The 55,727-nt window shown below is 64.5% G+C and carries 54 protein-coding genes and 3 tRNA genes (1 of these 57 running past the window's edge); 37 read left to right on the plus strand and 20 right to left on the minus strand.

Translation table 11 applies throughout. The features are described 5' to 3' along the window. Positions 1–431: 431 nt before the first annotated feature. Positions 432–1,136 (plus strand): response regulator transcription factor, encoded by a 705-nt coding sequence (locus R2N03_RS17055; RefSeq protein WP_316658984.1) that lies wholly within the window; start codon positions 432–434, stop codon positions 1,134–1,136. A gap of 316 nt (positions 1,137–1,452) precedes the next feature. Here the strand turns inward: R2N03_RS17055 and R2N03_RS17060 are convergent, their stop codons facing one another. Next, positions 1,453–2,208 (minus strand): FadR/GntR family transcriptional regulator, encoded by a 756-nt coding sequence (locus R2N03_RS17060; RefSeq protein ID WP_316658985.1) that lies wholly within the window; start codon positions 2,206–2,208, stop codon positions 1,453–1,455. A gap of 90 nt (positions 2,209–2,298) precedes the next feature. Between R2N03_RS17060 and gudD the strand changes: the two genes are divergently transcribed. The 3 genes from gudD (at position 2,299) to R2N03_RS17075 (ending at position 5,494) form a co-directional block, all read left to right on the plus strand. Next, entirely contained in the window at positions 2,299–3,669 is a 1,371-nt protein-coding gene (gene gudD, locus R2N03_RS17065; protein WP_316658986.1) for a glucarate dehydratase, read from the plus strand. Positions 3,670–3,764: 95 nt separating this feature from the next. Then, complete coding sequence (locus tag R2N03_RS17070; RefSeq protein ID WP_316658987.1) at positions 3,765–4,703, plus strand: aldose 1-epimerase; 939 nt, start codon at positions 3,765–3,767, stop codon at positions 4,701–4,703. A gap of 437 nt (positions 4,704–5,140) precedes the next feature. Then, the gene (locus R2N03_RS17075) at positions 5,141–5,494 is read left to right on the plus strand and encodes a hypothetical protein (protein WP_316658988.1); all 354 of its coding nucleotides are present in this window, start codon (positions 5,141–5,143) and stop codon (positions 5,492–5,494) included. Positions 5,495–5,582: 88 nt separating this feature from the next. Here R2N03_RS17075 and R2N03_RS17080 read toward each other — a convergent pair. Next, a tRNA-Lys gene (locus R2N03_RS17080) sits at positions 5,583–5,658 on the minus strand. A gap of 14 nt (positions 5,659–5,672) precedes the next feature. Further along, positions 5,673–6,617 (minus strand): LysR family transcriptional regulator, encoded by a 945-nt coding sequence (locus tag R2N03_RS17085; protein WP_316658989.1) that lies wholly within the window; start codon positions 6,615–6,617, stop codon positions 5,673–5,675. A 92-nt stretch (positions 6,618–6,709) separates the two neighbouring features. Between R2N03_RS17085 and R2N03_RS17090 the strand changes: the two genes are divergently transcribed. Next, the gene (locus R2N03_RS17090; protein WP_316658990.1) at positions 6,710–7,813 is read left to right on the plus strand and encodes a YeiH family protein; all 1,104 of its coding nucleotides are present in this window, start codon (positions 6,710–6,712) and stop codon (positions 7,811–7,813) included. Positions 7,814–8,171: 358 nt separating this feature from the next. Here the strand turns inward: R2N03_RS17090 and R2N03_RS17095 are convergent. The 5 genes from R2N03_RS17095 to R2N03_RS17115 form a co-directional block, all read right to left on the minus strand. Next, positions 8,172–8,262, minus strand: a tRNA-Leu gene (locus R2N03_RS17095). An 80-nt stretch (positions 8,263–8,342) separates the two neighbouring features. Next, positions 8,343–8,418 (minus strand) — tRNA-Asn (locus R2N03_RS17100). Positions 8,419–8,498: 80 nt separating this feature from the next. After that, entirely contained in the window at positions 8,499–8,825 is a 327-nt protein-coding gene (gene fdxA, locus R2N03_RS17105; protein WP_316658991.1) for a ferredoxin FdxA, read from the minus strand. Positions 8,826–9,002: 177 nt separating this feature from the next. Further along, positions 9,003–10,700, minus strand: coding sequence for a single-stranded-DNA-specific exonuclease RecJ (recJ, locus tag R2N03_RS17110; protein WP_316658992.1), 1,698 nt, complete (start codon positions 10,698–10,700; stop codon positions 9,003–9,005). A 6-nt stretch (positions 10,701–10,706) separates the two neighbouring features. Further along, positions 10,707–11,786 carry a hypothetical protein gene (locus R2N03_RS17115; RefSeq protein WP_316658993.1) on the minus strand — a complete coding sequence of 360 codons (1,080 nt, stop codon included), beginning with the start codon at positions 11,784–11,786 and terminating at the stop codon, positions 10,707–10,709. 70 nt (positions 11,787–11,856) lie between these two features. Here R2N03_RS17115 and R2N03_RS17120 point away from each other — a divergent pair, with 70 nt between their 5' ends. The 14 genes from R2N03_RS17120 (at position 11,857) to ftsB (ending at position 27,332) form a co-directional block, all read left to right on the plus strand. Then, the gene (locus tag R2N03_RS17120; protein ID WP_316658995.1) at positions 11,857–13,107 is read left to right on the plus strand and encodes a lipoprotein-releasing ABC transporter permease subunit; all 1,251 of its coding nucleotides are present in this window, start codon (positions 11,857–11,859) and stop codon (positions 13,105–13,107) included. Beyond that, positions 13,100–13,828, plus strand: a complete 729-nt coding sequence (lolD, locus tag R2N03_RS17125) for a lipoprotein-releasing ABC transporter ATP-binding protein LolD (protein WP_316658996.1) — start codon at positions 13,100–13,102, stop codon at positions 13,826–13,828. Before R2N03_RS17120 ends, lolD begins: the two co-directional genes overlap by 8 nt. Positions 13,829–13,925: 97 nt before the next feature. Then, on the plus strand, positions 13,926–14,738 hold the full coding sequence (locus R2N03_RS17130) for a TatD family hydrolase (RefSeq protein ID WP_316658997.1): 813 nt from the start codon (positions 13,926–13,928) through the stop codon (positions 14,736–14,738). 10 nt (positions 14,739–14,748) lie between these two features. Further along, complete coding sequence (locus R2N03_RS17135) at positions 14,749–17,268, plus strand: DNA internalization-related competence protein ComEC/Rec2 (RefSeq protein WP_316658999.1); 2,520 nt, start codon at positions 14,749–14,751, stop codon at positions 17,266–17,268. Between the two features lie 107 nt (positions 17,269–17,375). Further along, positions 17,376–18,860: a circularly permuted type 2 ATP-grasp protein gene (locus tag R2N03_RS17140; protein ID WP_316659001.1), complete on the plus strand. Its 1,485-nt coding sequence runs from the start codon at positions 17,376–17,378 to the stop codon at positions 18,858–18,860. Between the two features lie 46 nt (positions 18,861–18,906). Next, a complete protein-coding gene (locus tag R2N03_RS17145) occupies positions 18,907–19,857 on the plus strand; it encodes an alpha-E domain-containing protein (RefSeq protein WP_316659002.1) in 951 nt (316 codons plus the stop codon). Between the two features lie 57 nt (positions 19,858–19,914). Further along, positions 19,915–20,751 (plus strand): transglutaminase family protein, encoded by an 837-nt coding sequence (locus R2N03_RS17150; RefSeq protein WP_316659003.1) that lies wholly within the window; start codon positions 19,915–19,917, stop codon positions 20,749–20,751. Positions 20,752–20,843: 92 nt separating this feature from the next. After that, positions 20,844–21,746, plus strand: a complete 903-nt coding sequence (locus tag R2N03_RS17155) for a proteasome-type protease (RefSeq protein ID WP_316659004.1) — start codon at positions 20,844–20,846, stop codon at positions 21,744–21,746. A 21-nt stretch (positions 21,747–21,767) separates the two neighbouring features. Then, positions 21,768–22,589, plus strand: coding sequence for an alpha/beta fold hydrolase (locus R2N03_RS17160; protein WP_316659005.1), 822 nt, complete (start codon positions 21,768–21,770; stop codon positions 22,587–22,589). A gap of 80 nt (positions 22,590–22,669) precedes the next feature. Next, a complete protein-coding gene (gene pyrG, locus R2N03_RS17165) occupies positions 22,670–24,334 on the plus strand; it encodes a CTP synthase (RefSeq protein WP_316659006.1) in 1,665 nt (554 codons plus the stop codon). 21 nt (positions 24,335–24,355) lie between these two features. Beyond that, complete coding sequence (gene kdsA, locus R2N03_RS17170) at positions 24,356–25,210, plus strand: 3-deoxy-8-phosphooctulonate synthase (protein ID WP_316659007.1); 855 nt, start codon at positions 24,356–24,358, stop codon at positions 25,208–25,210. A 73-nt stretch (positions 25,211–25,283) separates the two neighbouring features. Next, positions 25,284–25,574, plus strand: a complete 291-nt coding sequence (locus R2N03_RS17175) for a DUF1330 domain-containing protein (protein WP_316659009.1) — start codon at positions 25,284–25,286, stop codon at positions 25,572–25,574. Between the two features lie 47 nt (positions 25,575–25,621). Beyond that, positions 25,622–26,905 carry a phosphopyruvate hydratase gene (eno, locus tag R2N03_RS17180; protein WP_009238483.1) on the plus strand — a complete coding sequence of 428 codons (1,284 nt, stop codon included), beginning with the start codon at positions 25,622–25,624 and terminating at the stop codon, positions 26,903–26,905. A 91-nt stretch (positions 26,906–26,996) separates the two neighbouring features. Further along, positions 26,997–27,332, plus strand: coding sequence for a cell division protein FtsB (gene ftsB, locus R2N03_RS17185; protein WP_316659020.1), 336 nt, complete (start codon positions 26,997–26,999; stop codon positions 27,330–27,332). Positions 27,333–27,402: 70 nt separating this feature from the next. Here the strand turns inward: ftsB and R2N03_RS17190 are convergent, their stop codons facing one another. The 3 genes from R2N03_RS17190 to R2N03_RS17200 form a co-directional block, all read right to left on the minus strand. Next, positions 27,403–27,807 carry a hypothetical protein gene (locus R2N03_RS17190; RefSeq protein ID WP_316659021.1) on the minus strand — a complete coding sequence of 135 codons (405 nt, stop codon included), beginning with the start codon at positions 27,805–27,807 and terminating at the stop codon, positions 27,403–27,405. A 105-nt stretch (positions 27,808–27,912) separates the two neighbouring features. Then, positions 27,913–28,926: an Hsp33 family molecular chaperone HslO gene (hslO, locus tag R2N03_RS17195; RefSeq protein ID WP_316659022.1), complete on the minus strand. Its 1,014-nt coding sequence runs from the start codon at positions 28,924–28,926 to the stop codon at positions 27,913–27,915. Continuing rightward, positions 28,923–29,450, minus strand: coding sequence for a gamma carbonic anhydrase family protein (locus tag R2N03_RS17200; RefSeq protein ID WP_316659023.1), 528 nt, complete (start codon positions 29,448–29,450; stop codon positions 28,923–28,925). Before R2N03_RS17200 ends, hslO begins: the two co-directional genes overlap by 4 nt. Before the next feature lie 115 nt (positions 29,451–29,565). Between R2N03_RS17200 and R2N03_RS17205 the strand changes: the two genes are divergently transcribed. Beyond that, entirely contained in the window at positions 29,566–30,396 is an 831-nt protein-coding gene (locus R2N03_RS17205) for a ferritin-like domain-containing protein (RefSeq protein WP_316659024.1), read from the plus strand. 76 nt (positions 30,397–30,472) lie between these two features. Next, the gene (locus R2N03_RS17210; protein ID WP_316659025.1) at positions 30,473–31,390 is read left to right on the plus strand and encodes an alpha/beta fold hydrolase; all 918 of its coding nucleotides are present in this window, start codon (positions 30,473–30,475) and stop codon (positions 31,388–31,390) included. Between the two features lie 9 nt (positions 31,391–31,399). Here the strand turns inward: R2N03_RS17210 and R2N03_RS17215 are convergent, their stop codons facing one another. Then, on the minus strand, positions 31,400–32,479 hold the full coding sequence (locus R2N03_RS17215) for an NAD(P)/FAD-dependent oxidoreductase (RefSeq protein ID WP_316659027.1): 1,080 nt from the start codon (positions 32,477–32,479) through the stop codon (positions 31,400–31,402). 156 nt (positions 32,480–32,635) lie between these two features. Here R2N03_RS17215 and R2N03_RS17220 point away from each other — a divergent pair, with 156 nt between their 5' ends. The 8 genes from R2N03_RS17220 to R2N03_RS17255 all read left to right on the plus strand — a co-directional run bounded on the left by R2N03_RS17220 (position 32,636) and on the right by R2N03_RS17255 (position 39,739). Continuing rightward, positions 32,636–33,496: a 3',5'-nucleoside bisphosphate phosphatase gene (locus R2N03_RS17220; RefSeq protein WP_316659029.1), complete on the plus strand. Its 861-nt coding sequence runs from the start codon at positions 32,636–32,638 to the stop codon at positions 33,494–33,496. Positions 33,497–33,509: 13 nt separating this feature from the next. Then, on the plus strand, positions 33,510–34,133 hold the full coding sequence (locus tag R2N03_RS17225) for an L-threonylcarbamoyladenylate synthase (protein WP_316659030.1): 624 nt from the start codon (positions 33,510–33,512) through the stop codon (positions 34,131–34,133). A gap of 50 nt (positions 34,134–34,183) precedes the next feature. After that, positions 34,184–34,849 carry a site-2 protease family protein gene (locus R2N03_RS17230; protein WP_316659193.1) on the plus strand — a complete coding sequence of 222 codons (666 nt, stop codon included), beginning with the start codon at positions 34,184–34,186 and terminating at the stop codon, positions 34,847–34,849. A gap of 21 nt (positions 34,850–34,870) precedes the next feature. Beyond that, positions 34,871–36,073: a tryptophan--tRNA ligase gene (locus tag R2N03_RS17235; protein ID WP_316659031.1), complete on the plus strand. Its 1,203-nt coding sequence runs from the start codon at positions 34,871–34,873 to the stop codon at positions 36,071–36,073. 37 nt (positions 36,074–36,110) lie between these two features. Next, on the plus strand, positions 36,111–36,647 hold the full coding sequence (locus R2N03_RS17240; protein ID WP_316659194.1) for a class I SAM-dependent methyltransferase: 537 nt from the start codon (positions 36,111–36,113) through the stop codon (positions 36,645–36,647). 117 nt (positions 36,648–36,764) lie between these two features. Next, the gene (gene dapA / locus R2N03_RS17245) at positions 36,765–37,649 is read left to right on the plus strand and encodes a 4-hydroxy-tetrahydrodipicolinate synthase (protein WP_316659032.1); all 885 of its coding nucleotides are present in this window, start codon (positions 36,765–36,767) and stop codon (positions 37,647–37,649) included. A gap of 61 nt (positions 37,650–37,710) precedes the next feature. Then, on the plus strand, positions 37,711–38,919 hold the full coding sequence (bamC, locus tag R2N03_RS17250) for an NlpB/DapX family lipoprotein (RefSeq protein ID WP_316659034.1): 1,209 nt from the start codon (positions 37,711–37,713) through the stop codon (positions 38,917–38,919). 34 nt (positions 38,920–38,953) lie between these two features. Continuing rightward, positions 38,954–39,739, plus strand: a complete 786-nt coding sequence (locus R2N03_RS17255; protein WP_316659035.1) for an MBL fold metallo-hydrolase — start codon at positions 38,954–38,956, stop codon at positions 39,737–39,739. Positions 39,740–39,871: 132 nt separating this feature from the next. On the opposite strand, the gene R2N03_RS17260 is transcribed toward R2N03_RS17255, so the two are convergent. Next, entirely contained in the window at positions 39,872–40,123 is a 252-nt protein-coding gene (locus R2N03_RS17260; protein WP_316659036.1) for a hypothetical protein, read from the minus strand. A gap of 237 nt (positions 40,124–40,360) precedes the next feature. Then, positions 40,361–41,602, minus strand: a complete 1,242-nt coding sequence (locus tag R2N03_RS17265) for a ribosomal protein uL16 3-hydroxylase (protein ID WP_316659038.1) — start codon at positions 41,600–41,602, stop codon at positions 40,361–40,363. Between the two features lie 11 nt (positions 41,603–41,613). Between R2N03_RS17265 and R2N03_RS17270 the strand changes: the two genes are divergently transcribed. Then, positions 41,614–42,138 (plus strand): FKBP-type peptidyl-prolyl cis-trans isomerase, encoded by a 525-nt coding sequence (locus R2N03_RS17270; protein ID WP_316659039.1) that lies wholly within the window; start codon positions 41,614–41,616, stop codon positions 42,136–42,138. Positions 42,139–42,182: 44 nt separating this feature from the next. On the opposite strand, the gene R2N03_RS17275 is transcribed toward R2N03_RS17270, so the two are convergent. The 3 genes from R2N03_RS17275 to R2N03_RS17285 form a co-directional block, all read right to left on the minus strand. Continuing rightward, positions 42,183–43,241, minus strand: a complete 1,059-nt coding sequence (locus R2N03_RS17275; RefSeq protein WP_316659041.1) for a metallophosphoesterase — start codon at positions 43,239–43,241, stop codon at positions 42,183–42,185. Then, positions 43,241–45,892, minus strand: a complete 2,652-nt coding sequence (mutS, locus tag R2N03_RS17280; protein WP_316659043.1) for a DNA mismatch repair protein MutS — start codon at positions 45,890–45,892, stop codon at positions 43,241–43,243. Before mutS ends, R2N03_RS17275 begins: the two co-directional genes overlap by 1 nt. 90 nt (positions 45,893–45,982) lie before the next feature. After that, positions 45,983–46,876: a LysR substrate-binding domain-containing protein gene (locus tag R2N03_RS17285; RefSeq protein WP_316659045.1), complete on the minus strand. Its 894-nt coding sequence runs from the start codon at positions 46,874–46,876 to the stop codon at positions 45,983–45,985. A gap of 110 nt (positions 46,877–46,986) precedes the next feature. Here R2N03_RS17285 and R2N03_RS17290 point away from each other — a divergent pair, with 110 nt between their 5' ends. The 4 genes from R2N03_RS17290 to R2N03_RS17305 all read left to right on the plus strand — a co-directional run bounded on the left by R2N03_RS17290 (position 46,987) and on the right by R2N03_RS17305 (position 52,125). After that, positions 46,987–48,189, plus strand: a complete 1,203-nt coding sequence (locus R2N03_RS17290) for an MFS transporter (protein WP_316659046.1) — start codon at positions 46,987–46,989, stop codon at positions 48,187–48,189. 29 nt (positions 48,190–48,218) lie between these two features. Further along, the gene (locus R2N03_RS17295; RefSeq protein WP_316659047.1) at positions 48,219–48,356 is read left to right on the plus strand and encodes a hypothetical protein; all 138 of its coding nucleotides are present in this window, start codon (positions 48,219–48,221) and stop codon (positions 48,354–48,356) included. A gap of 126 nt (positions 48,357–48,482) precedes the next feature. Further along, entirely contained in the window at positions 48,483–50,276 is a 1,794-nt protein-coding gene (locus tag R2N03_RS17300; protein WP_316659048.1) for a methyl-accepting chemotaxis protein, read from the plus strand. An 85-nt stretch (positions 50,277–50,361) separates the two neighbouring features. Further along, positions 50,362–52,125, plus strand: coding sequence for a methyl-accepting chemotaxis protein (locus R2N03_RS17305; RefSeq protein WP_316659049.1), 1,764 nt, complete (start codon positions 50,362–50,364; stop codon positions 52,123–52,125). Here R2N03_RS17305 and R2N03_RS17310 read toward each other — a convergent pair whose 3' ends face one another. Next, the gene (locus R2N03_RS17310) at positions 52,126–52,830 is read right to left on the minus strand and encodes an MOSC domain-containing protein (RefSeq protein ID WP_316659050.1); all 705 of its coding nucleotides are present in this window, start codon (positions 52,828–52,830) and stop codon (positions 52,126–52,128) included. It abuts the gene before it with no gap. Next, on the minus strand, positions 52,827–53,531 hold the full coding sequence (locus R2N03_RS17315) for a glutamine amidotransferase (protein ID WP_316659051.1): 705 nt from the start codon (positions 53,529–53,531) through the stop codon (positions 52,827–52,829). Before R2N03_RS17315 ends, R2N03_RS17310 begins: the two co-directional genes overlap by 4 nt. A 90-nt stretch (positions 53,532–53,621) precedes the next feature. Between R2N03_RS17315 and R2N03_RS17320 the strand changes: the two genes are divergently transcribed. The 3 genes from R2N03_RS17320 (at position 53,622) to R2N03_RS17330 (ending at position 55,169) form a co-directional block, all read left to right on the plus strand. Next, positions 53,622–54,170, plus strand: a complete 549-nt coding sequence (locus R2N03_RS17320) for a helix-turn-helix domain-containing protein (protein WP_316659052.1) — start codon at positions 53,622–53,624, stop codon at positions 54,168–54,170. Positions 54,171–54,330: 160 nt separating this feature from the next. Beyond that, entirely contained in the window at positions 54,331–54,714 is a 384-nt protein-coding gene (locus R2N03_RS17325) for a hypothetical protein (RefSeq protein WP_316659053.1), read from the plus strand. Further along, positions 54,711–55,169: a DUF2846 domain-containing protein gene (locus tag R2N03_RS17330; protein ID WP_316659054.1), complete on the plus strand. Its 459-nt coding sequence runs from the start codon at positions 54,711–54,713 to the stop codon at positions 55,167–55,169. Before R2N03_RS17325 ends, R2N03_RS17330 begins: the two co-directional genes overlap by 4 nt. Positions 55,170–55,234: 65 nt before the next feature. Here the strand turns inward: R2N03_RS17330 and R2N03_RS17335 are convergent, their stop codons facing one another. Beyond that, a protein-coding gene (locus R2N03_RS17335; protein ID WP_316659055.1) for an inositol monophosphatase family protein crosses the window boundary here: on the minus strand, positions 55,235–55,727 show its 3' portion. 320 nt of this gene lie beyond the right edge of the window; the window shows 493 of its 813 coding nt (coding positions 321–813); its start codon lies off the right edge, out of view; the stop codon is at positions 55,235–55,237.

Here is a 55,727-nt window from a genome sequence, read left to right on the forward strand (position 1 = left end):
CCACAAGGCGGCCGACATCGCCGAACTGCTCCCGCATCGCTGGACGCCCAGCGCCACCTAGCTGGCAAGACGGGTTCACCGGGTGCTTACGACATACGCGGGTGAAACACCCGATCGAGAGACGGCGGCACCTGGGCACGACCCGGAAGCGCAGGCAGAGCAACCCATGCATCACCGGCCACCCAAGGCGCCACGTATGTTGAGCAAGACCGCGACCGATGTACTGAGCGAGTGCGAATACGAATGCGTTCGCATGCGACTGCATCAAGCCCTGCGTGGCAACGGGAACCCACTGCAGGGTTTGCGCGTCTGGCAGGCCGGTCGGCGCTTATTCAATCCGTGCGCCGCGGGCAAGGAGCGGGCCGATGCGCACGATGGCCATCGCGTCTCGAACTGATCGCGCCACGCACGGACATCCAAGACACTGAGCCATGAAAATCGGCCTGATCGACACGCATATCACTCGCCAGCAGGCGATCCACTCCGCGCTGCAGCCAACGCGTTTTGAATGCGTGCCGCTGTTTCTTTCCCGTCAGGTATTCGAGGCGATCGACCTGCACGGGATCAACATGCTGATGGTGGGCTCGCACGCGCACGACATGCCTGGCCTTTCGCTGGTGCGCCACGTGCGTGAGCGCGTTGGGCCCAGCCTCGCGATTATCTATCTTGGCGATGGGCAGGCCGATACCGAGACGGCCGACGCGCTCAACCACGGCGCCGACCTGTGCTTCCAGGGCGAGATTCGCCCGCCGGAACTGCTGGCCAGGCTCGACGCGCTGATCCGCCGCTTTGCCGTGAGCCGAGCGGTCCGTGTGTCCGAAATCCAGTTGGGCGCCTACTCCATCGACCGGCAGAACCGGTCGATCCGCGTGCGCGGCATGGCCGTGTCCGTGCACGCCCGCGAGTTCGAGTTGGCGTTGCTGCTGTTTGCCAATGCGGGGCGCGTGCTTTCCCGCGCCGATATCGAACTGGCACTCTGGGGTCGTGAGCTGAGCCCCTACTCGCGTACGCTGGACACGCATGTCTCCCGGTTGCGCAAGAAGCTTCAGCTGGGCGCCGAGAATGGCCTGCGTCTGCGCGCCATCTACGGGCAGGGCTTTTGCCTGGAGCGTGTCGTGGAGAGTGAAGCCGCCTGATCCCTTCGGACTCACGCAAGATGGAACGCCCCGAAATTCGGGGCGTTTTTCTTTGTTCGCGGCAAAAGAGGGCGGGGTGTCATTGCCAAAAGAAACGCCCTGATACTCGGTAAGGCAGTATCAGGGCCAAGAAGGCCGCGGCTCTCTCTTCCGCCGCCGGAGCGCACCCACGAGGGGTCGGTGCACGCTCAGGTTACGCGGCTGGCGGCCGAAGACTACAAACCATTATCAAGGGGGCCCGGATTCGCCCGGCGCACGCGGCCGATGCCTCCATGCGATCAGACGTCATACAATGTCAAGTGTGTTTTCCAGGCGATCAGCCGGCGGGCCGAGTGGTCTGGCTGTCGACCGCTTCTTGTGCGCGGCGCAGCCGTTCGCGGCTGTTTGACAGGTGCATGCGCATGGCTGCGCGGGCGGCTTCCGGGTCCTTACGGGCGATGGCTTCGAAGATGCTGTGGTGCTCGCGATTGACGGTGGCGCGCAATTCCGGCGCATTCAGGTAGCCCACCTGCGAGAGGTTCATCCGTGTGCGCGGAATGAGAGTCCTGCCCAATTGCGCAAGCGCGCCCACGAAGTGTTCGTTGCCGGTTGCTCGCGCAATGCTCAGGTGAAACAGCAGATCGGATGGGGCACTGTCGTTGCCATCCGCCTGATCTTGCTCGATGGCCTCGAGTGCGGCGCGCACGGCGTCGATACCCGCTGGTGAAATGCGCAGTGCGGCCAGCCCCGCGCACTCGGTTTCGATCGCGACACGCAGTTCGAGCATCGAAAGGATATCGTGCAACGTAGAAGCGTCGCCGAGTGGGATGCTGTTGTCAGCCCGGGGTGGCAGTACAAAGCTGCCGATGCCATGGCGTGTTTCGATCAACCCCTTGGCTTGCAGCCGGGAAATGGCTTCGCGCACCACTGTGCGGCTCACGCCCAGCGCTTCCATCAATGCGGATTCCGTCGGCAGCTTGTCGCCCGGCCGCAGCAAGTCCGCCGCGATGCGCCCTTTGATGTGATCCACCACCACATCGGCCAGGCTGTGCGTGCGGCGTGCTAGCGTTGCGGGGGAACTGGCGGTGTCCATGCGGTCTCCGGTGGGGCGGTACGGGTTTACCAGGGGTGGATTGAGGTCGGTGGGCCCATTATAGTCGCGTCTCTAGTTGTACGACGACTGATGACATACGTGATGACGATGAATCACCAAACCACCGAATCCCGCGCATGTACGCCGCGTGTCACCCGCCTGCGGGTCATTCCCGTGGCGGGGCGCGACAGCATGCTGTTGAACCTGAGCGGCGCCCACGGTCCGTTCTTTACTCGCAATATCGCCATTCTGGAAGATTCCGAGGGCCATGTCGGCGTGGGCGAAGTGCCCGGCGGCGAGGCCATCCGCAAGACCATCGAAGATGCGACGCCCCTGGTTGTCGGACAACCGATCGGTGCGTACAACAACGTGCTCAACAGCGTGCGCCGCCAGTTTGCCGATCGCGATGCGAGCGGGCGGGGCCTGCAGACCTTCGACCTGCGTACCACGGTGCACGCCGTGACCGCCCTGGAAAGCGCGTTGCTCGATCTGCTCGGGCAGCATCTCGGCGTGCCGGTGGCAGCGCTACTCGGGCAGGGGCAGCAGCGCGCCAAGGTGCCCGTGCTCGGCTACCTGTTCTTCATCGGAGACCGTAAGCGGACCGATCTGGACTACGCCGACGGCAGCGACGCGACCGACGACTGGACGCGCCTGCGCCACGAAGAAGCGCTCACGCCCGAAACCGTCGTGCGCCTCGCCAGGGCTGCGCACGCGCGGTACGGATTCAAGGATTTCAAGCTCAAGGGCGGTGTGCTGAGCGGCGATGATGAAATGGTTGTCACCACCGCGCTGGCGGAGGCGTTTCCCGAAGCGCGCGTCACGCTGGACCCGAACGGTGCGTGGTCATTGGCCGAGGCGATTCGCCTCTGCCGCGACAAACATGACGTGCTGGCCTATGCCGAAGACCCGTGCGGCGCAGAGAACGGCTATTCCGGTCGCGAGGTGATGGCCGAATTCCGCCGCGCCACCGGCCTGCCGACGGCAACCAACATGATTGCCACTGACTGGCGCCAGATGGGGCACGCGATCCAGTTGCACTCGGTCGACATTCCGCTGGCGGACCCGCATTTCTGGACCATGCAGGGCTCGGTGCGCGTGGCGCAGATGTGTGACGACTGGGGCTTGACCTGGGGCTCGCACTCGAACAACCACTTTGATATCTCACTGGCCATGTTCACGCATGTGGCGGCCGCAGCCCCGGGCAACATCACTGCCATCGATACGCACTGGATCTGGCAGGATGGCCAGCGCCTGACGCGTGAGCCGTTCGAAATCGCGGGTGGCGAGATCGATGTGCCGGCTGCGCCGGGTCTCGGCGTGACACTTGATATGGAGCAGGTGGAGAAGGCTCACGCGCTGTATCGGCAGCATGGCCTCGGCGCGCGAGATGACGCGATCGCCATGCGGCAGCTCATTCCCAACTGGCAGTTCGACAACAAGCGCCCGTGCATGGTCCGGTGAGGCGCGTGATGACGACAGCTGGAGCGATCGGGCACAAGCGTTGTCCCCGGGTGGGGTGAGTGGATTGGCAGGGTCGGCATTCGCCGTTCGTTCTGATGAAAAGAAAATCTTGGCTTGAGCCGGGCGCGGTGCACATGCTGCGCGCCGGCGCATTGACAATGGATGTCGCACCCGCGCTGGGCGGGCGGATTGCCTCGCTGACCTCGGTTGTTAAAGGCGGCGGGCGCATCGACTGGCTGGTGCCGATGTCCGAGGCCTGCCTGCGGGAGGGCTTTGATGGGCAGGTATGGCCCAAGGCCGGCTGTTATCCGTTGTTGCCGTTCTCGAATCGCATTCGCGACGGCCGTTTCCAGTGGGGCGGGCGCGAGATCGGTCTCGCGCCGCACCCCGGCCAGCCGCATGCAATGCATGGGCTGGCGCATGCGCGTGCATGGGAGGTTGAGCAACTGAACGCCTCGTCGATCGTGCTCGGCCTGCGTTACGTACCGGAGCCCGGAAACTGGCCTTGGCCGTTCACGGCGATGCAGACGCTGACGCTCAACCCGGATGGGCTCGAGGCCGTGATGACCCTGCGCAACGAGGGTGACAGCGATATGCCCGCGGGAGGCGGGTTCCATCCGTATATTCCGCGCGGGCGCGGCATGCACGTGCAGTTCGATGCGGCAACGATGTGGCCCGTCGACGCTGGTGAGGTCGCCATTCGCCGCGAGCCCATCACAATGCGCGAGGACTTCCACCGCGCCCGCGCGTTGCCCGACGACGCGCTGAGCGTGTACTACAGCGAATGGAAGCAACGCGCCGTCGTGTCATGCGCGGATGGCGCGACGCTCACGCTGAGTGCGGACGATCCCCTCGACCACTTCATTCTCCACGCGCCTGCCGGGCAGCCTTACGTTTGCCTCGAGCCGGTTTCGCATGTAGCCGATGCGGTGAACCTGGCCGGACAGGGTTGGGGGGGTACCGGTCTGCGTGTCCTCGCGCCGGGCAAGACGATGCGACTGCGCATGCTGTTTCAGGTGGCCGCAGTCGGTTGAGGCTGGAGCGCAAGCGGAGGGAGGCTTATGCCCTGGTGGTCCGCGACCAAATGACCGCAGACGACGTTCATGTCCCGATGCGCTGGCTTGGTTCCGGCAGGTGCCGGTGCCTGCCATATGCGCCCCGTAAGCAAGCGTCGTCCGGGTCGGCAATTGATGCAATCACTGGCACGTCAAGGTTGCCTCGACGACAGCATGGGACGCGCCGGCATTTCAAGCCAGCATGATCTTCAGCGGTGGCGAGGGCGCTTGCCCAGTACGTTCTTGCGCCGGCTCACCACGGTCAAGCATTGACCCCCGTCAACGGAACGGCCCGTGGGCTTACTAGACTTTGTCTATCGCACTCGACGATTGCGTCCCGACACCGGCGAACACGGCGGCGCCTGTCTCGATGCAGTCTGGATCGTCTGGTGTCAGATCAAACCTGGGAGCGAGCGATGGACAGAAAACTCATGATGACGGTACTCGTTGTTGCGGCAGCGACGTCTGCCTCGGTCTATGCACAGACGAAGTCGGATGCCCCTTATACCGAGGGTCAGCGGACCGGCAAATTCGATCCATATACGGAGGGCGCCAAACAGGACAAGCGCGACTGGGAGGGGGGCAGGAACGCCAATCGCGATCCTTACACGGAGGGCGCGAAGCAAGGTAAGCGCGACCCCTATACGGAAGGCGCCAAACAGAAAAAGCGCGACTGGGAGGGAGGCAGGAACGCCAAGCGTGACCCTTACACGGAGGGGGCGAAGCAAAGCAAACGCGATCCGTACACGGAAGGGACTGTCTCGAAGTGAGTGCGGGCGGCGCCTTCGTGCTTGTACAAGCGGTGTGCTGCGACCAATGAAAAAGGCCCGACAGTTGCCTGTCGGGCCTTTTAAATACTGGTGGGGCGTGAGTGACTCGAACACTCGACCTACGGATTAAGAGTCCGCTGCTCTACCAACTGAGCTAACGCCCCGGGAAGAAGCGAAACTATATCAACGTTTTTTCGATCGCGCTAGCCCCCTGTGTCATTTTTTTCGAGTCACCAGCATGACGATGCAGGGCGTCGATGAACTGCGTCAGGCCATGCGTCGGGTGCTTGTCGTGGTGACGCACGATGAGCAGCGGGCGGGCAATGCGCGGTAAATTGCAATCGAGTTCGACCAGCCGTCCGTCATGCAGCGCATCGGCCACCACGTGGCGTGACAGGCAACTGATTCCGTAGCCGGCAGCCACCGTGCGCTGGATGGCCTCCGAGTGGCCAAGCTCGAGCGCCACGTGCAGCGGCCCAATGAGCGCGGCGATCCGGCTGTCGATCAGTTCGCGCGTGCCTGAGCCTGGCTCACGCATCAGCCAGCCGGCTTCTCGCAGTGCGTTGTGTGACACGGGCCCGCTCGCAAGCGGGTGCCCGGGCGCCGCGACAATCACCATCTCATCCTCGATCCACGTTTCGATTTCGAGCGACTCGCCACGGCAGGTGCCCTCGATCAGGCCGATGTCCACCTCGAAACGCTGCACGGCGTCGACTACGTCCTGTGTATTGCCGATCAGCACGTCGAGCTGGCTGTCGGGGGCGATCTGCTGCCGGAAGCCCGCGAGGAGGGCGGGGAGCACGTAGTTGCCGATCGTGCTGCTGGCCGCGAGCTTCAATCGCACACTGGCCTGCGCTGTGGCGTGCTCCAGCGCGTCGGCGTGATCCAGCAGCGCCTGCGCCTGCGGCAGCAACTGGCGGCCCAGTGCATTCAGATGCAGGCGCCGGGCATGGCGGTCGAACAGGGGTTGCCCAAGCGTCGATTCGAGCTCGGCCAATGCTGCGCTTACCGCAGATTGCGACAGCCCCAGCTGTTCGCCGGCCGCGGTGGTCGTCTCGCACCGCGCGATGGCCGCAAAGACGGCCCATTGACGGAGCGTGGCGCGTGGAGGAGATGTATCCATAAAACTGGTCGTTATTATAGAAATTACCCGTTTTACATGTTATCACGCGATGCATATCGTTATGCGAATAACGAATAAGCAAGGCGAATGTGATGACGATTGCTCAGGAAAGATTGGCGCCCCAAGGGGTTGCTCCCCGGTTTGACGCATACACGCTGGTCAGCGTGGGTGTCTTGGTGGCATGCGCGGGTTTGGCGGTTGTGCTTGGCGGAATGGGCTGGGCGGCGCGCCTCGGGTTGAGTGCGCTGACGCTGGCGATCCTGCTTGGCATGGTCGTGGGTCACGTGCCGGGGCATCAGCGTTGGCTCACGCCCGGCGCGATCCAGTTTGCGCGGCATACGCTGTTACGTGCGGGCGTGGTCCTCTACGGTGCTCGGCTGACGCTGACCCAGATTCATGATCTGGGTGCCTCCGGCGTGGCGATTCCGCTGACGATTCTTGTCGTGACCATGCTGTCGGGGACGTGGATTGGCACGCGCTGGTTTGGCCTGGCGCGGTCGCAGGCCATTCTCGTGGCGGCCGGCAGTGCGGTGTGCGGCGCGGCGGCGGTGCTGGCCGTGGCGCCGGCGGTCAAGGCGCAACCGCGCGAGACGGCCGTCGCAATTGCCAGCGTGGTGCTGTTCGGCACACTGGGGATCTTCCTGTATCCGTGGCTTTACACGTGGCTGATGCATGCCGGCATGGCAATCTCGCCGCAGCACTTCGGCGTGTATATCGGATCGACCATGCATGAGGTCGCACAGGTGATAGCGGCGGCGCGGCCGCTGGGCGATGAGGCGACCAACGCGGCGGTCGTCAGCAAGATGGTCCGTGTGTTGGCTCTGGCGCCGTTGCTGGTCGTGCTCGCGTGCACCACGCCGACCCGGGGTGAGGCGCATTCGGAGAATGCGCGCGAAGGTGCGCTGCGTCAGGCGGCCAGCCAGGCCTGGAAGGCGATGCCGTGGTTTGCGGTGGGCCTCCTGGGCGTGACGCTGATGAACACGGTCGGCGTCATTCCCGCCGCATGGCACGCCCCTATCGATGCAATCGACACCGCCATGCTCGCTTGTGCGATGTTCGCAATCGGCACGCAAACGCATGTGCCGATGCTGCTGAAATCCGGCGTGCGGCCGCTGCTGTGTGCGGCGGTGCTGTGGATCGGACTCGTCGGTGTCGGTGCGCTGATCAACGTCGGCTCGCGCTGGCTGCTGGGCTGATCCTTTCGCTTCAAGCGCCTCGCGCAATAGCGTCAGGTGGACTGCGCGCGCACGCGCGTGGTATCTGAGTCGCGGCTTCCATGCCGCGGCTTCGTTTTTCAGGATGGGCGTGTTCCGGAATGAACAGCCATTGCGAATGAAAGCGCGAGGGTTCGTCACGCGCAGCGCCTGCGCAATCCATCAACGCCGCGCCTGATGCCGTCATGACTTGGCGCCTGGTGTGCGCAAGCGCGCGTGGCCTGCTTGCAACGATCTCGCCGCGGACCGTCGCGACACCATCGCAGCGACGCGAGGATGGCAGGGGCCCGGCGGATGCGCCGCGCGAAATCAGGTGAGGTCAGGCTAAGGGAGGGAGGCATGGTGCCCGAGGCCGGGATCGAACCGGCACGCGCCGATTAGGGCGCAGCGGATTTTAAGTCCGCGGTGTCTACCAATTTCACCACTCGGGCTTGGGCGACCGGTGCAGACGATACACGAGACCGATGCCGCAAATGAAAACGCCCCGCACGAAGCGAGGCGTTTTATTTTTTGGCTCCCCGACCTGGGCTCGAACCAGGGACCTACGGATTAACAGTCCGGCGCTCTACCGACTGAGCTATCGGGGAACAGCGAAGAAATGAATTTTAGCTAGTTTCCTTTCTTCTCGTCAACACTTTTTTGTGATGACGGTGAAAAGGGCAGGAGGTCAGCGCTCCAGATACTGCAGCTTGTCCTTCACGTCCTTCCAGTCGTCGGCGTCGGGCAGGGGTTGCTTGGTCTTGGTGATGGACGGCCAGCCGGCTTGCGCCAGTTCGACATTGATGGCGATCCACTGCTGCTGATCGGCCGGCACGTCTTCTTCGGCATAGATGGCGTTGACCGGACACTCAGCCACGCAGACGGCGCAGTCGATGCACTCGTCCGGGTCGATGGTCAGAAAGTTCGGGCCTTCGCGGAAGCAGTCGACGGGGCAGACGTCCACGCAGTCGGTGTACTTGCAGCGGACACAGCTTTCGGTAACGACGTGAGTCATTTCGCTTGGAAGTTGATGCTAGGAATTCGTGGGGCGCGCGACCATGGTAGCGGCCGCACAAGACATCGCGCATTGTAACGCACCCATTGCGGCCAACGGCTGCGTCGGCTGCGCGCCGTCAGACAGTTTTGGCATGTGTTTATGCGCTGGAGCAAGGTTTCATGCCGACCCTGAACGCTATTGCGCATGCTCGATCACCATCTGCACGCGCGTGACGCCGTTGAACGTGTTGTTGTCGAGCCGATAAGCCACATAGGCAGACGCCCCGAGAGGCTCCGCGTGGTTGAACCAGATGGCGTCAAAGTGCTGCTTGCCGCGTCCGAGCTTGAGCTTGAGGTGCTTGTCTTTCAGCACCGCCTGCGACAGCACGTCGAACTCACCGCAGAAGCTCGGTGCCGGAAATCCCTGCCCCCACACGTGGTGTTCGAGCAGCTCCACAAACTGTGGCGTGAAGCATTCCGGATCGGCCTCGCCATCGGTTTCCAGCACGCGCGCGAGCAGGGCCTCGGTCAGCCGTTCCTGGCCGACGGCTTCGAAGGTGGCGACGAATTCGTCGAAGCCGCTTTCGCGCAGCGTGAGCCCCGCCGCCATCGCGTGGCCGCCGAACTTGACGATCAGGCCCGGGCAGCGCTTGTGCACGGCATCGAGCGCGTCGCGTAGGTGAAAGCCTGGAATCGAGCGGCCCGAGCCCTTGATGACCCCGTCGTCACCGGGGGCAAAGGTGAACACGGGGCGATGGAACTTGTCCTTGATCCGCGACGCGACGATGCCGATCACGCCCTGATGCCATGTCTCGTTATAGACGGCGATGGTATGACGCCCCGTGCCATCCATGCCATCGATCGCGGAAGCGAGGATGGCCAGCGCTTCCTGTTGCATGCCGGCCTCGATTTCGCGGCGCTCGCGGTTCATGCCATCGAGCTCCGCGGCGATCGTCATGGCGCGATCATGGTCGTTGGTGATCAGGCATTCGATGCCGAGCGTCATGTCTGCGAGGCGCCCGGCAGCGTTCAGGCGCGGGCCCAGTCCGAAGCCGAGGTCGAATGTGGACGCGCGATGCGCCTCACGGCCTGCCACGCGGAACAGCGCGGCGATACCGGGGCACATCCTGCCTGCGCGCATGCGCTTGAGGCCCTGCGCCACCAGCAGGCGATTGTTCGCATCGAGCTTGACCACGTCGGCCACCGTGCCCAGCGCCACGAGGTCGAGCAGCGTGTCCAGCCGAGGCTGGTCTTGCGGCGAGAAGATGCCGCGGTTGCGCATTTCCGCGCGCAGCGCCAGCAGGACGTAAAACATCACGCCCACGCCTGCCAGGTGTTTGCTGGGGAAGGTGCAGCCCGGCTGGTTCGGATTGACGATCACGCGCGCGTCGGGCAATTGCGCGCCCGGCATGTGGTGATCGGTCACCACGACATCGATGCCCAGGGCATTGGCCGCCGCAACGCCCGCCACGTCGGCGATGCCGTTGTCGACGGTCACGAGTACGTCCGGCTTTTCTCGCGCGGCCAAAGCCACGATTTCAGGCGACAGCCCGTAGCCGTACTCAAAGCGGTTCGGGACGATGTAGCTCACCTGCGCGCCAAGCATGCGCAAGCCGCGCACGCCGACGGCGCACGCCGTGGCCCCATCGCAGTCGTAATCAGCAATGATGAGCAGACGTTTGCCGGCAGCGATGGCGTCGGCGAGGTAGCGCGCCGCCTCGTCGATGCCCTTGAGCTGCGACGGTGGCAGGAGGTCGGCCAGCTCGGTCGACAGTTCGTCGGGGCGGGCGACGCCGCGTGCGGCCAGGATGCGCGCAAGAACGGGGTGAATTCCGTGGCCAGCCAACGTGTTGGCGGCCTCTGTGGAGTGCGGACGGACAGCGATGCGGGTCATGCAGGATCAGGCAGCCATGGAAAGCGGGGACAGCGCGTCGCGCAGGGTACGGGGGCGGCTGAAACGGCGTAGCCAGCCGAACGGACCGTGGGCCAGTTCGCGGCGCGTGACACGGTAGTGTGCGTAGTGCGAATCGCCGGTGAGGACAAGCGACACCGCGTCGATGCGGCCATCCGCAAGTGCGTCGGCGGCGGGCGTGAACCAATCGCGGTCGAATCTGCGCAGGGTTTCGAGCCAGTCGTACCAGTCGGCTGAAAGATAGGGCCGGGCGGCGGCATCGAGCAGCGCCGCCGCGCTGGTGTCATCGGCAGGAAGGGCGCCAAGCGATTCGGCGCACAACTCGGTCGCATGGGCCGCGTGACACAGGCCGGCGAAGAATGCGTCGGAACCGATCATGCGCTCGGCAATCGGGCGGGCATCGACCAGCGCGCCCTGGCCGAACAGCCAGACCGAATTGACCGGCAACAGGCCGCGTGCTTCGCGTGCCTGATTGACGGGGTGGTCGTACCAGGTCATCTGGATCTCGTTCTGGAACTTGCGCCAGGCGCGCTCCTGTTCGCCCTTGTGCATCCAGATGTCGATGTTGTGCCCCGTGGCGCGCTGCGGGGCGGCCGCAACCAGATCGCCGAATGGCGCGTCGGCGACGTACCAGCGCGCGGCGTGCGGGGCGTCCAGCGTCAGGCGCATGTCGGCCAGCAGCGGCGCGATGGCGGCGCGCAGGGCGTCGGCGTCGGCGGCTTCCAGGCGGAGCTGGGCCGGGTCGAGCATCACCAGATGGTCCCGGGCGGCGTGGATGTGCACCGGCTGCAGGCATGCCCAGGTGCGGGTGTCGGCGGCCCCGCCGTCGGCCAGGCGCATGTACGGGGCGGAAGGAAGCGGCGAAATCGGGAGCCCCGCATGGGCTGCCAGCCAGCGCTCGTGGGGCAGCGTCGGCAGGTAGGCGTCGTCATGGCGCTCGCGTTCCGTCTCGCGTGCGTGCGCAAGCAACCTTTCGAGGCCTGGCAAGGTCAATTGACGGTAAGCGTCATCCGCCACCTCGGCAGCGGGCGCGCAAAACGGGACAATCAGGGTGAGTTCAGGAATCATGGCTCCAAGATTGTAAACTTCCGGCTGCCCGGCGAGTGCGCCGGACTCATCACACCCACGGGGACCCCCCTTGAAATTTCCATACGAATGGCAGATTGGCTGGCGGTACACGCGTGCAAGCAAACGCGCCAGCCGCAACAGCTTCATCTCTTTCATCTCGCTCATCTCGATGCTAGGCATCGCGCTGGGGGTGGCGGCGCTGATTATCGTCCTCTCGGTCATGAATGGCTTCCAGAAAGAAGTGCGTGACCGGATGCTGTCGGTGCTGTCGCATATCGAAGTCATGGCGCCGACCAGCCTGCCCGACTGGCAGCGCACCGCAAGCGAGGCCATGCAGAACAAGGAGGTGATCGGCGCCGCGCCGTATGTCGGTGCACAGGCCATGATCACCCGTGACGAGGCTGTGCGCGGTGTGCTGCTGCGCGGTGTGTCGCCGGCCGATGAGCCGAAGGTGTCCGACATCGCCAAGGATTTCAAGTCCGGCAGCATCAATGACCTGAAACCCGGCGAGTTCGGCATCGCCCTGGGCAGCCAGTTGGCCCGAGGCCTGGGCGTACAAGAGGGTGACAAAGTGACGCTGGTGGCCCCGCAGGGCACCATCACTCCGGCTGGCGTATTGCCGCGCTTGAAGCAGTTCACCGTGGTGGGCGTGTTCGAGTCGGGCCACTACGAGTTCGACAGCTCGCTGGCGCTGGTCAACATGGACGACGCCGAGCGCCTGTTCAGGCTGGATGGTCCGACGGGCGTGCGCCTGAAGCTGGTCGACATGGACCGCGCGCCGCAGGTGGCCGAGGCGCTATCGCGCACGCTGACCGGCGAGCTCTACATCCGGGACTGGTCGCGCCAGAACCGCAACTGGTTCGCCGCCGTCAAGACCGAGAAGAAGATGATGTTCATCATTCTGACGCTCATCATTGCGGTCGCGGCCTTCAACCTTGTCTCGACGCTGGTGATGACGGTCACGGACAAGCAGGCCGATATCGCCATCCTGCGCACGATGGGGGCGCAACCCGGGTCCATCATGAAGATCTTCATTGTGCAGGGCGTGGCGATCGGCTTTATCGGGACGTTGCTGGGCGTCGCCTTCGGCACGCTGGTCGCGTACAACATCGATGTGATCGTGCCCTTCATCGAGCGTCTCTTCCACGTGCAATTCCTGCCGCGTGACATCTACTTCATCAGCGAACTTCCCTCGGACCCGCGCGTGAACGACATTGCGACCATTGGCATCATTTCCTTCATCCTGGCGTCGGTAGCGACGCTGTATCCGAGCTGGCACGCCTCGCGCGTGAACCCGGCGGAGGCGCTGCGCTATGAGTGAGGCCGTCATGACTTCCATGGAAACGCCCGTGGCGGCGCCGACGGGTACGGTGCTGCAGGCGGAGGGGCTGTGCAAGTCGTTCACGCAGGGCGGGTTGAATGTGGACGTGCTCAAGGGCGTGGACATCCGCATCGGTGTCGGCGAGAAAGTGGCCATCGTGGGCGCATCGGGCTCGGGCAAAAGCACGCTGCTGCACGTGCTGGGCGGGCTGGACGTGCCGACCTCCGGCCGCGTCTCCCTGCTCGGCAAGCCGTTCACAGCCATGAAAGAGCGCGAGCGCAACACCCTGCGAAACCGGGCGCTGGGCTTCGTGTACCAGTTCCATCATCTGCTGCCGGAATTCACCGCGCTGGATAACGTGGCAATGCCGCTGCGCATCCGGGGCGTGGAAGAAGCGCAGGCGCGCCACACCGCCCAGGCGATGCTCGAGCGTGTTGGGCTGGGCCCGCGAACCGCGCATCGTCCTGGCGAGCTCTCCGGCGGCGAGCGTCAGCGCGTGGCCATTGCGCGTGCGCTGGTGGGTTCGCCCGCCTGCGTTCTCGCTGATGAGCCCACCGGCAACCTCGACGACCACACGGCTGGCGAGGTGTTCAACCTCATGCTGGAGCTGACGCGGACGCTCGGCACCAGCTTCGTCATCGTCACGCACGACATCGAACTGGCTGGCCGCTGCGATCGCATTCTGCGGCTGCGGGACGGTCATCTGCACCAGGAGCGATGATTGGCGGTGCGCAAAGTCCATCCAGTATCAGAACTGTCGGATTCCAGGATCCCGGCCATTCAGATACGTTGCCGCTTTGCCGAACGCTGAGCCTGCCATGTGGATCGACACCCATTGCCATCTCGATGCCCGCGAGTTTGACGCTGACCGCGATACCGTGGTCGAGCAGGCGCGGGCCGCGGGCGTCAGCCACATCGTGGTACCCGCCGTGGCGCGCTGGAACTTTGATACGGTGCGCGCCCTGGCGCACCTGCATGATGGCTGCAGCTACGCGCTCGGCATTCATCCACTGTGTGCCGCCGAGGCCAGCGATGAGGATCTGGCCGAGTTGCGCCGCCAAGTCGCCGCGTCCATGGATGACCCGCGTTTCGTGGCCGTGGGCGAGATCGGACTCGATTTCTTCATTCCGGATCCCAACGTCGAGCGACAGAACGCTGTGTATCAGGCGCAGTTGCGCATCGCGCGCGAGTTCGATCTGCCCGTGCTGATGCACGTGCGAAAGTCGCAGGACCAGGTGCGTAGCGCGGCGGCCAGGGCAGGTGTGCGGGGCATCGCGCATGCGTTCAATGGCAGCCCCGATCAGGCGCGCCGCTACGTGGATGCCGGTTTCAAGCTCGGGTTTGGCGGCGTGTTCACGTTCTCGCGCGCGAACCGTGTTCGCCGGCTGGCTGCCGAGCTGCCCATGGAGGCCATCGTATTGGAAACTGATGCGCCGGACCTCGCGCCCGCCTGGCTATCCGACGATCAGTTCGGCGCGCAGGTCGGTACGCGCAATGCGCCGGCGGAGGTCGCAGGTATCGCGGCTGCCCTGGCGCAACTGCGCGGCATCACCATCGACGCGCTGGCCGACCAGGTGCGCCGCAATAGCATCGAGGCTATTCCCCGCCTGGCTTCTCTGCTGCAAGCCTGACGCCCGCACAGTGCGTTCGGTTCTCATCGGCTTTGTGGCTGGCTGCATGGTGCTGCAGATGCAGGCAGCGCTTGCACCGTTGTGGCTGCCCGTTACCCTGCTCGCGTTTGGCTTAGGGCTCGCCTTCCTGGCGCGATGCCGGGCGCGCCTGTTTCCTGTCTTGCTTGCTGCGAGTGCCGTGGCTGCGGGTTTTGCCTGGAGCGACTGGCGCGCGGAGCAACGCCTGTCCGTCGCACTCGGCGCGGCGTGGGAAGGCAAGGACATCATCGCCACTGGCGTCGTGGTCGACTTGCCGCAAGTTGCCGAAAGCGCCACACGCTTTCTTTTCGAGATCGAATCGAGCACCGCCGGCGACGCAGTACCGCCGCTTGTGCGCCTGTCCTGGTATGGGGCGCGAAACGGCCGCGGTACCGACGAGGACGACACTGCACCCGACCGCCGTGCCGGCATTCCCGATCTGCAGCCCGGTCAGCGCTGGCAACTGACAGTCCGGCTCAACCGGCCGCACAGTCTGATCAACCCCGAGGGGTTCGACGGCGAATACGCGATGCTCGCGGACAACATTCGCGCGACCGGCTATGTGCGTACCGCTAAGCGGGTAAAGAATGCGCAGCTCGATGAGGCTGGTTCGGGGTTCTGGCTGGGTGTCGAACGCTGGCGCGCCGCGGTTCGCCGCCGCATCCTCGCTGCATTGCCGGATGCGCGCCATGCAAACGTCATCGTTGCGCTTGTTGTGGGAGACCAAAGCGGTATCGCCACTGAAGACTGGGAGCTGTTCCGGCGGACCGGAATCAGCCACCTCGTCAGCATCTCTGGCCTGCATATCACGATGATCGCAAGCCTCTTTGCGGCGCTCTGGATGGCGCTCTGGCGCCGCTCGTTTGGAATGGCGCGCTGGTTACGCACGCCGCTGCCGCTGCGCATGCCGACGCCGCGCGCGGGTGCCATCGCGGCCACGCTGGCAGCCTTTGCCTACTGCCTGCTCGCGGGGATGGGCGTGCCGGCGCAGCGGACGCTCCTGATGCTTTCGACCGTCGCGATCGCGCGGCTCACCGATCGCAACGTGCCGGCCAGTCTGTCGTTATGTTGGGCGGCGGCAATCGTTGCGGTGGTCGACCCTTGGGCGGTGATGTCGGCTGGCTTCTGGTTGTCATTCGGGGCGGTGGCGATCATCTTTCTTGCCGCGCAGTTGCCGCTCGACGGGGGACGCAGCCCAGACACCCCCGGTTGGCCGACGCGTCTAGCCCGTAGTCTGCAGGGTGCCACGCGCATGCAACTCGCCATCACGTTCGGGCTGCTGCCGCTGACCTTGCTGCTGTTCCAGCAGACATCGGTGGTGTCCGCGGCGGCCAACGGGCTGGCGATTCCGCTGGTGAGTTTCGTGACCACGCCGCTCGCCCTGGGCGGCGCAGCGTTGCCGGATCCTCTGGCGCAGCCGCTGCTGATGTGGTCGGAGACGAGCTTCGGTTGCCTCGTTTCCTGGCTGGAGTGGCTGGCCCGGCCAAGCTGGTCCGTATGGGCGGCGCCGATGGCCCCAGCCTGGGCGCTATTGCTTGCGATCGGCGGCGTGGTGTTGCTGCTGCTGCCGGGGGCCCATCGGGCCTGGGCGTGGCGCGCGCAGGGCGCGCTCCTGCTGATGCCGATGGTGCTCGCGCGCGTGCCGGCGCCGCTGCCCGGCGAATTCCGCGTCGTTGCCTTCGATATCGGCCAGGGCGCTGCCACGCTGGTCGAAACGGCCAACCACCGTCTGCTGTTCGATACGGGCCCCCGGTACGGCGACCATGCCGATGCCGCCGCCCGCGCCATCACCCCATACTTTCGTGCGCATGGCGTGGAAGCACTCGATGCGCTCATTGTCAGCCACGAAGACACCGACCACGCCGGTGGCACCGAAACCGTGATCGAAGCCGTGCCGGTGCGCACCATGTTGGCGTCCTTACCCGAAGGCCATGCGCTGTATGCAGTGGCCGGAGCGCACGGCATCAGGCTGACGAGATGCCAGGCCGGGCAAGCCTGGAGTTGGGATGGCGTGACTTTCATGGTGCTGCATCCGGTGCCGGCGCCTCACGATGGTGCGACCGTGACAAGCAACGCCCGCAGCTGCGTGCTGCGGGTCGACAATGGCCGGCACGCCGCGCTGCTGACGGGCGATATCGAGACCGCCCAGGAGACGGGGCTCGTCGCCGGGCCGCCGGAGCGGCTGATGGCAGACATCTTGCTTGTGCCGCATCACGGCAGCAAGACGAGCTCCAGCGGCGCGTTCCTGGACGCGGTGTCTCCGCAGGTAGCGATTTTCCAGGTCGGCTACCGCAACCGGTACGGGCATCCGCATCCGCAGGTGTGGCAGCGCTACGTGGCGCGCGACATCGAACGGCTGCGCACCGATGAGACCGGCGCCGTCGTCGTGCAGACGCGCGGCGATGCGCTCGATGTCCAGACGGCGCGGTCCATGCGGTCACGCTACTGGTCCTCCGCGCGGGACGTGGAAGCGCTGGCGACGGGCCCGGAAGCGATGGGCGCGCTGCCGTGAAACATGGTGGCACAACGGATTGGCCCCAATTGTGGGGCGCAAAACCGCTGTACTATAAAAATCGCGTGCCGTGCACACCGTACGGCACGTCATCAGGGGAGAACAGCATGGCAGTCCGGTTCTACGATGAAATGCTCAAATGGCATGACGGTGACCGCAGCCCCCATGCCGCTGAACCGGATCCGGCAGGGCTCGTCCAGCAGGGCGAGGTGCGCGCGCACTACGAGCGGTTCGCGGAATGGCTGAGTGGCCAGTCCGCCGCCACGCTGCAGAACAAGCGCGCTGAGGCCGACCTGATTTTCCGCCGCGTCGGCATCACCTTTGCCGTGTATGGCGACAAGGACGAATCGAACAGCGGCACCGAGCGCACGATTCCATTCGATATCATCCCGCGCATTTTCCCGGCCAGCGAATGGGCGACGCTCGAACGTGGTCTGCGTCAGCGGGTGGATGCGCTCAACCGCTTCCTGCGCGATATCTATCACGAGCAGGACATCCTGCGGGCAGGCGTCATCCCGCCCGAACAGATCTACAACAACGCCCAGTACCGGCCTGACATGCTGGGTGTGAGCGTGCCGCGCGACATCTACGCGCACGTGGCCGGCATCGACATCGTGCGGGCTGGCGAGGGTGAGTTCTACGTGCTGGAAGACAACCTGCGTGTGCCTTCCGGGGTGTCGTACATGCTGGAAAACCGCAAGATGATGATGCGGCTGTTTCCCGAGCTGTTTGCGCGCAATCGTGTGGCGCCGGTCGCGCATTACCCCGATCTGTTGCTCGACATGCTGCGCAGCGTGTCGCCGCAGAACATTGCCGATCCGACCGTCGTGGTGCTCACGCCGGGCATGTACAACTCGGCGTATTTCGAGCATGCGTTCCTCGCGCAGCAGATGGGGGTGGAGCTGGTGGAAGGGCACGACCTGTTCGTGCAGGACGACCACCTCTACATGCGCACCACGCAAGGTCCGCAACGGATCGACGTGATCTACCGCCGTGTCGACGACGACTTTCTTGATCCGCTGGTATTCCGTCCCGATTCCTCGCTGGGCGCGGCGGGGCTGCTGTCGGTCTATCGCGCGGGCAACGTCACCATCTGCAATGCCATCGGTACCGGCGTGGCCGATGACAAGTCGATCTACCCGTACGTGCCCGACATGATCCGCTTTTACCTGGGCGAGGAGCCGATCCTGAACAACGTGCCGACCTACATGTGCCGTCGCCCGGACGACCTGCAATACGTGCTCGATCACATGCATGAACTGGTGGTCAAGGAGACGCATGGCGCGGGCGGCTACGGCATGCTGGTGGGGCCGGCCGCCTCGCAGGCGGAGATCGCGGCCTTCCGGGAAGTCGTCAAGGCGATGCCCGAGCAGTACATCGCCCAGCCAACGCTCGCGCTGTCGACGTGCCCGACCTACGTCGACGCGGGCATCGCACCGCGACACATCGATCTTCGACCATTCGTGCTGTCGGGCAAGGACGTGCGCATGGTGCCCGGGGGGCTGACGCGCGTGGCGCTGCGGGCGGGCTCGCTGGTGGTCAATTCGTCGCAAGGCGGCGGAACAAAGGATACGTGGGTGCTGGAGCGCTGAAGCATCGCCATCGCCACCGACATCACCGAATACGTAAGGGGAAGCCATGCTCAGCCGCACCGCCGATCACCTTTTCTGGATGGCGCGCTACACCGAACGGGCCGAGAACACCGCCCGCATGCTCGACGTCAACTACCAGACCTCGCTGCTGCCGCAATCGGCGGAAGTGGCGGAGCAGGGCTGGTGGGCCATGCTCGATATCTCCGAACTGACGCAGGTGTTTGACGAGCGCTACGGGCTGCTTTCGCGCGATGACGTGATTGACTTCATGGTCCGCGATCTGACGAACCCGTCATCGATCATGAGCTGCCTGCGGGGTGCGCGGGAGAACGCCCGCGCCGTGCGAGGCTCGATCACGACCGAGGTGTGGGAAACGATCAACACCACCTGGCTGGACGTGCAGCGCCTGATTGCGGAGGGCATGCTGCGCGACGATCCGTCCCAATTTTTCGAATGGGTGAAATTCCGCTCGCACCTCTCGCGCGGCGTGCAGCTCGGGACCATGCTCAAGGATGACGCCTTTTACTTCATGCGCCTGGGTACCTTCCTGGAGCGCGCCGACAACACCGCGCGGATCCTTGACGTGAAGTTCCAGTCGACGCCCACGCGTGACGAGAGTGCTGCCGAGCACGCGGATTTCTATCACTGGGCGGCGATCCTGCGGTCGGTTTCGGGTTTCGAGGTCTATCGCAAGATCTACCGGAACGTGATCACCCCCATGCGCGTAGCAGAGCTGCTGATCTTGCGCAGCGACATGCCGCGATCACTGCTGGCCAGCATGGACGAGGTGGTCGCGATTCTCTCGACCGTGCGTAACAGCCAGTCCGCTGAGACGGAGCGGCGCGCTGGTAAATTGCATGCCGATTTGCGTTACGCCCGCATCGAAGACATCCTCGCGGTTGGCCTGCATGCGTGGCTGACCAACTTCCTCGAGCGCATCAACGATTTGGGTAACGGCATCAGTCAGGACTTCCTGGTCCCCCTCGATGCGGCGTGACGCGCGGGGCCTTTTGTGTTCATCAGGGTGCGGCCTCGGGGCCGGGCCCCTGCGATCGTGAAATACCAAATTCGACACACGACGGTCTACCGTTACGCTGAGCCGCTGCGCCACAGCGTGCATGAACTGCGATTGACACCTCGCAGCGGCCCCTTGCAGCAGGTGGATAGCTGGCAGATTCACGCCCCAGGCAACCTGACCCGCGCCACTGATGGCTTTGGCAACGTCGTGCATCACTTCACGCTCGGCAACCGCACCGCCGATGTCACCATCGATGCGCGAGGGATTGTCGAGGCGTTTCCTGCCGGCACACCCGGCAGCCATCGCTTTGTCGATGCACCGGGTGAGGGGCGCTATCGCGTCTCGCCACTGTACTTTCTCAGCTCGACACCGCTGACCGCCGCGCCGCCCGAAATGGTGGCGTTTGCGCGCGAGCACGGCTTGGTCCGGGGTGATGCCGGGTCGGCGCTCAACCTCGCCCGTGCCATCGCGCAGCGGGTGCGCTACAAGCCCAATGCCACCGACGTGGGGACGACCGCCGCCGAAGCGTTCAACCTGGGCGCTGGCGTGTGCCAGGACCAGGCACAGGTGATGGTGGCGTGCTGCCGGGTGTTGGGTGTTCCCGCGCGCTATGTCAGCGGCTACTTTCATGCGGTTGGCGAGGAGGATCTTGCCAGTCACGCCTGGGCGGATGTCTGTCTCGATGCCGAGACGCACACGTGGTGCAGCATCGACGTGACACATCAATGCTTTACCGACGCACGTCATATCCGCCTGGCGGTTGGGCGTGACTACCAGTCGGCGGCACCGATTCGCGGCATTCGCCAGGGGGGTGGGGCGGAGACGCTGGACGTCAGCATCTCAATTGAGCCGCTGCCCGCTGACGCCGCCTGAGTGAATCGAGGACCACTTCCAAGCGTGTCCGAGGCGTGACGGTCGACACGCTAGAATGCGTGTAACCACAGACTCCGATTGTTGCTTCGCCCATGACTTATTGCGTCGCCATGCGCCTGGACGCTGGCCTGGTCTTCTTGTCGGACTCCCGCACCAATGCGGGCGTCGATGCCATTTCCACCTTCCGCAAGATGACCGTTTTCGAGCGTGAGGACGATCGCGTCATGGTGCTGTTGACCGCCGGCAACCTCGCCATCAGCCAAGCGGTGCGACAGGTGCTGGCCGAGGCGCGCGATAAGCCCCGCTCGCTGTGGACGGCGCGCGATATGTTCGAGGCTGCCACCATCGTCGGCGAGGCGGTGCGCGAAGTGTATGACCGCGATGCCGCCGCACTGGCCAAAGCCAAGATCGATTTCAACGTGAGCATCATCTTCGGGGGGCAGATCGGTGCGGAGCGGCCACGATTGTTCAACGTCTATGCCGCGGGCAATTTCATCGAGGCGACGCCCGAGAACTGCTATTTCCAGATCGGCGAGGCCAAGTACGGCAAGCCCATCATCGATCGGGTGGTCGCGCCGACGTTGCCCCTGGATGAGGCTGCCAAATGCGCGTTGATCTCAATGGATTCGACGCTGAAGTCGAATATTTCTGTGGGCCTGCCGCTGGATCTGCTGGTGTACGAAGCGGATGCTCTGCGGGTGACGCGCTTTGTCGCCATCGATGAAGAGAACCCCTATTTCGCGATGATCCGCAGCACCTGGGGCAAGCGCCTGCGCCAGGTGTTTTCCGAGATCGAAGATCCGGCTTGGTCAACCCTGACCCAGCCGGTGCATCCGCTGGGGCGAGAGGGGCACGCGTCGGCCCAGGTGGAGCCCGTGCGCGTCGCGCCGCCGGCTGCCGATGCGCCAGCGGTGCCGCAACGGGCTCCTGGCCCGGCTGTCGAGCAGCCGGCCACGGCACAGCAGGCGGCTGGCGGATCGCAGGCATCGTACTGACATCACAGAAGGGGTCGACCGATGCGCGACGTGATGCTCTTTTCCCATGCCAACGGCTTTCCGGTGGGTACATATCGAAAGATGCTGGGCGTGCTGAGTGACGAATTCGACATCCGGGCGGTCGAGCGGTTTGGCCATGACCCACGGTTTCCGGTCACCCGATCGTGGCCGGGGCTCGTGAAGGAATTGTTGGCGGAGATCGATGCGCAGGCCGAGCCGGTCTGGCTGGTCGGTCACTCGTTGGGAGGGTTCCTGAGCCTGATGGCCGCATTGCGGCGGCCGGAGCGCGTGCGGGGCGTCCTGATGCTCGACTCCCCCGTCATTGCCGGCTGGCGTGCCAGGTTGTTGCGCGTGGCGCAATGGCTCGATATCGACGATCGCCAGTCGCCCGCTGCCGCCACCAAGAATCGGCGCAACCTGTGGCCGGACCTGGATTCCGTCTGGAGCCACTTCAAGGCAAAGCGGAAGTTCGACCGTTGGGATGAGGATGTGCTGCGCGATTACGTCGAGCATGGCACCGAGCCCACCGGCCGTGATGGGGAGCGCACGCTCCGCTTCTCGCGCGAGGTGGAATACCAGATCTACCGCACCTTGCCGACCAACATGGGGCGCTATATTGCCGGCGGCACGGCGTTTCCGGTCAGTTTCGTGGCGGGGACGCGCTCGCGGGAGATTCGCCAGGTCGGTCTCGGCGCGACCCGGCGCTTGGTCGGCCGCCGCCTGCGCTGGATCGAAGGTAGCCATTTATACCCGATGGAGAAACCCCTGGAGACGGCCTCGCTGATCAGGCAGATGATCCATGAGATGCGCGCCGACACGGCCGCCATGCGGCGCGCTGCCTGAATGGGGAAAATCCGCCCATCTGTCACGGATTGGTGAGGACACCTTTGGTATAATCCGGCTTTCCCCGGCAAGCCAGGTTTATGACCAAGTTCGTATTCGTCACCGGTGGCGTTGTGTCCTCACTCGGCAAGGGCATCGCCGCCGCCTCGCTCGCGGCCATTCTTGAGTCGCGCGGCCTCAAAGTCACCCTCCTCAAACTCGATCCTTACATCAACGTCGACCCGGGCACGATGAGCCCGTTCCAGCACGGCGAAGTGTTCGTGACGGAAGACGGCGCTGAAACCGACCTCGATCTTGGTCACTACGAGCGGTTCGTCTCGGCCAAGATGCGTAAGTCGAACAATTTCACCACCGGCCAGATCTACGAATCCGTGATCCGCAAGGAGCGTCGCGGCGAGTATCTCGGCAAGACGGTGCAGGTCATCCCGCACATCACCAACGAGATCCAGGCCTTCATCGAGCGTGGCGCCAAGGCCTCGCACGACGGCAAGGCCGACGTGGCGATCGTTGAAATCGGCGGGACGGTGGGCGATATCGAATCGCTGCCGTTCCTCGAGGCTGCGCGCCAGATGAGCCTGCGCCTGGGTCGCAACCAGGCTGCGTTCGTGCACCTGACGCTGGTGCCGTTCATCGCCAGCGCCGGCGAGCTCAAGACCAAGCCGACCCAGCACTCGGTGCAGAAGCTGCGCGAAATCGGCGTTCAGCCCACCGCGCTCCTGTGCCGCGCCGATCGCCCGATTCCCGAGGATGAGCGCGCGAAGATTTCCCTCTTCGCCAACATGCCGCAGGACGCCGTGATCTCGGTGTGGGACGTCGACACCATCTACAAGATCCCGCAGATGCTCAACGAGCAGGGGCTGGATCGCATCATCTGCGAAGAGCTGCGCATCGAGGCGCCGCCAGCGGACCTGTCGGTGTGGGCGCACATGGTGCACACGCTGGAAAATCCGCAGCACGAGATCACCATCGGCATGGTCGGCAAGTACGTCGACCTCACCGAGTCGTACAAGTCGCTCATCGAGGCGCTGCGCCACGCCGGCCTGCATACCTCGACGCGCGTCAACATTGAATACATCGATTCCGAAGAGCTGGAGTCCGGCCATACCGAGGTACTGGAAGCGCTGGATGCGATTCTGGTGCCCGGCGGTTTTGGCAAGCGCGGGACCGAAGGCAAGATCCGTGCAATCCAGTACGCCCGCGAGAATGGTGTGCCTTACCTGGGTATCTGCCTGGGGATGCAGTTGGCTGTGATTGAATTCGCCCGCCACCTTGCCGGCATGAATGACGCCAACAGCACGGAATTCAACGACGAGACGGAACATCCGGTGGTGGCGCTCATAACCGAATGGCTGGATCGCGATGGCCGCGTCGAGAAGCGCTCCGTGGATTCCGACCTGGGCGGCACCATGCGCCTGGGCTCGCAGCGCGTGCCCGTTCAGCCTGGCACCAAGGCCGCGACAATTTATGGCGCGGAAGTCAACGAGCGCCATCGCCACCGCTACGAGGTGAACAACCACTACGTGCCGCAGCTGGAAAAGGCCGGGATGATCATCTCGGCGCGCACGCCGTCCGAGAACCTGCCGGAGATGATGGAGTTGCCGGCATCGATGCACCCGTGGTTCGTCGGCGTGCAGTTCCACCCGGAATTCACCTCGACGCCGCGTGACGGCCACCCGTTGTTCAAGGCCTACGTGGAAGCCGCGCTGGCGCATCACAACCAGACCGCGCAGCGCGCTGTCGCCTAAGCGCTGGCATACGGGAACATCATGAAACTCTGCGATTTCGAAGTCGGCCTCGACAAACCGTTCTTCCTGATTGCCGGCACCTGCGTGATCGAATCCGAGCAGATGGCGATCGATACTGCCGGCACGCTCAAGGAGATCACGGGCGCACTGGGCATTCCGTTCATCTACAAGTCGTCGTTCGACAAGGCGAACCGCTCGTCGGACAGCTCGTTCCGCGGTCTGGGCATGGAAGAGGGCCTGCGCATCCTGGCGGAAGTCCGTCGCCAGGTGGGCGTGCCGGTGTTGACCGACGTGCATGAAATCGACGAGATCAAGCCGGTCGCAAGCGTCGTCGACGTGCTGCAGACGCCGGCCTTCCTGTGCCGCCAGACTGATTTCATCCGGGCCTGCGCGCAGAGCGGCAAACCGGTGAACATCAAGAAAGGACAGTTCCTCGCGCCGCACGATATGAAGAACGTCATCGACAAGGCGCGCCACGCTGCACGCGAGGCCGGCCTGCCCGAAGACAACTTCATGGCCTGCGAGCGCGGTGCTTCGTTCGGTTACAACAACCTCGTCTCGGACATGCGCTCGCTGGCGATCATGCGCGAGACGGGTGCGCCCGTGGTGTTCGATGCAACGCACTCGGTGCAACTGCCCGGCGGCCAGGGCACCAGCTCGGGCGGCCAGCGCGAGTTCGTGCCGGTGCTGGCGCGTGCGGCCATCGCTGTGGGCGTAGCGGGCCTTTTCATGGAAACGCACCCCGACCCGGCATGCGCAAAATCAGACGGCCCGAATGCCGTGCCCCTGCGCCGCATGAAAGACTTGCTGTCGGTACTGAAAGAACTGGATGTGCTCACCAAGCGCAGCGGATTCCTGGAAAATCAGTTCGATTGATCGCTTGACCTTACCGGACCGGCGGCGCTGATTGCCGCCGTTGTCGTTGGTTGTCGCTTTCGGAGAGAGACACATGGCCGCTGGCTACATCCTCGCGTACGTGGACGTGACGGACCCCGTGCAATACGAGCAATACAAGGTGCTGTCGACCAAGGCCATGCAAGTTCATGGCGCCGAGCCGCTGGTGCGCGGCGGCAAGACCGAGTCGCTTGAAGGCGAGTGGAACCCCACCCGCATCGTCGTGCTCAAGTTCCCGAGCTATGACGCCGCCAAGGCCTTCCATGACAGCGAGGAGTATCGCGCCGCCCGCGAAGCGCGCTCCAAGGCCGCCAAGATGAACATGATTGTGGTTGAAGGCGTTTAAGCCCATCGACCGCTTGCGTTAGCTTTAAGACACCAAGAGGGATTTACATGAGTGCCATCGTAGATATCATCGGTCGCGAAGTGCTGGACTCGCGCGGCAACCCCACCGTCGAATGCGACGTGCTGCTGGAATCGGGCGTGATGGGCCGTGCAGCGGTGCCGTCGGGCGCATCCACCGGCTCGCGTGAAGCCATCGAACTGCGTGACGGCGACAAGTCGCGCTACCTGGGCAAGGGCGTGCTGAAGGCCGTCGAGCACATCAACACCGAAATCTCCGAGGCCATCATGGGCCTGGACGCGTCGGAACAGGCGTTCCTGGACCGCACCCTGATCGATCTGGACGGTACCGAGAACAAGAGCCGCCTGGGCGCCAACGCCATGCTGGCGGTGTCGATGGCCGTTGCCAAGGCCGCTGCCGAAGAAGCCGGCCTGCCGCTGTATCGCTATTTCGGCGGTTCGGGCGCGATGCAGATGCCGGTGCCGATGATGAACATCGTCAACGGCGGCGCACACGCCAACAACAGCCTGGACATCCAGGAATTCATGGTGATGCCGGTCGGCCAGTCGAGCTTCCGTGAGGCCCTGCGCTGCGGCGCGGAGATCTTCCACGCGCTGAAGAAGATCCTGGCTGACAAGGGCATGAGCACGGCCGTGGGCGACGAAGGCGGCTTCGCACCGAACTTCGCCAGCAACGAAGAATGCCTGAACACCATCCTGTCGGCCATCGAGCAGGCTGGCTACAAGGCGGGTGAAGACGTGCTGCTGGCGCTCGATTGCGCCGCGTCCGAGTTCTACAAGGACGGCAAGTACCACCTCGAAGGCGAAGGCCTCCAGCTGTCGTCGGAAGACTTCGCCAACTACCTGGCAAATCTGGCTGACAAGTTCCCGATCGTGTCGATCGAAGACGGCATGCACGAGAGCGACTGGGCCGGTTGGAAGGCCCTGACCGAGAAGCTCGGCAAGAAGGTGCAGCTGGTGGGCGACGATCTGTTCGTCACCAACACCAAGATCCTGAAGGAAGGCATCGAGAAGGGCATCGCCAACTCGATCCTCATCAAGATCAACCAGATCGGTACGCTGACCGAGACGTTCGCTGCCATCGAGATGGCCAAGCGCGCCGGCTACACCGCCGTGATCTCGCACCGCTCGGGCGAGACCGAAGACAGCACGATCGCCGACATCGCCGTGGGCACGAACGCCGGCCAGATCAAGACCGGCTCGCTGTCGCGCTCGGATCGCATGGCCAAGTACAACCAGCTGCTGCGCATCGAAGAAGACCTCGGTGATATCGCCAGCTACCCGGGCAAGTCGGCGTTCTATAACCTGCGATAATCCCGCGCAGTTTCGCTTCGCCTGACCGTGCGACCGCCGATGTGGCGGTCGCGTGGTATCTGGGCTCTGCATCCCGTCAACGCCAGTCCTTATGCGCCTGATTACGCTGTTCCTGCTCCTGCTGCTGCTCGCCATCCAGTACCCGCTCTGGCTGGGCAAGGGCGGCTGGCTGCGCGTGTGGGACATGCAGAAGCAGGTGACCGCCCAAAATCAACGCAACACCGACCTCAAGCAACGGAATACCAAGCTTGAAGGCGAAGTGAAGGACTTGAAGGAGGGCACCGGGGCCATCGAAGAGCGTGCGCGCTACGAGCTGGGCATGGTCAAGGATGACGAGGGCTTTGTGCAGTTTGTCGCGCCCGCGCCCAAGACCAGCGAGACGCCCCCAATGCCAGTGCCTCCGGCAGGACAGCAAACCCGGCACTGAGCGTGCCCGCACCTGATGCGAACACGCGCGCCTGATGGGACGCGCTCGTCTTCAAGACACTTTTCCGGACTTACCAGTAGTACGGGTAGCCCCAGACGGGCGCCCCATAGCTGAAGCCCCATCCGCCATGGTGACGCCAGCCGCTGCCGTAGTACATGGAGTAACTGCCGTAGTAGGGGTATGGCGCGTAATACGGTGTCGCCATGACCGCGCGCGCCTCGGCATCACGCCGGACGGCCTGATCGGATTCACGCAGCGCCTTGGCATTCAACTCGTCCAGCTTCTTGCGCTCCTCCGCCGACAGCGGCGCGGGCGCTGCCGACTGCAAGTCGCCTGACAGGCGCGCGGTATAAGGCGTGCCGCCCGGTCCACGCGGGACGGACACGCATGCCGACACGAGCACCGCAGCAACGACAGGCAGCGCAAGCGTCCCAGCGCGGGAAAGATCGAACGAGCGGCTGATGGGTTCAGACATGATGCACTCCGCGGCAAGCGACAGATGAGGAAGCTGGCGGGTTAGAGTGCGGTCAGTGTTGATAAGTGCCGCGCGCCACGCTTCTTTCACACGCTGTCGCCCGTTTCAATGACGCTGTTCGGACGCCCCCTGAATGCCCTGGGCGACGGTGTCCTGCGCAAAGAGCTGAGCGCAATCCACGGCATCGAAGCTGTAGTGCTGGCCGCAGAATTCGCAGTCGATTTCCACCTTGCCGCGCTCTTCCAGGATGCTGTCGACTTCTGGCTGGCCGAGCGTGCGCAGCATGGCGCCGACCCGCAGGCGCGAGCACGAGCAGCGGAAGTGTGGGTTCAGCGGCTCGAACATGCGGATGCCGGCGGCTTCCATTTCCTCCCAGTACAGCCGTTTGATGAGCGTATCGATCGGCTGCTCGAGCAGTTCTTGGCGCTGCAGCGTCGTGCCGAGCTGGCACACGCGCTCCCACGTGTCGAGATCCTGTTCCGCTGCGTTTTCGTGCAGCGGGTGGCCGGTCTCGCCAACCTGCGCGGGTGCGCGGCCGGCGTGGCCTTCCATGGCGCCGCCGTAAGAGGGCAGTCGCTGCAGCAGCATGCCCGAGGCAACCTTGCCGTCCGCCGCGAGCCAGAGGCGCGTGGCGAGCTGCTCCGAGGCTTGCATGTAGTGCTCGAGCACCTCGGTCATGCTCGCGAGCGGCCCGTTCTCATCCGACAACGGCACGATGCCCTGATACGGCTGCTGCCCCGGCAGCTTGTCGTGCGGGTCCAGCGTGATTGCAAAGCGCCCGTGACCGTGGACGTTCACCATCGAGGCCAGCGTGGCGTCGTCGGCAATCTCGGCGCCGTCGATCAACTTGGCGGTGGCGCGCATCGACAGGTCGGAGTTGCACTCCACCACGAGCATGCGTACCGGGCCGTCACCGTGCAGTTGCATCACCAGCGCGCCGTTGAATTTGAGGTTGGCCGAGAGCAGTGCGGCGGCGGCCATCATCTCGCCCAGCAGTGTGCTCACCGGGGCAGGGTAGCGGCGGCGGCGCAGGACCTCTTGCCACGTCCCTTCCAGGCGCACCAGTTCACCGCGCACGGGCGCGGCGTCGAATATGAATTTCTTCAGCTCGTCAGTCATCCATCGATCCGTTTCAGTTGCTGCTTGTACATCGCCTGGCGCACCGCATACGTTTCGGTGTTCAGGTGCATCTTGGCGATGTCGTCTTCCGTCAGTTTGCGCACGGCCTTGGCGGGCGCGCCCAGAATGAGCGTACTGTCTTCGAAGACCTTGCCTTCCGTCACGATCGCACCCGCACCTACCAGGCAGTTCTTGCCGATCACCGCGCGATTGAGCACCACTGCTTGAATGCCGATCAGCGAGCCTTCGCCGATGGTGCAGCCGTGCAGCATGGCCTGATGGCCGATCGTGACGCGGTCGCCTATGTTCAGCGGGCAACCCGGGTCGGTGTGCAGCACAGAACCTTCCTGCACGTTACTGGCCTCGCCGACCGTGATCGGCTCGTTATCGCCGCGGATGACCGCACCCGGCCAGACGCTGGCGCGCGCCTTGAGTTCCACGCGACCGATGACGGTCGCTTCAGGCGCCACGTAGGCGTTTTCATCGATGGTCGGGGCAGCGTCACCGAGTTGATAGAGGGCCATGCGATCGGTCTCCAGAATCTGCGTAATTGGGGGAAGTGGGCGCGTCTTCAAGCCCGCCGGGGTCGGCAGGCCGATGCGTCGAATTAAAATAGCGGAAAGCCCGAATTGTACGCTGATGACTGTAGCCGAATCCCCCTCCAACACGCTGCGCCGGGCTGCTCTGGCAGCCCTGTGCCTCACCGATCCCGCCAGCAAGGTGGACGCCACGCTGCGGCTGGGCAAATGGGCGACCTGCGCGGCTGAACCCGACTGGGGAGCTGGCGAGGTGATCGCCGCGCCGGCCAGTGGCATCCCCGGCCGACCGGTCGCCCCGCGGCTCGTGGCGCCCGCGGATGTGCCTCGCCGACGCGCGATCGATACGCCGCACGGTCGTGCTGTGCTGCTCCATGCACTTGCGCATATCGAGTTCAATGCCATCAACCTGGCGCTGGACGCCGTATGGCGTTTTGCCGGCATGCCGATCGCCTTTTACCAGGACTGGACGCGGGTGGCTGCCGAAGAGGCGACGCATTTCTCGCTGCTGTCCGCCCACCTGGCCACGCTCGATTGCCACTATGGCGATTACCCGGCCCACGATGGACTCTGGCAGATGACGGAGAAGACCGCCTGCGACCCGCTCGCCCGCATGGCGTTGGTGCCGCGGACGCTGGAGGCGCGCGGTCTGGACGCGTCGCCGCCGATCCGTGCAAAGCTCGCACAGGCAGGCGACGGCGCTGCTGCCGACATCCTCGATGTCATCCTGCGCGATGAGATCGGCCACGTGGCAGTCGGCAACCGCTGGTACCGCTGGCTGTGCGAGCGAGCGGGCGTCGACCCGCTGCCGACCTACCGTGCGCTCGCCGAGCAATACGGCGCGCCGCGGCTGCGGGGGCCCTTCAATCTCGATGCTCGCCGGCGAGCGGGGTTCGACGAGGACGAGATCGCCGCGCTCGAAGCGTCGTTCTAAGCCGCACGCGGCAGGGTGTCCACCGCTATAATCACCAGAAAAAGAACGATCGTTCGATTATCCGGTGACGCAAACCATGGACCCTACGCCGCTGCTGGCCACGCGCCAAGCTTCCCGCTCCACTTACCTGGATGTGCGCGGCCTGCGCTATCACGTCCGCGAATGGGGCGAACCCGGCGCGCCCATCCTGTTCCTGTTCCATGGCTGGATGGACGTGTCGGCATCGTTCCAGTTTCTGGTCGATGCGTTGCGCCAGCAGTGGCACATCGTGGCCCCCGATTGGCGCGGCTACGGGCTGACCGCCCGGCCCACCGATGCTGCGGGTGTGGATTGTTACTGGTTCGCGGACTACCTGGCCGACCTCGAAGCCATCGTCGACCACTACCAGCCCGAAGGGCAATTGATGCTGGTCGGCCACAGCATGGGCGCCAACGTGGTTTGCCTGTATGCGGGCATCCGACCGGAGCGCGTGCACCGTGTCGTCGACCTCGAGGGTTTTGGCATGAGCGCGTCCAGGGCGTCGCAGGCGCCGCGCCGGTATGCGCGCTGGCTCGATGAACTGAAAGACAAGCCACGCCTGAATACCTATGCCACCCTCGAAGACGTTGCCGCGAGGTTGCAGAAGACGAACCCGCGCCTGCCGGTCGACAAGGCCACGTTTCTCGCGCAGCACTGGTCGCGCCAGAACGCCGACGGCCGTTGGGAGATCCTGGGCGACCCGGCGCACAAGATCATCAATCCGCAGCTCTACCGGCTCGATGAGGTGATGGAAGTCTGGCGCCGCGTCACCGCGCCGGTGCTGCATGTCGAGGCGGTCGACTCGACCACGCTGAAGGCGATTGCGGGCGACGTGCCGCTGGCGGAATTCAAGGCGCGCTTTGCGGCGTTCCCGGATTTCCGCGAAGTGCTCATCGCCGATGCGGGGCACATGCTGCATCACGATCAGCCCGAGCAGGTGGCTGCGCTGATCGAGGATTTCTGCCGGCCGAGCTGAGCCGCATCGTCACCCCGCCAGCACGTGCAGTTTCGTTTGCAGCCCTGTGTCGTTGCTGGAGTGCGTGTGCACGAGCGTCTTGTCGGGGTACGCATAGCGGTAGGCGCGGCGCAGTGCCATCGCCACCTCATGGAAACCCGAGAGAATCAGTTTCTGCTTGTTCGGATACAGCGCGATGTCGCCTGCTGCAAAAACGCCTGGGCGAGACGTCTCATACGCCGTGGTTTCCACCACGATGCGCCCCGCGCGCATCTCCAAGCCCCAGTTGGCGATGGGGCCGGGCTCTGAGACGAGTCCGTAGAGCGCAATCAGCTCATCGCACGGCACGACTACCTCGCCCTCGCATCCACGCACGGCCACGCCGGTGAGTGCGCCCTCGGGCGTGCTGTCCAGACGCGCAAGCATGCCGAGCACAAAGTCCATTTGTCCGGCGCTGACGGCGGCGCGCATCTCGGCGACGGTCGCATCCGCGGCGCGAAAGCCCTCGCGCCGGTGCACGAGCGACACCCGTGCGGCTACCTTGCGCAGCGCCAATGCCCAGTCGAGCGCGGAATCACCACCGCCTGCAATCATGACGCGCTTGCCCGCAAAGCGCGCTGTGTCGCGCACGGCGTAATGCAGGTGATGGCCTTCGAGCGCGGCTGCCTCGGGCAGCGCCACGCGTTGGGGTGCAAATGCGCCATTGCCCGCGGTGATGAGCACGGCGGCGCAATTGAACATGTCGCCGCCGCTGGTGGTGACGCGGAAGCGCTGGCCATGCTCGCCATCGAGGGTCTCGATGGTTTCGGCGCGACGGCCGCAGAGGATCGGGTAGTTGAACGGCTCGCACTGGGCCATCAGCCGATCGACCAGTTCCTGCGCAGTGCAAGAGACCAGAGCGGGAATGTCGTAGATGGGCTTTTCCGGGTAGAGCTCGGTGCACTGGCCGCCGGGGCGATCCAGCGCATCGACCAGCACGCACGACAGGCCAAGCACACCCGCCTGGAACGCCGCGAACAGGCCGACAGGCCCGGCGCCCACGACAAGTACATCGATGCGTTGTTCTTCGGGCTGGGTGGAACCGGGGAGGGGAGGTACGGCGGTGGTCATGATGGGGCCGTGATGGCGGAACGATGCGGTCACTATAGCGCGCCACGGACGGCGGGCCGCGAACACCGCCACGGGCAGTCGGGTCTTCCGGAAGCCCCGCTGCCGCAGGCGAAGCCCCGTTGCCCCGATTCTGCGTCGCAGCAGTAGAATGTTTGAATGCTTACGCTTTCAGCTGCCTCGATCTGTAACGCCGATCTGCACTGCCATTCGACAGTGTCGGACGGGCTGCTCGCACCCCAAGATGTGGCCGCACGTGCGGCTGCGCACGGCGTGACCCTCTGGTCTCTGACCGATCATGATGAAGTGGGCGGTCAGGCCGCGGCGCGAGTTGCCGCCGAATCGCTTGGCATGGCCTACCTGCCCGGCGTGGAGATTTCCGTCACATGGGCAGGGCGGACGCTGCATATCGTCGGACTGGGCATCGATCCGGATCACCCTGATCTCGTGCACGGCCTGGAACGCACCCGCTCGGGCCGCTGCGCTCGCGCCGAAGACATGAGCGCGGCGCTTGCCAAGCTTGGCATCGAGCGCGCGTACGAAGGCGCACTTCATTTTGCCGGCAATCCCGACATGATCTCGCGCACGCACTTCGCGCGTTTTCTGGTCGAGCGGGGCTATTGTCGCGACATCTCAGAGGTCTTCGAGCGCTATCTCGGCGATGGCAAACCGGGCTACGTGCCGCATCGCTGGGCGCGCCTGACGGATGCCATCGGCTGGATCAAGGGCGCAGGTGGTGTCGCCGTGATGGCGCATCCGGGCCGATATTCGCTCTCGCTGGTGGAGCATGGCGCGCTGTTCGACGAGTTCAAGGAGCTGGGCGGCGAAGCGGTCGAAGTCATTACGGGGAGCCACACGCCCGATCAATATGCCTTGTATGCCGACGTGGCGCGTCGCTACGGCCTGCTGGCCTCGCGCGGGTCGGATTTCCACGGCCCAGGCGAGGGGCGCATCGAACTGGGCGCCCTGCCGCCGTTGCCCGACAACCTGACACCGGTGTGGAGCCGGTGGCTGTCCTGAGCGCAGGCTGCCCATGTCCCAGTTCTTCCAGATTCATCCGGTCACGCCTCAGGGACGACTGATCCGTCAGGCGGCGGAGATCATTCGTGCGGGCGGCCTGGTGGCCCTGCCGACCGACTCCTGCTATGCATTGGCCTGCCACCTGGACGACAAGGCCGCTGTTGAACGCCTGCGCCGCGTACGCGGCATCGACGAGAAACATCACTTGACGCTGATGTGCCGCGATCTCTCCGAGCTGGCCACGTTTGCACGCGTCGACAATAAGCAATATCGCGTCGTCAAGGCCGCCACGCCGGGTCCGTTCGTATTTCTGCTGGAGGCGACCAAGGAAGTCCCGCGCCGCCTGTCGCACCCGTCGCGAAAGACGATCGGATTGCGTGTGCCGGAACACCCGATTCCCCTGGCATTGATGGCTGAACTGGGCGAGCCGCTTCTGTCTGCGACGCTGCAGCTACCGGGCGACGACGAACCGCTCAACGAAGCGGAAACCATTCGCGCGCGGCTCGAGAAGCAGCTCGAACTTGTCATTGATGGCGGGCCGGCCCCGGCGGCGCCCACCACGGTCATCGACCTGACCAGCGGCGAGCCTGAACTCGTGCGCAAGGGGCGCGGCGATCCGGCGCGCGTCGGCCTGTAGACGGTTGGGCGGTGAGCGTGCCGCCGCGCGCTTGCTACAATAGCCCGCTTATGGACCCCACACTGATCCAGAATATCGCGGTCTACGCGATTCCCGTTCTGTTTGCCATTACGCTGCATGAGGCTGCGCATGGCTATGTTGCCAAGCACTTTGGCGACGACACGGCCTATGTCATGGGCCGCATCAGCCTGAATCCGCTGCGGCACATCGACCCGATCGGTACGATTGCGATGCCGCTGTTGCTGTACTTCGCGACCCATGGTGCCTTCGTTTTCGGCTATGCGAAGCCGGTGCCGGTGCGCTTCGACCGCCTGCGGGATCCGCGCTGGCATGGCATGTGGGTGGCGCTGGCCGGGCCGGCCATGAATTTCGCGCAGGCCATCCTCTGGGGCGTACTGGCGGTGGTGCTGACCGTCGGCGGGGTCAATGAACCGTTCCTGATCGGTATGGCGCGCGCGGGTATCCTCGTGAACATGGTGATGGCGGCATTCAACATGTTTCCGCTGCCGCCGCTCGATGGCGGACGCGTGCTGGCCGCGCTTCTGCCGCCGCGGGCTGCGCTCGCGCTATCGCGTATCGAGCCGTTCGGCTTTTTCATCGTGATGGCGCTGATCATTTCGAATGTCATCACCAATATCTGGATGCGCCCCATCATGGCGTTGCTGTTCCAACTGCTGCAATGGATCCTGAGTCCACTGCAGATGCTGTTTTCCTGAGTATCCACTTCCCATTCCCACATGTTTCCTGACCGCGTACTTTCCGGCATGCGTCCGACCGGTGCTCTGCACCTGGGGCATTACCACGGCGTTCTGAAAAACTGGGTCCGGCTGCAGGCCGAGTACCCGTGCTTCTTCTTTGTCGCCGATTGGCATGCCCTGACCACGCACTACGAATCGCCAGAGGTGATTGCGGAATCCGTGTGGGAAATGCTGATCGACTGGCTCGCAGCCGGCGTCGATCCGTCGCAGTCGACGCTGTTCATCCAGAGCCGCGTGCCCGAGCATGCCGAGCTGTTCCTGCTGCTCTCGATGGGCACACCGCTGGGCTGGCTCGAACGGGTGCCGACGTACAAGGATCAGATCGAGAAGCTCAAGGAGAAGGATCTGTCCACGTATGGCTTCCTCGGCTACCCGCTGCTGCAGGCAGCCGACATCCTGATCTATCGCGCCGGCTTCGTGCCGGTAGGTGAAGACCAGGTGCCGCACGTCGAAATGACGCGTGAGGTCGCGCGCCGCTTCAACTATCTGTACGGCCGCGAGCCGGGTTTTGAGGAGAAGGCGCTCGAAGCGGCCAAGAAGCTGGGCGGCAAGCGTGCCAAGCTGTATCTCGAATTGCGCACCGCCTATCAGGAACGCGGCGAGGACGAAGCCCTGGAGCAGGCGCGCGCGCTGCTTGCCGAATCGCAAAGCCTCTCGATGGGCGACCGCGAGCGCCTGTTCGGCTATCTGGAAGGCGCCCGCAAGATCATCCTGCCGGAGCCGCAGGTGCTGCTGACCGAAGCGTCGCGCATGCCGGGTCTCGACGGCCAGAAGATGTCCAAGTCGTATGGCAACACGATCCGCATGCGCGAGGACAAGGAGACCGTCGAGAAAAAGGTTCGCACGATGCCGACCGACCCGGCCCGCGTGCGTCGCACCGATCCGGGTGATCCTGACAAGTGCCCCGTCTGGCAATTGCACCTCGTCTATTCCGACGCGGATACGAAGGAGTGGGTGCAGAAGGGCTGCCGCAGCGCCGGCATCGGTTGCCTCGAATGCAAGCAGCCTGTGATCGAGGGCATCCTGCGCGAGCAGCAACCAATGCTCGAACGCGCCCAGAAGTACATGGACGACCCGTCCCTGCTGCGCGCGATCATCGCCGATGGCTGCGACAACGCGCGCAAGGTCACGCAAGAGACCATGCGCGAGGTCCGCGAGGCGATGGGTCTGTCGTATAGCTGACGCGTTGCCGGTGACTGCTGCCGTGACCGACCCGCACATGCTTGCCGCCCCCTCACCGTGGGTCATGCGCTGGGCCGTCGAGTTGCCGGTCGGCGCATCCGTGCTGGATGTGGCGTGCGGCAGCGGCCGCCACGTGCGTTGGCTGGCCGCTCGCGGATGCCGTGTCACCGGCATCGACCGCGACGCCGCAGCGCTTGCCGGCCTTGCGGGCATCGCCAGCACCATCGTCGCCGATATCGAGAGCGACCCGTGGCCATTGCCTGGGGCGGTTTTCGACGCTGTGGTCGTCACCAACTATCTGCATCGGCCGTTATGGCCGCACCTGCTGGCGGCGGTTGTGCCAGGCGGACGGCTGATTTACGAAACCTTCGCCGCAGGAAACGAAACGGTCGGGAAACCGTCCAACCCGGCGTTCCTTCTGGCACCGGGTGAACTGCTTGACGCCGTGCGCGGCCAGCTGCGCGTGGTTGGCTATGAGGACGGCTTTGTTGCATCGCCCCGTAACGCCTACGTACAACGCCTTTGCGCTGTGCGCGAGCGTGCGGGGGCCGTGGCTCCGCGGTACGCAATTTGAACTTGCTGCAGGCGCGGCTTACCCGTCTCCCGGCGGGGCCCTGATGTGACGAATCCGCGCTGACGATCCGGTACAATCCGGTTGTTTACGTTCACGCTTTTGTCTGCTTTCGAAACCATGATCCAGATTTCCGGCAGTCTCGTCGCCATCGTCACGCCCATGCACGAGGACGGCAGCCTTGATTTCCCGTCGCTGCGCAAGCTCATCGACTGGCACATTGACGAGGGTACCGACGGCATCGTGATCGTCGGCACCAGCGGTGAATCCCCGACCGTGTCGGTGGAAGAGCACCGTGAGTTGATCCGCGTCGCGGTCGAACAGGCCAACAAGCGCATTCCCATCATTGCCGGCACCGGCGGCAACTCCACCACCGAGGCGGTCGAACTGACGGCCTACGCCAAGCAGGTGGGCGCTGATGCCTCCCTGCAGGTCGTGCCGTACTACAACAAGCCAACGCAGGAAGGCATGTACCTGCACTTCCGCAAGGTGGCCGAGTCGGTGGATCTGCCGGTCATTCTGTACAACGTACCTGGTCGTACCGTCGCGGATATGTCGGTCGAGACCATGCTGCGTCTGGCCGAAGTGCCGGGCATCATCGGCGTGAAGGAAGCTACCGGCAACATCGACCGCGCGGCGCATCTCATCAAGGGTGCACCGTCCTCGTTCAAGATCTACAGCGGCGATGACCCGACCGCCGTCGCGCTGATGCTGTTGGGCGGCCACGGCAACATCTCGGTGACGGCGAACGTGGCGCCGCGCGCCATGCATGAGCTCTGCGCGGCCGCCATGCGCGGCGACGTGGAGACGGCTCGTCGCATCCACATGCAATTGCTGTCCTTGCACAAGAACCTGTTCGTCGAATCGAATCCGATTCCCGTGAAATGGGCTCTGCAGGCCATGGGCAAAATGGAAGGCGGCATCCGCCTGCCGTTGACGCCGCTGGCTCCCCAGTATCACGAGGTGGTACGCGCGTCCCTGAAGGACGCCGGACTGCTCTCCTGATGTTTCAAAGCCCTTCCTTGGGCTCTCAAGCCATCGTTCTCATCCGAAGGATCGCAAGTCAATGAAACTGCACCAAACCCGTCGCGGGGCTGTGGCGACGTCTGCTCACCTGTTGCTGGCCGCGCTGTCGGTTGCCATGATTTCCGGTTGCGATACCGTCAATGAGGTGATGCAGCCGGACCGCATCGATTACAAGTCGCAAGCCAAGAAGGGCCCGACGCTGGAAGTGCCGCCCGACCTGACGGGCATCCAGGCGGACCGCCGTTATGCCGCACCGGATACGGGCACGACCACGCTGTCGGCCTATACGTCGACGGCGCCGAAGGTTACGACACCGGGCGCGGGCACGGAAAACGTGCTTCCGGCCGTGTCCGACATGCGGATCGAACGGGATGGCAACCAGCGCTGGCTGGTCGTGAAGACCACGCCGGACGCGCTCTGGCCGCAACTGCGCACGTTCTGGCAGGAATTAGGTTTCCTGCTGGTGATCGATTCGCCCGAGACCGGCATCATGGAAACCGACTGGGCTGAAAACCGCGCGAAGATTCCGCAAGACATCATCCGGCGCACCATCGGCAAGGTGTTCGACGGTCTGTATTCGACCGGCGAGCGCGACAAATTCCGGACTCGAATCGAGAAAGGCCCGAACGGCACGGTCGAGGTGTACATCTCGCATCGCGGCGCGCAGGAGCAACTGGTGGGGTCGACCAAGGACCAGACCGTATGGACGCCGCGTCCGGCCGATCCGGAGCTCGAGGCCGAATTCCTCGCGCGCCTGATGCAGCGCCTGGGTGCCAGCAAGGAAGCCGCGCAGCAGAAGCTTGCCCAGACGCAGACGGCACACCCGATCGAAGATGGCACCAAGGCTGTCGCCAACGAACCCGCGACGCGCGCTGCCGGCCCCTCGCTGCTGACGCAGGTGAACGGCCAGCCGGCTCTGCAAGTACCGGAACCATTTGACCGCGCATGGCGCACGGTCGGCCTGGCGCTCGATCGCGTCAACTTCACCGTGGATGATCGTGACCGCACGCAGGGCGTGTACTTCGTCCGCTATGCCGACACCCGCGCCGAGGCCAACGCGCCGGGCTTCTTCTCTCGCCTGTTCTCGGGCACGAAGATCGAAGACCTGAAGCGTGCCAAGCGTTATCGCGTGGTGGTCAAGGATGGCGGCAATGCATCGACCGTGACCGTGCAGAACGACGACGGTTCCGCGCAGACCGGTGATATCGGCAAGCGCATCCTGTCCCTGCTCGACGAGCAACTGCGCTGACGCGTGCCATGCAGGACAGCTGCCGGGGTGGGCGATGACATTCAGATTCGCCAGCCTCGGCAGCGGCAGTGAAGGGAACGCGCTGCTGGTCGAATCCACCGATGGGGTGACCTGCACGCGCGTTCTGCTCGACTGCGGATTCGGCATCCGCGAAACCGTGCGCCGGCTCGAACGTTTGGGCTGCGCGCCGGAATCCATCGACGCCATCCTCGTCACGCACGAACATGGCGATCACATCGGCAGCGCCTACGCGGTTGCTGCCAGATACGCTATCCCCGTCTGGACAAGTCACGGCACCTATCGCGCGACGCATCACCTGCGTGGTGCCGATCGCGCAGCCGTGCGCTTCTGTCGTGCCGATGAGCTGTTCTGCGTCGGCGATCTGCAAATACGGCCCTACACCGTGCCGCACGATGCGCGGGAGCCATTGCAGTTTGTCTTTAGCGACGGTGCGCGGCGTCTGGGGGTGCTGACGGATGCCGGTATGTCGACGGAATACCTATGCGCCCATCTCGAAGGTCTGCACGCGCTGGTGCTCGAGTGCAATCACGATCGCGAGATGCTGGCCAACTCGGCGTATCCGTGGTCATTGAAGCAGCGCATTGGCGGGGATTTCGGTCATCTGGCCAACGATATCGCCAGCACCATCCTGGCACGCGTGCGCCATGACGCCCTGCATACGGTAGTGGCGGCACATTTGTCAAAACAGAACAATACCCCGCGGCTGGCTGGCGAGGCGATCGCGGCCGCGCTAGGTGTCCATGCGAGCGATGTTCCAATCGCCGATCAGGAGGAAGGGCTCATATGGCACGCGGTGTGATTCTGCGGCCGATGACCTGTAGGATTTGGAAACAACTTTGAGTGGCAGCAGGTGCCGGGATCTGTTGGCCGGGACGTGGCCATAAAAAAAGCCGACCAGCTGGTCGGCTTTTTTGTCTCGCGAAAACCGCGATTACTGCTTGGCAGCCGGAGCCGAAGCGTCCGAGGCAGCGGCCGGAGCAGCAGCTTCCGAAGCAGCCGGAGCAGCAGCGGGAGCCGAAGCTTCCGAAGCGGCCGGAGCAGCAGCGGGAGCCGAAGCTTCCGAAGCGGCCGGAGCAGCGGCGGCGGGAGCCGAAGCTTCCGGAGCAGCAGCTTCTTCCTTCTTACCGCAAGCAGCCAGAGCCACAGCAGCCATCAGCGAGGCGATCAGGAGAGACTTTTTCATTTTTCGATCCTTAAACTGAATATGGAAAGCGAACAACAGAAAGGGCGATGAATAATTACCGGTAATTATCGCGCAGGTACGACACCTTCTTCTGTGCCGGCAGCCAATTAGTAGGGAACTTCTTAGCTGCAGGCTAGCATCAGATTATAGCGACCTTTACCTACCCTGTGTAGCGGAGTCTGGCCAGACGCACGTTGGATTTGCTTGCTTTTGTAACGATCTGTTTCAGTGATGCGATCAGCGCTGTGTCGGTCCTGTCAGCCGCAACCAGCCTTCTTCGTACCAGGCGTGCAGCGTGTCCATGAGGTCCGGGAGGTCGGCAGCCGCGTCGACCGAGGCCGCACTTGCGTGACGCTGGTCCGCCAACGCCGATAGCCACGCAAGCAGCGTACCTGACGGCTCGAATGTGTCACCGTTGATCCAGAAGCGTTGGCTGTCATAGAGCGCCTGGGTGCGCGCATCCAGCACGATTCCTTCCTTGCGTGCCCGGGCAGTGAAGCGCGCAAGTGGCAGGCGCGGCTGCGTGACGAAATCGACGTGATCCTTGGGTTCGGAAAGATACGCGCCAAGGAATTCGCCGACGAGTTCCGGCGTCCAGCGCAGCGCGTTCAGCTTTTGCGCGAGGGCCTTGACCATCGTCGCCGGGAGTTCCCCCGGGTGCTCCGTAGGCTTCTGGTCGGGGTCGGCGTAGCGGCCCTCGAAGTTGGGGTCGTCTTCGAGCGTTTGCGACAGGAAGCCAAGGAAGTGACCGGCCAACTCCCGATACGACGGCGAGCGAAAGCCGATCGAGTAGGTCATGCAGTCGCCCACGGCCACACCGTCGTGCGCGTAATGCGGCGGCAGATAGAGCATGTCACCGGGCTCGAGTACGAACTCCTCCTCGGCCTGGAAATTGGCGAGGATCTTGAGTGGCAGGTCGGGCACGAGCGTGAGGTCATCCTGCGCTGAAATCCGCCAGCGGCGTTTTCCATGTGCCTGCAGCAAGAACACGTCGTAGGAATCGAAGTGCGGGCCGACACCGCCGCCGTCGGTGGCGAAACTGATCATCACGTCGTCGAGTCGCGCATCCGGAATGAAACGAAAGCGCTGCATGAGCGCCTCGACGGCAGGTTCAACGAGGTTGACGCCCTGCACGAGCACCGACCAGTTGCGCGTCTTGCGTGAGGGCAGGGGGCGTTCGTCGAACGGGCCGTGGTTGAACGACCAGCGGCCGCGGGACTGGGCGATCAGGCGGGACTCCACATCGGGGCGCTCCGCCAGGGCCAGCACGCGTTCGGGCGAGAGCGGAAAGTGCAGCGTGCGCATCTCTTCCAGGGACAGAGCCTGGCGAATGAGCAGGGGTTTCTTCTGCCAGTGGACACGCATGAAATCGCGCGGGGACAGCCCCCCCAGCAACTGTGCCGGCCGGCTCACCGGAAGGGCCGTTTGGGTGCTGCCTTGGACGCCGCCATCGGCAGCGTATAATGAGACTTCGTTCATGGAGTGCGCAATTGAAAATCGCGAAGAATACGGTGGTGTCGGTGGCTTACAAACTGTCCGACGCGCAGGGCAACGTCATCGAGGAATCCGATGAGCCGATGGTGTATTTGCACGGCGGCTATGATGGCACGTTCCCCAAGATCGAGGAAGCGCTGGACGGCCATGAGCAAGGCTTCGAGACCCAGCTGCAGCTCGAGCCAGATGACGCTTTTGGTGAGTACGACCAAGAGCTGATCAAGATCGAGCCGCGTGACCGCTTCCCCGAACCGCTCGAGGTCGGCATGCAGTTCGAGGGTGTGCCAGAGGACGGCGACGAGGAAGATGCCATCGTCTACACCGTCACCGATGTGGCCGAAGACAAGGTTGTGCTGGATGGCAACCACCCGCTTGCCGGCATGGCGCTGCGCTTCGAGCTCAAGGTGACGGACGTGCGCGAAGCTACCGCCGAAGAGATCGAGCACGGCCACGTGCACGGCGAGAATGGTCTCGAGGTGGTGGACGAGGATGAAGACGACAAGCCGCACACGCTGCACTGATGCGTCTATGCCTCAATGAGAACGGGAGCCTCGGCTCCCGTTTTCTATTGTGCGGCGGCGGGCGCTGCCTCGGGCGCCGCAGCGCTGTCAACGTGACGAGTGCGTAGATGGAAGAGTGGAGAGCGGCCGGGCGTCACCGATACTTCCAGCCATTGATCCAGCGTGGGTGAGCCATAGGTGCGCGCGCGCATGACGTGGGGGTCGGGGCGGCCGTCTTCGTCCTTGAGCGGGCGATCGAGCAGGAACGTCCTGCTGGCTCCGTGAATGAGCAAGACGGCCCCTCCGTATTCACGCGTGAGGGTGCGCAACTGGCGCTTGAGCGCGAGATAGCCGTCGTGCGGTCGGCGCAACAGGCCGTCAAACAGGTTCGGGGCGCGGTGCCGTTCCCAGCCATCGTCGAACAGCGGATCGGCCTGCATCATGATCACGATGCCGGGCAGTCTGCGCTGGCGGGCGATGCCGAAGGCGCGGCTCAGCCATTGCCGATTCGCTTCGAGGCGGTCCTCGTATTCACCATTACGTCCGCCGGCCGTCTTGTAGTTGTTGTTGTCGCCAGGCACGTTGAGGGTGACGAACAGTACGCCGTTCGTTTCCCAGCGCGTATTTTCGCGGTAGCTGCGGAACCTCGCCTGGTCGGACTGGCGCATCACCGTCATCGCGCGCTGGCCAAGCGTGTTGTCGTCGGGGTAGAACAGTTCGCGCAGTCGAAGCAGCCGCTCGACCGGGTCGTAACTGCCGGCGGCGGGGCGCTGGCAATCGCTCCAGTCGTGGTCGCCCGGGATGTAGATGACAGGTGCGATCAGGTTGTCGAGCAGATCATGACGTGCCTCGAGCAGGGTATCGGAGCATGGTTCGTCCCGGCCCTTGAGGTTGCCGAGATGGACGACGAAGGCGGGCTGCGCTGTGTCGATGGCATCGAGCAGCGCGCGCGCTGGGCCGACATCTTCGGCGCGCTCGGGCAGGTTGCCGATCACGGCGAAGGAGAATCCGGGCGGCGCGCCAGCTCGGCCTTTCGGCGCTGCAGGTGCCGCAAGGGGAATGAGCATCGCCAGGGTCACAGCAATGCATCGCAGCGAGCGAAAGGCCAAGCAAGATCGGCTCATCACGCACCCGGGTTGGAGAGCGCCTTCAGCCGGTAGATCGCGTCGAGCGCTTCGCGCGGCGTCAGGTCGTCGGGGTCGATCGCGGCAAGCGCATTGGCTAGCACGCTGTTCGGCGCCTCGGCCGGCGCCTCGTCTCCCTCATCGAGCGACGGATCGACGGGCAGCGCGAACAGATCCAGCTGAGGCGTGGCACCGGTATCGGCAGAATGCTGTTCCAGCCACGCCAGCCGCTTGCGCGCGGCGCGGATGACGGGCTGCGGAACGCCGGCGAGTTGCGCGACCTGCAGGCCGTAGCTCTGGCTGGCAGGGCCATCCTGCACCGCATGGAGGAAGACGATGCCGTCACCGTGCTCGACAGCGGAGAGATGCACGTTGGCTGCCTGCGCAAACTCCTGCGGCAGTTGCGTCAACTCGAAATAGTGCGTGGCGAACAGCGTGTGGCTGCGGTTGTGCGAGAGCAGGTGGCGCGCAATGGCCCAGGCGAGGGCCAGGCCGTCGAATGTGCTGGTGCCGCGGCCGATTTCGTCCATCAGCACCAGGCTGTTGGGCGTGGCGCGATGGAGGATGGCGGCGGCTTCGGTCATCTCCACCATGAACGTGGAACGCCCGCCCGCCAGGTCGTCGGCGGCGCCGATACGCGTGAAGATGCGATCGATCGGGCCGATGGTCGCGGCCTCGGCCGGCACGAAGGCGCCTACGTACGCGAGCAGCACCACCAGCGCCGTCTGCCGCATGAAGGTCGATTTACCGCCCATGTTCGGGCCGGTGATGAGCAGCAGCTTGCGGGCGTCCTGCAGCACGCAGTCGTTGGCGACGAACTGCTCGACTTGCTGTTCGACCACCGGATGGCGCGCACGCGTCAGTTCGATGCCTGGGGCGTCGGTGAGCGTGGGGCGCGACCACGACAATGCGTACGCGCGCTCGGCCAGCGTGGCCAGCACGTCGGCTTGCGCGAGTGCCGCCGCAATGCGCTTGAACTCGGGCAAGTGCGGCAGCAGCTTTTGCAGCAACGCTTCGTAGAGCAGCTTCTCGCGAGACAGCGCGCGGTCCTGCGCCGACAGGGCTTTGTCTTCAAACGCCTTCAACTCGGGCGTGATGTAGCGCTCGGCGTTCTTCAGCGTCTGGCGTCGACGGTAATCGTCTGGGACCTTGGCCGCCTGGCCGTTGGTGACTTCGATGTAGAAGCCATGCACGCGGTTGTATTCGACGCGCAGGTTGGCAATGCCCGTGCGCTCTCGCTCGCGGGCTTCGAGGTCGACGAGGAACTGTCCGCAGTTCTCGGATATGTCGCGCAGTTCATCCAGATCGGCATCGTAGCCGCGGGCGATGACGCCGCCGTCGCGCACCATCGCCGCCGGCTCGGCCATGACGGCGCGATGGAGCAGCGCGTGCGCCTCTTCGGGAATGGCCAGCGCGTCGTGCAGTTGTGCCAGCAGCGGGGCGGCATCGCTATTCGGAAGCTGCTCGCGCACCTCCGGCAGGCGTGCCAGCGTATCGCGCAGCGACGACAGATCGCGCGGCCGTGCCGAGAGCAGCGCCAGCCGCCCGGTGATGCGCTCCACATCCGACAACGTGCGCAGCATTGCGCGCAGCGCCTGCCAGTCGCTGCCCAGCAGCACTTCGATGGCTTGCTGGCGCGCTTGCGGTACCGCGCGATCGCGCAGCGGGTGATGCAGCCAGTGACGCAGCAGGCGGCTGCCCATGCTGGTCGCACACGTGTCGAGCAGCGAAAACAGCGTCGGTGACTCCTGACCGCGCAGCGTCTCGGTCAGTTCGAGGTTCCTGCGGGTGGCCGTGTCCAGGCCGATGAACTCGCTTTCGTGCTCGACCGTCAGGCTGATCACGTGGCGCAGCGACTGGCCCTGGGTGGCCGCGGCGTAGTTCAGCAGGGCGCCCGCAGCGGCCAGGGCCGCCGTCAGCGATTCGGCGCCGAATGCCACGAGGCTTGCCACGCCGAGCTGCTCGCGCAGGCGCCGGGCGCCGGCCTCCACATCGAAATGCCAGTCAGGCAGCCGCGTGCGGGCCACGTCGTACTGGATGGCGTTGAGCGTGGCATCGTCGGCCAGCACTTCTGCCGGGCGGATGCGCTCGAGTTCGCGCTCGAGCTGATCCGGGCTGCACTCCATCACGCGCAGCTCGCCGCCCACGAGGTTCAGCCATGCGAGGCCGACCAGCGGTGCGGCGCCGCGCTTTCCCGGCACATGCGCGATCGCCAGCAGATGGTTGTTGACCTTGTCGGAGAGGAGGGCGGCGTCGGTGAGTGTGCCGGGGGTGACCACGCGCACCACCTTGCGCTCGACCGGGCCCTTGGTGGTGGCCGGGTCGCCGATCTGCTCACAGATGGCGACCGATTCGCCGAGCTTCACCAGCTTGGCCAGGTATTGCTCCACGGCGTGGAACGGCACGCCGGCCATGCGGATCGGCATGCCGTTGGTGCTGCCCCGCGCGGTGAGCGTGATGTCGAGCAGGCGGGCCGCTTTTTCGGCGTCGTCAAAGAACAGCTCGTAGAAATCGCCCATGCGATAGAAGACCAGCGTGTGCGGATGGCCCGCTTTCAGACGCAGGTACTGCTGCATCATCGGCGTGTGCTTATCGAATGGGCCGTATTTCGGGTCGATCTCCAGAGCCGGAGCGGCGGAGTGTTCAGCCATGCGGTGTCAATGCGCGGCGCGCGATCGATCGGTCGCACGCGGAAGGTGTTGAATCGCGCAATTGTTGCACAGCCGTGAGGCGGTTTCACTTCAGGCGGCTTGGGCGAGCCGCGTCTCCAGGAAGTCCAGAAAGCAGGTAATGCGCGAAGCGAGCTGCGTGTTGCGGTAATAGACAGCGTGAATGGGCTGCAATACCTCTACCGTAGTCTCGGGCAGCACCTGCACGAGAGCGCCGTTGCGGCGGTCTTGGGCCGTCATGAAATCGGCCAGACAGACGATGCCCGCGCCCTGCAGGGCGAGCTGGCGCAGGGTTTCGCCGCTCGACGCCTTCAGCGCCGGTTCAATGTGCAGACGATCGCCATGCGGCCCGCGCAGCGGCCATTGGTTCAGCGATTCGGGCTGTACGAAACCGAGCAGTGCGTGATCCTTCAGCGCATCGACGCTGCGGGGCCGGCCGCGCGCTTTCAAATAGGCGGGGCTGGCGAGGACGCGCAGGCGCCGCGTGCCCAGCAGGCGTGCGCGCAGCGTGGAATTGCGCAGCGCGCCGATGCGGATGGCGACGTCGGTGTCTTCTTCCAGCAGATCAATGACGAGGTCGTTGGTGTTCAGTTCCAGCTCGATCTGCGGATACCGGGCGCGGAAATCCGGCACGAGCGGCGCGATCACATGCAGCATGAACGGCATGGCGGCGTTCACGCGCAGGCGTCCGGCGGGCTGCTGGCGCCGCAGCGCGATCTGCTCCTCGGCTTCGTCCACCGCGGCAAGGATGCTGCGTGCCTGTGCCAGAAACGCTGCGCCTTCGTCCGTCAGCGATAGCCGCCGCGTGGTGCGCGAGAGCAGTGTCGTCTCCAGCTTCTCCTCAAGCCGGCGCAGGGCACGGCTCACGCCCGATACCGTCTGGCCAAGCTGCTCGGCGGCGGCCGTCACGGAGCCGGTATCCACCACGGTGCGGAAGGCGAGCAGTTCTTCGAGCGTCGTTTTCATGGTTGATTATCAATTCACAGTCAAAAGTATTCTGCACAACGCGGGGTTTTTTGCAAAGACGGGCACGCCGATACTCCAGCCATCGATTCATCGGTTTCATGGAGGGCACCATGCCTATTGCTTTGTTTGCGCTCACCTTGAGCGCGTTTGCCATCGGGACGACCGAGTTCGTCATCGTTGGCCTGATTCCTACGGTGGCGGCGGATCTTGGCATCACGCTCCCCTCGGCCGGGCTGCTGGTCAGCCTGTATGCGCTGGGCGTGGCGATTGGCGCGCCCGTGCTCACGGCACTGACCGGGCGGCTGCCGCGCAAGACGCTGCTGCTATCGCTCATGGCGCTGTTCACGCTGGGCAATCTGCTGGCGTGGCGTGCACCGACGTACGAATCACTCGTGCTCGCGCGCGTGCTGACGGGGCTGGCACATGGGGTGTTCTTTTCCATCGGCTCGACCATCGCGACCGGGCTGGTCCCGAAGGAGAAGGCCGCGAGCGCCATCGCCATCATGTTCACCGGCTTGACCGTGGCGCTGGTGACGGGCGTGCCGCTGGGCACCTTCATCGGCCAGCATTTCGGCTGGCGCGAGACGTTCCTGGCGGTGTCCGCACTCGGCGTGATCGCGTTTGTGGGTAGCCTGCTGTTCGTGCCGCGCCAGATCGCGCATACGCCGCCGGCCTCGCTGATGCAGCAGGCCAAGGTGCTGGCGCAGCCGCGGTTGCTGATGGTCTACGCCAAGACGGCTATCGGCTACGGCGGTTCGTTCATCCCCTTCACCTTTCTTGCGCCGATCCTGCAGGATGTAGCCGGCTTCAGCGCGGGGGCGGTGGGCTGGGTGATGCTGGTGTATGGCGTATCGGTTGCCGTGGGCAATCTATGGGGTGGGCGCCTGGCCGATCGCAAGGGGCCGATTGCCGCGCTGCAGATCATCTTTGCGCTACTGGCTGCCGTGCTGTTCCTGTTCACATTCACGGCGCACCATCCGTGGGCAGCCGTGGCGACGGTGCTGCTGTGGGGGGCGGTGGCGTTCGGCAACGTGCCCGGGCTGCAGGTGTATGTCGTCAAGCAGGCTGAGCGATTCACGCCTCAGGCTGTCGATGTCGCGTCGGGCCTGAACATTGCAGCCTTCAATCTTGGGATCGCCGGCGCGGCATGGGCCGGCGGGCTGATCGTCACGCACCTCGGCCTGATGCACACGCCCTGGATTGGCGCACTGGTGGTACTGGTGTCGCTGGCACTCACGTCGTGGAGCGGCGTGCTCGACCGCCGCAGCGGTATCGGCCCGCGCTTTGATGGCCCCATGCCGGCCAGTCACTGATTCGATCCCATGAACAAAAGGACAACCGCATGGACGCTGCTTGCAACGTTCCTGCCTTCGGTCCTGGCACGTTCGGCTTGACGGGCCAGACCGCGATCGATTCCGTACAGAGCGACATGGACAAAGCGGAAGTCGGGCAGCCCATTGCCCCGGAATGGGATCGTTGACGGCCAGACAGACGGCGGCGGCTCAAGATTGGTGAACATGTTGCCGATACATCATCCGGAACACTAAACCATCGGGAGATGTATTGCGCACGCAGTGCCGCTGTCTTCCGCTCCGGAGACTCTGGAATGAGCAAGCTCAGCTTCCGCCAAAAACTTTGGCTGCCGCTGGTCATCAGCATCGTTGCACTGACCTTGATGTCGGTGTTCAACGCCTATCAGGCGCGCGAAATCCGCATGGAAGAGCGCAAGAACAACCTGGTCAGCGTCAGCACCATGGCCTTGAACCTCGCCAGTCAGTATGACGATCTGGTCAAGAGCGGCGCCCTGACCAAGGAAGAGGCACAGAAGCAGGCACTCGACCGCTTTCGCGCACTGCGTTACGACAAAGACGGCTACTTCACCATCACCAATTCCAGCAACGTGGTGGTGATGCACCCGATCAAGGCCGAGCTGGTCGGTAAAGATCAATCCGGCTTCAAGGATGCACAGGGCAACGCCGTCTATGTTGGCCTGTCCGAGGCAGCCAAGGGCCCGAACGGCGGTTTTACCACCTATGTCTGGCCGCACGTCGGCGGCACGGAGCCGGTGCCCAAGACGGCATTTGCCATCCGCTACGCGCCGTGGGACTGGGTGTTTTCCACCGGCGCCTATATGGACGACATCAACGCTGCGTTCATGACGTCGCTGTATCAGACCGGCGCTGTGCTGGTGCTGGTGGCGATCTTGCTGGTCGTGCTGGGCACGATTGCGAACCGCAGCCTGCAACGCACGCTGGGCGGCGACCCGGCTTACGCAGCCGACGTGGCCAATCGCATTGCGGGCGGCGATCTGACCGTGGAAATCTCGACCCGTCCTGGTGACGACCACAGCTTGCTCTACGCGATGGGCCGCATGCGCGGCGCGCTGGTGCAGACCATCGGCAGCATCAAGAGCGCATCGGACACCATCGGCACGGCGACGCGCGAAATCGCAAGCGGCAACCTCGATCTGTCTTCGCGCACGGAGCAGCAGGCCAGCTCGCTGGAAGAGACGGCATCTGCCATGGAGCAGCTCATGTCGACCGTGCAGCAGAACGCCGACAACGCGCAGCAAGCCAACCAACTGGCCGTCTCAGCCTCTGATGTGGCGGTACGCGGCGGCGACGTGGTGACGCGCGTGGTGGAGACCATGGGGTCCATCAACGCCTCGTCGCGCAAGATCGTCGACATCATCGGCGTGATCGACGGGATTGCATTCCAGACCAACATCCTCGCGCTGAACGCGGCGGTAGAGGCTGCCCGCGCCGGCGAACAAGGGCGCGGATTTGCTGTCGTTGCAGGCGAGGTGCGCAGCCTGGCCCAACGCAGCGCCGCAGCCGCCAAGGAGATCAAGGGGCTGATCGACGACTCCGTGGTCAACGTGGAGGCCGGCAGCGCACTCGTGGAAGAAGCTGGCACGACCATGCGCGAGGTGGTCGCCAGCGTCAAGCGCGTGACGGACATCGTCGGAGAAATTTCCTCTGCGAGCCAGGAACAGCGCTCGGGAATCGAAGAGGTCAGCCACGCCGTCACGCAACTCGACGACGCCACCCAGCAGAACGCCGCACTGGTGGAGCAGGCCGCGGCCGCCGCGCAGTCGCTTGAAGAGCAAGCCGGCAACCTGACGCAGATCGTCGCGCAGTTTCGTCTGCACTCAGACGCGTTGCGCGCCGGCCCGGCCGCAAGCGCCGCACCGCCGGCGCCGAAGGCGATTGCCGGCGGGAATGCCGCACCGCGCCCGCAACCGGCTAAACCGAGTCCCGAAGCAGCGAAACCGCGGCTCAGGGCCCGCAAGGCTCCGGTACTCGCCAAGCCTGCTGCGCCGGCAGCGGCGCCGTCCGGTGCCGTCAAATCTCCATCGCTGGTGGCCGCCGGCAACGATGCCGACTGGGAAACGTTCTGACCTTCATTGATCTCGCGCGCGCAATCGCGCGTGTGCCTGCTTCCGGCATGGTGCAGTCGTCTGCCGGCCGGACCCGGAGACCTAGATGGATCGCATTCTGAAAAACACCAGCGTACGCACCGGCCTGCTGGCAATTCTCTTCACCTTTGCGATGATGATCGTGGTGGGGGCGGTGGTCGGTGTGCTGGCCCTGCGCATCACGAACGAAGCCACCGGGCGCGTCCACGAAATCTCGGATCGCAGCATGCTCCTGAATGACGCATACAAGGACATGCAGCGCGCCCGCACCGGCATGGCGCGCGTCTACGGCGCGCTGCGCGAAAACATGGACGAGGCTGCCAAGGCAGGTGCCATCGAGAGTTCGGAAAATGGACTGAAGAAGTCGATCGCGCAGGTCGAGGCATTCAAGAACGAGCCGCCCATCGAAGGCGTCGATGAGACATTGCATCAGTCGATCGTCAAAGCCGCCCAGACGCACATTGAAGCGGTGCAGCGCGCCATGGCGGCGTTGCGTGCGGGCGATGCGGCCGGCTATACCGAAATCAACGACAAGGACGTGACTGCAACGGGCACAGCCTGGTCGGTGCAGATCGAGCGCTTTCAGCAGCTCGTCAAACGGCTTGCGCAGGAGCAGACCGATGGTGGCCGCACGCGCTACGCCCTGATCCTGAAGTTTGTTGCGCTGGGCATTGCCATGGCCCTGGCATTGATCGTGGCGGTGTTCTACGGGCTCAGGGCTTTCGTCATCACGCCTCTCAACGAAGCCGTCGAGGTGCTGACGCGCGTTGCCGAGGGCGACCTGGCCGTTCAGGTAAAAGCCGGCGGTCGCAATGAACTGGGCCGTCTGCTCGCGGCGGTGGCCCGCATGCGCGAGAGTCTGGTGAACACCGTGCGGCAAGTGCGCAGCAGTTCCGATTCGGTCAATACGGGCGCGCATGAGATCGCCAGCGGCAACCTGGATCTGTCTTCGCGTACCGAGCAGCAGTCGGCTTCGCTGGAGAAGACCGCCGCCAGCATGGAGCAGATGACGTCCACCGTGACCAACAACTCCGAGAGCGCACGCCAGGCCAGCGCACTGGCGTCCAACGCCGCCGATCTTGCCTCGCGAGGCGGTGAGGTGGTGCTCGGCGTGGTCGCCACGATGGACGACATCAGCGCGGGCTCGCGCAAGATGGCCGACATCATCGGCGTGATCGACGGCATTGCCTTCCAGACCAACATCCTGGCGCTCAACGCCGCGGTGGAAGCGGCGCGTGCCGGCGAGCAGGGACGCGGGTTTGCCGTGGTAGCGGGCGAAGTGCGTGCGCTGGCACAGCGCAGCGCGGCCGCCGCGAAGGAGATCAAGACGCTGATCGACGACTCGGTCTCGCGTGTGCAGGCAGGCCATACGCAAGTGGCGCAGGCCGGTGAGACGATCAGCGAGACTGTCGAGGCCGTACGCCGCGTCGCCAACATCGTGGAAGACATTGCCGCCGCATCGGCCGAGCAGACGCAGGGCATCCTGCAGATCGGCCAGGCGGTGTCGGAAATGGAGCAGGTCACACAGCAGAATGCCGCGCTGGTGGAGCAGGCTGCCGCTGCGGCGCAGTCGCTCGAAGAACAGGCGCAGAACCTCACGCAGGTGGTGTCGCAGTTCCGGCTCGACGGATCGGAGGCAACCGTGGGTGCATTCAAACCCGCGAAGCCTGTGGCTACGGTTGGTGCAAAGCCGACCAAGGCGCAGCGTACGGCGCTGCCCAGGCGCGAGCCCAGGGTGGGCGCTGTCGCCACGGTTCCGGCTGCGCCCGCCAGGGCAAAGCCCATGGCGGCGGCTGGCGCTGGCTCCGGCTCGGATTGGGAAACCTTCTGATCAGTGACCCAATGCTGGGCCATCGATCCGTTTGGTCCAGCTTTCCACCTCGCCGCGCGCGAGCCGGCCTTCCACCAGCTTGCGCCATGAAGGGGTGAGCGGCAGCGCCAGCATCGCCGTCAGCGCCGTTGGGTCCAGCGTGTTGCGATAGAGCACATCCAGCACGCGCGTCAGCGGCCATTGGGGCCACGGACGCTCCACCCACTCGAGCGTATCGCCGGCCTGGAGCGTGCCGCCTTCCAGCACCCGGTAATACCAGCCTGTGCGCCCCGTATGCTGGACGCGATGCGCCATGTCGCGCGTGTCGAAGCGATCGTTCAGCTTCCAGCACGGCTGGCGCAGTTGCGATACCTCCAGCACCACCTTGCCTGCGCGCAGGCGATCTCCCACGCAGATGTCGCCTTCGGTCAGGCCCGCGGTACTGAGGTTCTCGCCGAACGCGCCGGGTCGGGCGAGCAGGGCGTGCGGGCCGATGTCGTTGCGCCACGCAGCGTAGTGATCGAACGGGTAGTGGTGGATCGCCTTGTCGGGGCCGCCATGCACGCGCCGGTCGCCTTGCTCATCGCCGAAGATGCCGTTGATGTCGACCTGCACCGCCACGGTTACCGGGCGCTTATGGATGGCGCTGCGCGAGCCAGGCCGGGTGTAATCGACTGCGCGGCCGGCAAGGAGCGCGTCGATACGGATGGGCGCTGGGAGCGTCATGCGGCCTCCGCTTGGTCGAGCCACGCAGTAAAGACCTCGCGGGCACGCTGTGACAGCCGTTGAGCCACGACGGGCGCCTGTGCACGCAACATGCGCGGGTCGATGCTCGCCGCGCCAAGCTCAGCCGCATGCCCGATCAGCCATGCTTCGATCGTTTCGAGATTCGCTTCCAGATGGAATTGCAATCCCAGCGCGTGGTTGCCGATAGCAAAGGCTTGCTCCGGGCACATGGTCGTCGAAGCCAGCCGGCGCGCACCGGGCGGCAGTTCGTATTGGTCGCCGTGCCAGTGGAGCACCGGTGTCCCGTCGGCCAGCGGCGCGAGCGGGGAGTCTGCGCCCTCGGCGGTCAGCGTGATGGGTGCAAAGCCGATTTCCTTCTGGCCCATCGGCCTGACTGCCGCGCCCAGCGCCCGCGCCATCAATTGCGCGCCCAGGCAGATGCCAAGCAGCGGTTTGCGCGCCGCCAGACGTTGGGCAATGACGGCAGCCTCCTCGGGGATGAACGGATAGACCGCATCGTCATACGCGCCAATCGGGCCGCCCAGCACGATCAGCAGATCGGCATCGGACAGGTCGGCGGTCGGTAGCGGCTGGATGCCCACATCGACGTGCCGCACGGCGTAGCCGCGCGCTTCCAGCAGCGGCTGCAGGAGGCCGAGATGCTCGAATGGCACGTGGCGCAGGGCAAGAGCGGTTTTCATGGTGGGCCGGGCAGATCGGCAAGCCGGTATTCTATGACACCGTGTGTCATATGGGACAATCTTTCGCCTGTTCATGACACATTCGTTTCCATGACCGTACGCCTCAAACCGCTACGCAAGAACCACGGTTGGTCGCTTCAAACCCTGGCCGACAAGACCGGCCTGACCAAGAGCTACCTCTCCAAGGTCGAGCGTGGGGTCTCTGTGCCGTCGATTGCCGTCGCGATGCGGCTGGGCCAGGCACTGGGCATCCCCATTGAAGAGTTGTTTGGCGAGAACGCCGCGACTGCCGCCATGACGGTGGTACGGGCGGCGGACCGCACACGCGTCGGCAAGCCGGGTACGCAGCCACGGTACGAAGGCATTGCCACCCAGCGCGCCGGCAAGACGCTGCAGCCGTTCGTGATCTATCCGCCCGCCGACTTTAGTGACTCGCCCTTCAAGGAGCACGCTGGTGAAGAGCTGCTGTTCGTTCATCGCGGCGAGATCGAAGTCGCGCTCGCCGGCCAGATCGTGCGGCTGGGGGTCGGCGATTCGGTGATGTTCGATGCACGCATTCCGCATCGGACGCGCTCCGTGGGCGCGGAGCAGGCCCAGGCCCTGGTGGTCGTCAGCGTTCCCGCGGAGCGCGCTGACTGAGAGCCGCTAATATCAGACGATAAAAATCTGCATCATGGACCCCCTCTAAAAAGGGAATTCGGGGGGATGCTGCTTCGGTGTCACGTCTTTAAGATCGAGTGCCAAAGCGTGCCGCCTCGGCACCTGAAAGACCATGTTGGAGGGCGTTGTGCGAAAACCGATGCTGCGTTGGTTTGTGGCAGGCATTGCCTTGATTGGCCTGGGTGCGTGTGCCCCGATGGTCCCGACCGCACCGGCCGCGCTGGCCGTCGACAGCGCGGCAAGCCCAATGCGAATCCAGATGACGGCGCCTGCAGAGATCCGGCTGGATACGGGCTACACGCGCACCCTCGCTGCCGGCTCCCGATGGCAACGCGTAGGCGCGCTGCCGCAAGGTGATGTCTACCGGCCCGTTGGCACCATCTTCACGATCGAGGGGCGGCAAGTGCATGAAGCCTATCTCGTGATCGCTGGCGGGCGCCTCGTCGGTTTCTATCTGCCCGGCGAGCAGGCGTATTCCCCCCTTTCCAAAGCCATTTCCATTTCGACAGGAGCATCACAATGAAGGGAGTTTTGCGCGCATTGCTTTCAGCCATCGGCATCACCGTCCTGATGGCCGGTTGCGCGTCGGGCGTGAAGTATTCGGAGATGGCTTCGACAATTCCGACGCTCAAGCAGGATCAGGGCCGCGTGTACTTCTTCCGCTCGTCGTCGATGTTCGGCGCGGCGGTGCAACCGGACATCAAGCTCAATGGCGAAGTGGTGGGTCAATCCAAGCCGGGCGGTTTTTTCTTTGTCGATCGCCCTGCTGGCAAGTACGTCGTGTCGACCGCCACGGAGACCGAGAAAACGCTGAGCTTTGCACTGGATGCGGGCGAGACCAAGTACGTGCGCACATCGCCGTCGCTGGGACTGATTGTCGGCCGTGTGGTGCCGGAACTGGAAACGCCGGAAAAGGCGCAGGCTGAACTGCCATCGCTGAGCTTTACGCCGAACCAGCCTCAGTCAGCCAAAAAGTAACGGCTGGCTGGCGTAAAGAAAAAGCCCGCGCGAAGCGGGCTCTTTTTTGTTCTGGTGCCGACCGATCAGGCTTCAGCCTTCGCGCGCGAGAACGGCGCGGTGATCTTGATCATCTGCACAAAGGCCTTCGGGTTGCCGGCCAGGATTTCGCCCTGATCGAGGTAGCCCGACTCGCCGCAGTAGTTGCCCACCAGGCCGCCCGATTCCGAGATCAGGAGCGAGCCGGCAGCCATGTCCCACGCATTCAGCCCTTGCTCGAAAAAGCCATCGAGCCGGCCGCAGGCCACGTAGGCGAGGTCCAGCGCGGCGGCGCCCGGGCGGCGCAGGCCGGCGCAGTTTTCCGTCATGGTGGCGAACAGCCGGGTGTAGTCGTACAGGCCTTCCAGGTCGCGGTAGGGGAAGCCTGTGCCGATCAGGCAGTCGGCCAGCTTGTCGCGGCGCGTGACGCGGATGCGGCGGTTGTTCAGGAAGGCGCCCGCACCCTTGGAGGCGGTGAAGAGTTCGTCGCGCGTCGGGTCGTACACCACGGCCTGGGTGACCACGCCGCGTTGCATCAGC

It is taken from the genome of Ralstonia condita (genome assembly GCF_958405655.1).
Classification (GTDB): domain Bacteria; phylum Pseudomonadota; class Gammaproteobacteria; order Burkholderiales; family Burkholderiaceae; genus Ralstonia; species Ralstonia condita.

What these genes read in the sequence shown, in the direction of transcription:
- R2N03_RS17160 (WP_316659005.1), top strand. Translation starts at nt 21,768, where the DNA reads ATGCGCGACGTGATGCTCTTTTCCCATGCCAACGGCTTTCCGGTGGGT.
- R2N03_RS17315 (WP_316659051.1), bottom strand. Translation starts at nt 53,531, where the DNA reads ATGAAAACCGCTCTTGCCCTGCGCCACGTGCCATTCGAGCATCTCGGC.
- R2N03_RS17145 (WP_316659002.1), top strand. Translation starts at nt 18,907, where the DNA reads ATGCTCAGCCGCACCGCCGATCACCTTTTCTGGATGGCGCGCTACACC.
- R2N03_RS17230 (WP_316659193.1), top strand. Translation starts at nt 34,184, where the DNA reads ATGGACCCCACACTGATCCAGAATATCGCGGTCTACGCGATTCCCGTT.
- R2N03_RS17255 (WP_316659035.1), top strand. Translation starts at nt 38,954, where the DNA reads ATGACATTCAGATTCGCCAGCCTCGGCAGCGGCAGTGAAGGGAACGCG.
- R2N03_RS17215 (WP_316659027.1), bottom strand. Translation starts at nt 32,479, where the DNA reads ATGACCACCGCCGTACCTCCCCTCCCCGGTTCCACCCAGCCCGAAGAA.
- R2N03_RS17205 (WP_316659024.1), top strand. Translation starts at nt 29,566, where the DNA reads ATGACTGTAGCCGAATCCCCCTCCAACACGCTGCGCCGGGCTGCTCTG.
- R2N03_RS17320 (WP_316659052.1), top strand. Translation starts at nt 53,622, where the DNA reads ATGACCGTACGCCTCAAACCGCTACGCAAGAACCACGGTTGGTCGCTT.
- R2N03_RS17130 (WP_316658997.1), top strand. Translation starts at nt 13,926, where the DNA reads ATGTGGATCGACACCCATTGCCATCTCGATGCCCGCGAGTTTGACGCT.
- R2N03_RS17200 (WP_316659023.1), bottom strand. Translation starts at nt 29,450, where the DNA reads ATGGCCCTCTATCAACTCGGTGACGCTGCCCCGACCATCGATGAAAAC.
- R2N03_RS17295 (WP_316659047.1), top strand. Translation starts at nt 48,219, where the DNA reads ATGGACGCTGCTTGCAACGTTCCTGCCTTCGGTCCTGGCACGTTCGGC.
- R2N03_RS17175 (WP_316659009.1), top strand. Translation starts at nt 25,284, where the DNA reads ATGGCCGCTGGCTACATCCTCGCGTACGTGGACGTGACGGACCCCGTG.
- R2N03_RS17275 (WP_316659041.1), bottom strand. Translation starts at nt 43,241, where the DNA reads ATGAGCCGATCTTGCTTGGCCTTTCGCTCGCTGCGATGCATTGCTGTG.
- R2N03_RS17085 (WP_316658989.1), bottom strand. Translation starts at nt 6,617, where the DNA reads ATGGATACATCTCCTCCACGCGCCACGCTCCGTCAATGGGCCGTCTTT.
- R2N03_RS17155 (WP_316659004.1), top strand. Translation starts at nt 20,844, where the DNA reads ATGACTTATTGCGTCGCCATGCGCCTGGACGCTGGCCTGGTCTTCTTG.
- dapA (WP_316659032.1), top strand. Translation starts at nt 36,765, where the DNA reads ATGATCCAGATTTCCGGCAGTCTCGTCGCCATCGTCACGCCCATGCAC.
- pyrG (WP_316659006.1), top strand. Translation starts at nt 22,670, where the DNA reads ATGACCAAGTTCGTATTCGTCACCGGTGGCGTTGTGTCCTCACTCGGC.
- R2N03_RS17075 (WP_316658988.1), top strand. Translation starts at nt 5,141, where the DNA reads ATGGACAGAAAACTCATGATGACGGTACTCGTTGTTGCGGCAGCGACG.
- R2N03_RS17210 (WP_316659025.1), top strand. Translation starts at nt 30,473, where the DNA reads ATGGACCCTACGCCGCTGCTGGCCACGCGCCAAGCTTCCCGCTCCACT.
- ftsB (WP_316659020.1), top strand. Translation starts at nt 26,997, where the DNA reads ATGCGCCTGATTACGCTGTTCCTGCTCCTGCTGCTGCTCGCCATCCAG.
- R2N03_RS17260 (WP_316659036.1), bottom strand. Translation starts at nt 40,123, where the DNA reads ATGAAAAAGTCTCTCCTGATCGCCTCGCTGATGGCTGCTGTGGCTCTG.
- R2N03_RS17225 (WP_316659030.1), top strand. Translation starts at nt 33,510, where the DNA reads ATGTCCCAGTTCTTCCAGATTCATCCGGTCACGCCTCAGGGACGACTG.
- bamC (WP_316659034.1), top strand. Translation starts at nt 37,711, where the DNA reads ATGAAACTGCACCAAACCCGTCGCGGGGCTGTGGCGACGTCTGCTCAC.
- R2N03_RS17300 (WP_316659048.1), top strand. Translation starts at nt 48,483, where the DNA reads ATGAGCAAGCTCAGCTTCCGCCAAAAACTTTGGCTGCCGCTGGTCATC.
- R2N03_RS17090 (WP_316658990.1), top strand. Translation starts at nt 6,710, where the DNA reads ATGACGATTGCTCAGGAAAGATTGGCGCCCCAAGGGGTTGCTCCCCGG.
- R2N03_RS17305 (WP_316659049.1), top strand. Translation starts at nt 50,362, where the DNA reads ATGGATCGCATTCTGAAAAACACCAGCGTACGCACCGGCCTGCTGGCA.
- R2N03_RS17220 (WP_316659029.1), top strand. Translation starts at nt 32,636, where the DNA reads ATGCTTACGCTTTCAGCTGCCTCGATCTGTAACGCCGATCTGCACTGC.
- lolD (WP_316658996.1), top strand. Translation starts at nt 13,100, where the DNA reads ATGAGTGAGGCCGTCATGACTTCCATGGAAACGCCCGTGGCGGCGCCG.
- recJ (WP_316658992.1), bottom strand. Translation starts at nt 10,700, where the DNA reads ATGACCCGCATCGCTGTCCGTCCGCACTCCACAGAGGCCGCCAACACG.
- fdxA (WP_316658991.1), bottom strand. Translation starts at nt 8,825, where the DNA reads ATGACTCACGTCGTTACCGAAAGCTGTGTCCGCTGCAAGTACACCGAC.
- R2N03_RS17310 (WP_316659050.1), bottom strand. Translation starts at nt 52,830, where the DNA reads ATGACGCTCCCAGCGCCCATCCGTATCGACGCGCTCCTTGCCGGCCGC.
- R2N03_RS17235 (WP_316659031.1), top strand. Translation starts at nt 34,871, where the DNA reads ATGTTTCCTGACCGCGTACTTTCCGGCATGCGTCCGACCGGTGCTCTG.
- kdsA (WP_316659007.1), top strand. Translation starts at nt 24,356, where the DNA reads ATGAAACTCTGCGATTTCGAAGTCGGCCTCGACAAACCGTTCTTCCTG.
- R2N03_RS17060 (WP_316658985.1), bottom strand. Translation starts at nt 2,208, where the DNA reads ATGGACACCGCCAGTTCCCCCGCAACGCTAGCACGCCGCACGCACAGC.
- R2N03_RS17115 (WP_316658993.1), bottom strand. Translation starts at nt 11,786, where the DNA reads ATGATTCCTGAACTCACCCTGATTGTCCCGTTTTGCGCGCCCGCTGCC.
- R2N03_RS17240 (WP_316659194.1), top strand. Translation starts at nt 36,111, where the DNA reads ATGCTTGCCGCCCCCTCACCGTGGGTCATGCGCTGGGCCGTCGAGTTG.
- R2N03_RS17325 (WP_316659053.1), top strand. Translation starts at nt 54,331, where the DNA reads ATGCTGCGTTGGTTTGTGGCAGGCATTGCCTTGATTGGCCTGGGTGCG.
- R2N03_RS17140 (WP_316659001.1), top strand. Translation starts at nt 17,376, where the DNA reads ATGGCAGTCCGGTTCTACGATGAAATGCTCAAATGGCATGACGGTGAC.
- R2N03_RS17070 (WP_316658987.1), top strand. Translation starts at nt 3,765, where the DNA reads ATGAAAAGAAAATCTTGGCTTGAGCCGGGCGCGGTGCACATGCTGCGC.
- hslO (WP_316659022.1), bottom strand. Translation starts at nt 28,926, where the DNA reads ATGACTGACGAGCTGAAGAAATTCATATTCGACGCCGCGCCCGTGCGC.
- eno (WP_009238483.1), top strand. Translation starts at nt 25,622, where the DNA reads ATGAGTGCCATCGTAGATATCATCGGTCGCGAAGTGCTGGACTCGCGC.
- mutS (WP_316659043.1), bottom strand. Translation starts at nt 45,892, where the DNA reads ATGGCTGAACACTCCGCCGCTCCGGCTCTGGAGATCGACCCGAAATAC.
- R2N03_RS17285 (WP_316659045.1), bottom strand. Translation starts at nt 46,876, where the DNA reads ATGAAAACGACGCTCGAAGAACTGCTCGCCTTCCGCACCGTGGTGGAT.
- gudD (WP_316658986.1), top strand. Translation starts at nt 2,299, where the DNA reads ATGACATACGTGATGACGATGAATCACCAAACCACCGAATCCCGCGCA.
- R2N03_RS17265 (WP_316659038.1), bottom strand. Translation starts at nt 41,602, where the DNA reads ATGAACGAAGTCTCATTATACGCTGCCGATGGCGGCGTCCAAGGCAGC.
- R2N03_RS17330 (WP_316659054.1), top strand. Translation starts at nt 54,711, where the DNA reads ATGAAGGGAGTTTTGCGCGCATTGCTTTCAGCCATCGGCATCACCGTC.
- R2N03_RS17055 (WP_316658984.1), top strand. Translation starts at nt 432, where the DNA reads ATGAAAATCGGCCTGATCGACACGCATATCACTCGCCAGCAGGCGATC.
- R2N03_RS17290 (WP_316659046.1), top strand. Translation starts at nt 46,987, where the DNA reads ATGCCTATTGCTTTGTTTGCGCTCACCTTGAGCGCGTTTGCCATCGGG.
- R2N03_RS17190 (WP_316659021.1), bottom strand. Translation starts at nt 27,807, where the DNA reads ATGTCTGAACCCATCAGCCGCTCGTTCGATCTTTCCCGCGCTGGGACG.